The 56,599-nt window shown below is 60.2% G+C and carries 37 protein-coding genes; 18 read left to right on the forward strand and 19 right to left on the reverse strand.

Annotation, left to right across the window (positions count from 1 at the left end; translation table 11 throughout):
- Positions 1-400 precede the first annotated feature (400 nt).
- Positions 401-2,149 (reverse strand): DUF1501 domain-containing protein, encoded by a 1,749-nt coding sequence (locus FJ398_02430; protein ID MBM3836815.1) that lies wholly within the window; start codon positions 2,147-2,149, stop codon positions 401-403.
- 372 nt (positions 2,150-2,521) lie between these two features.
- Here FJ398_02430 and FJ398_02435 point away from each other — a divergent pair, with 372 nt between their 5' ends.
- From FJ398_02435 to mutL, 4 genes are all read left to right on the forward strand, one after another.
- Positions 2,522-3,652 carry a glycosyltransferase gene (locus tag FJ398_02435; GenBank protein MBM3836816.1) on the forward strand — a complete coding sequence of 377 codons (1,131 nt, stop codon included), beginning with the start codon at positions 2,522-2,524 and terminating at the stop codon, positions 3,650-3,652.
- 81 nt (positions 3,653-3,733) lie between these two features.
- Positions 3,734-5,062 carry an MFS transporter gene (locus tag FJ398_02440; GenBank protein MBM3836817.1) on the forward strand — a complete coding sequence of 443 codons (1,329 nt, stop codon included), beginning with the start codon at positions 3,734-3,736 and terminating at the stop codon, positions 5,060-5,062.
- A gap of 23 nt (positions 5,063-5,085) precedes the next feature.
- The gene (locus FJ398_02445; protein MBM3836818.1) at positions 5,086-6,183 is read left to right on the forward strand and encodes a cyclic nucleotide-binding domain-containing protein; all 1,098 of its coding nucleotides are present in this window, start codon (positions 5,086-5,088) and stop codon (positions 6,181-6,183) included.
- Between the two features lie 387 nt (positions 6,184-6,570).
- A complete protein-coding gene (gene mutL / locus FJ398_02450) occupies positions 6,571-8,541 on the forward strand; it encodes a DNA mismatch repair endonuclease MutL (GenBank protein MBM3836819.1) in 1,971 nt (656 codons plus the stop codon).
- Between the two features lie 37 nt (positions 8,542-8,578).
- On the opposite strand, the gene FJ398_02455 is transcribed toward mutL, so the two are convergent.
- The 7 genes from FJ398_02455 to FJ398_02485 form a co-directional block, all read right to left on the reverse strand.
- Positions 8,579-9,541, reverse strand: coding sequence for a transposase (locus FJ398_02455; GenBank protein ID MBM3836820.1), 963 nt, complete (start codon positions 9,539-9,541; stop codon positions 8,579-8,581).
- Positions 9,542-9,703: 162 nt separating this feature from the next.
- Positions 9,704-12,853 carry a hypothetical protein gene (locus tag FJ398_02460; protein ID MBM3836821.1) on the reverse strand — a complete coding sequence of 1,050 codons (3,150 nt, stop codon included), beginning with the start codon at positions 12,851-12,853 and terminating at the stop codon, positions 9,704-9,706.
- 31 nt (positions 12,854-12,884) lie between these two features.
- Entirely contained in the window at positions 12,885-14,684 is a 1,800-nt protein-coding gene (locus FJ398_02465; GenBank protein ID MBM3836822.1) for a DUF4340 domain-containing protein, read from the reverse strand.
- Positions 14,685-14,692: 8 nt separating this feature from the next.
- Positions 14,693-16,162, reverse strand: coding sequence for a hypothetical protein (locus FJ398_02470; protein MBM3836823.1), 1,470 nt, complete (start codon positions 16,160-16,162; stop codon positions 14,693-14,695).
- 2 nt (positions 16,163-16,164) lie between these two features.
- The gene (locus FJ398_02475) at positions 16,165-16,917 is read right to left on the reverse strand and encodes a hypothetical protein (GenBank protein ID MBM3836824.1); all 753 of its coding nucleotides are present in this window, start codon (positions 16,915-16,917) and stop codon (positions 16,165-16,167) included.
- Positions 16,917-17,864, reverse strand: a complete 948-nt coding sequence (locus FJ398_02480; protein ID MBM3836825.1) for an ATP-binding cassette domain-containing protein — start codon at positions 17,862-17,864, stop codon at positions 16,917-16,919. Before FJ398_02480 ends, FJ398_02475 begins: the two co-directional genes overlap by 1 nt.
- Before the next feature lie 18 nt (positions 17,865-17,882).
- Positions 17,883-19,562: a PDZ domain-containing protein gene (locus FJ398_02485; protein MBM3836826.1), complete on the reverse strand. Its 1,680-nt coding sequence runs from the start codon at positions 19,560-19,562 to the stop codon at positions 17,883-17,885.
- Between FJ398_02485 and FJ398_02490 the strand changes: the two genes are divergently transcribed.
- Positions 19,305-21,242, forward strand: coding sequence for a DUF2851 family protein (locus FJ398_02490; GenBank protein MBM3836827.1), 1,938 nt, complete (start codon positions 19,305-19,307; stop codon positions 21,240-21,242). The two genes, FJ398_02485 and FJ398_02490, sit on opposite strands and share 258 nt — an antisense overlap.
- 367 nt (positions 21,243-21,609) lie before the next feature.
- On the opposite strand, the gene FJ398_02495 is transcribed toward FJ398_02490, so the two are convergent.
- Positions 21,610-22,143 carry a hypothetical protein gene (locus FJ398_02495; protein MBM3836828.1) on the reverse strand — a complete coding sequence of 178 codons (534 nt, stop codon included), beginning with the start codon at positions 22,141-22,143 and terminating at the stop codon, positions 21,610-21,612.
- Between the two features lie 199 nt (positions 22,144-22,342).
- Here FJ398_02495 and FJ398_02500 point away from each other — a divergent pair, with 199 nt between their 5' ends.
- The 3 genes from FJ398_02500 (at position 22,343) to FJ398_02510 (ending at position 26,340) form a co-directional block, all read left to right on the forward strand.
- Positions 22,343-23,626 (forward strand): Gfo/Idh/MocA family oxidoreductase, encoded by a 1,284-nt coding sequence (locus FJ398_02500; GenBank protein ID MBM3836829.1) that lies wholly within the window; start codon positions 22,343-22,345, stop codon positions 23,624-23,626.
- Positions 23,627-24,128: 502 nt separating this feature from the next.
- Entirely contained in the window at positions 24,129-24,716 is a 588-nt protein-coding gene (locus FJ398_02505; GenBank protein ID MBM3836830.1) for a GNAT family N-acetyltransferase, read from the forward strand.
- A 121-nt stretch (positions 24,717-24,837) separates the two neighbouring features.
- Positions 24,838-26,340, forward strand: coding sequence for a sulfatase (locus FJ398_02510; GenBank protein ID MBM3836831.1), 1,503 nt, complete (start codon positions 24,838-24,840; stop codon positions 26,338-26,340).
- Here FJ398_02510 and FJ398_02515 read toward each other — a convergent pair whose 3' ends face one another.
- Positions 26,341-29,241 carry a hypothetical protein gene (locus FJ398_02515; GenBank protein MBM3836832.1) on the reverse strand — a complete coding sequence of 967 codons (2,901 nt, stop codon included), beginning with the start codon at positions 29,239-29,241 and terminating at the stop codon, positions 26,341-26,343.
- A 308-nt stretch (positions 29,242-29,549) separates the two neighbouring features.
- The gene (locus FJ398_02520) at positions 29,550-30,326 is read right to left on the reverse strand and encodes a hypothetical protein (protein MBM3836833.1); all 777 of its coding nucleotides are present in this window, start codon (positions 30,324-30,326) and stop codon (positions 29,550-29,552) included.
- Between the two features lie 227 nt (positions 30,327-30,553).
- On the opposite strand from FJ398_02520, the gene FJ398_02525 reads away from it, so the two are divergent.
- On the forward strand, positions 30,554-31,318 hold the full coding sequence (locus FJ398_02525) for an endonuclease/exonuclease/phosphatase family protein (protein MBM3836834.1): 765 nt from the start codon (positions 30,554-30,556) through the stop codon (positions 31,316-31,318).
- A gap of 70 nt (positions 31,319-31,388) precedes the next feature.
- Here the strand turns inward: FJ398_02525 and FJ398_02530 are convergent, their stop codons facing one another.
- Both FJ398_02530 and FJ398_02535 read right to left on the reverse strand, forming a co-directional pair.
- Positions 31,389-32,741 carry a twin-arginine translocation signal domain-containing protein gene (locus tag FJ398_02530; protein ID MBM3836835.1) on the reverse strand — a complete coding sequence of 451 codons (1,353 nt, stop codon included), beginning with the start codon at positions 32,739-32,741 and terminating at the stop codon, positions 31,389-31,391.
- Positions 32,742-33,007: 266 nt separating this feature from the next.
- Complete coding sequence (locus tag FJ398_02535) at positions 33,008-33,958, reverse strand: DUF1080 domain-containing protein (protein MBM3836836.1); 951 nt, start codon at positions 33,956-33,958, stop codon at positions 33,008-33,010.
- Between the two features lie 416 nt (positions 33,959-34,374).
- Here FJ398_02535 and FJ398_02540 point away from each other — a divergent pair, with 416 nt between their 5' ends.
- Entirely contained in the window at positions 34,375-35,058 is a 684-nt protein-coding gene (locus FJ398_02540; protein ID MBM3836837.1) for a response regulator, read from the forward strand.
- An 8-nt stretch (positions 35,059-35,066) separates the two neighbouring features.
- Positions 35,067-36,242, forward strand: coding sequence for a PAS domain-containing protein (locus tag FJ398_02545; protein MBM3836838.1), 1,176 nt, complete (start codon positions 35,067-35,069; stop codon positions 36,240-36,242).
- Between the two features lie 169 nt (positions 36,243-36,411).
- Here the strand turns inward: FJ398_02545 and FJ398_02550 are convergent, their stop codons facing one another.
- Positions 36,412-39,696 (reverse strand): hypothetical protein, encoded by a 3,285-nt coding sequence (locus tag FJ398_02550; protein MBM3836839.1) that lies wholly within the window; start codon positions 39,694-39,696, stop codon positions 36,412-36,414.
- A 499-nt stretch (positions 39,697-40,195) separates the two neighbouring features.
- Here FJ398_02550 and FJ398_02555 point away from each other — a divergent pair, with 499 nt between their 5' ends.
- From FJ398_02555 to FJ398_02565, 3 genes are all read left to right on the forward strand, one after another.
- Entirely contained in the window at positions 40,196-40,999 is an 804-nt protein-coding gene (locus FJ398_02555; protein ID MBM3836840.1) for an NYN domain-containing protein, read from the forward strand.
- An 80-nt stretch (positions 41,000-41,079) separates the two neighbouring features.
- Positions 41,080-41,322 carry a hypothetical protein gene (locus FJ398_02560; protein ID MBM3836841.1) on the forward strand — a complete coding sequence of 81 codons (243 nt, stop codon included), beginning with the start codon at positions 41,080-41,082 and terminating at the stop codon, positions 41,320-41,322.
- Between the two features lie 203 nt (positions 41,323-41,525).
- Positions 41,526-41,960 carry a hypothetical protein gene (locus FJ398_02565; GenBank protein ID MBM3836842.1) on the forward strand — a complete coding sequence of 145 codons (435 nt, stop codon included), beginning with the start codon at positions 41,526-41,528 and terminating at the stop codon, positions 41,958-41,960.
- A 227-nt stretch (positions 41,961-42,187) separates the two neighbouring features.
- On the opposite strand, the gene FJ398_02570 is transcribed toward FJ398_02565, so the two are convergent.
- From FJ398_02570 to FJ398_02590, 5 genes are all read right to left on the reverse strand, one after another.
- Entirely contained in the window at positions 42,188-42,826 is a 639-nt protein-coding gene (locus FJ398_02570) for a CRTAC1 family protein (GenBank protein ID MBM3836843.1), read from the reverse strand.
- Between the two features lie 21 nt (positions 42,827-42,847).
- Complete coding sequence (locus FJ398_02575; protein ID MBM3836844.1) at positions 42,848-44,590, reverse strand: VCBS repeat-containing protein; 1,743 nt, start codon at positions 44,588-44,590, stop codon at positions 42,848-42,850.
- A gap of 120 nt (positions 44,591-44,710) precedes the next feature.
- Entirely contained in the window at positions 44,711-46,471 is a 1,761-nt protein-coding gene (locus tag FJ398_02580) for a tetratricopeptide repeat protein (protein ID MBM3836845.1), read from the reverse strand.
- Positions 46,472-46,549: 78 nt separating this feature from the next.
- A complete protein-coding gene (locus FJ398_02585) occupies positions 46,550-48,529 on the reverse strand; it encodes a hypothetical protein (protein MBM3836846.1) in 1,980 nt (659 codons plus the stop codon).
- Between the two features lie 94 nt (positions 48,530-48,623).
- Positions 48,624-52,319: a carbohydrate-binding protein gene (locus FJ398_02590; protein ID MBM3836847.1), complete on the reverse strand. Its 3,696-nt coding sequence runs from the start codon at positions 52,317-52,319 to the stop codon at positions 48,624-48,626.
- 683 nt (positions 52,320-53,002) lie between these two features.
- Between FJ398_02590 and FJ398_02595 the strand changes: the two genes are divergently transcribed.
- The 4 genes from FJ398_02595 to asnS all read left to right on the forward strand — a co-directional run bounded on the left by FJ398_02595 (position 53,003) and on the right by asnS (position 56,277).
- Positions 53,003-53,518 (forward strand): hypothetical protein, encoded by a 516-nt coding sequence (locus FJ398_02595; protein ID MBM3836848.1) that lies wholly within the window; start codon positions 53,003-53,005, stop codon positions 53,516-53,518.
- Positions 53,519-53,693: 175 nt separating this feature from the next.
- On the forward strand, positions 53,694-54,413 hold the full coding sequence (locus FJ398_02600) for an HAD family phosphatase (GenBank protein MBM3836849.1): 720 nt from the start codon (positions 53,694-53,696) through the stop codon (positions 54,411-54,413).
- A 22-nt stretch (positions 54,414-54,435) separates the two neighbouring features.
- The gene (locus FJ398_02605) at positions 54,436-54,849 is read left to right on the forward strand and encodes a clan AA aspartic protease (GenBank protein ID MBM3836850.1); all 414 of its coding nucleotides are present in this window, start codon (positions 54,436-54,438) and stop codon (positions 54,847-54,849) included.
- Between the two features lie 42 nt (positions 54,850-54,891).
- A complete protein-coding gene (gene asnS, locus FJ398_02610; GenBank protein MBM3836851.1) occupies positions 54,892-56,277 on the forward strand; it encodes an asparagine--tRNA ligase in 1,386 nt (461 codons plus the stop codon).
- The last annotated feature ends 322 nt before the right edge of the window (positions 56,278-56,599 follow it).

Below are 56,599 nucleotides of genomic sequence, written 5' to 3' on the forward strand. Positions count from 1 at the left end.
GACGAGCCAAGGCCAGTGGATCCGATCCTGAGAACTCAACACGAGTCTGTAGTGAAGACTCCGAAATTGCCTCGGCTGCAAATCAACCGCTTACACCGAAAAACACCCTCCAGTTGCGAAAGTCGGGTTACACAGATAACACGGATAAAATCGCTTCTTCATCCGCGAAATCCGTGGTTAACAAACCGGTCAGGGGTTCCATGTGCGAAACGTTTTGGAGAATTCTCTCCCACGATCCTCGTTCAACCACGGATCACACGGATTAGATTTTCTTCCGCACCGTGAAATCCGTGGTCAAGAAACCCGTTCAGGGCTTTCAATGCGCGGAGTTTTGCTTGGGAGCATTCTCTCCCCGGAACACGAAGCTAAAGTCTGCGCTCCGAACCGCGCCGGACAGATTCTACGCCAGAATCCCCTTCACCACTTCGCCGTGCACGTCCGTCAGGCGGAAATCGCGGCCGCTGTATCGGTAGGTCAACCGCGTGTGGTCGAGTCCCATCAAGTGCAGGATGGTCGCGTGCAGGTCGTGGACATGGACGCGGTTCTCGATGGCCTGGTAGCCGAACTCGTCGGTCGCGCCGTACACCATCCCGCCTTTGATGCCGCCGCCCGCCAGCCACATGGTGAAGCCGATGCTGTGATGATCGCGGCCTTTGGCGCCCTCCGCGTAAGGCGTGCGCCCGAACTCGCCGCCCCAGATCACGAGCGTGTCCTGAAGCAATCCGCGCGACTTCAAATCCTTCAATAACGCGGCGATCGGTTTGTCGCTCTTGCGAGCATGATCGCGGTGGTTGTTGATGTCCGCGTGATCGTCCCAGGGTTGGGCGTTGCCGTAGTAAATCTGGGTGATGCGCACGCCGCGTTCGGCGAGCCTGCGCGCGATTAAGCACGCGTTGGCGAACTCGCCTTCGCCGTACATCTTGCGCGTGGCTTCGGATTCCTTGCCGATATCGAAAGCGTCTTGCGCTTCAAACTGCATTCGGAAAGCCAGTTCCAGCGCGGAGATGCGCGACTCCAACTGCGGGTCTTGTTCCCGCTTTTCCAGGTGAAGCTGGTTCATCTGCTGCAACAGATCGAGCTGCTCGCGCTGCGCCGATTGCGAGAGATAACGATTCTCCAGATTGCGGATGATTTTCTTGGGATCGACTTCTTTGTTGTTGATGTGCGTTCCCTGGAAAATGCCAGGGAGAAAACTGTTGCCCCAGAGTTGCGGGCCGACCACGGGTTTGCCTGGGCAAAGCGCGACAAATCCCGGCAAATTCTGATTGTCCGTTCCCAATCCGTAGGTGATCCAGGAGCCGAGCGAAGGCCGGATGGGCTGCTGATTCCCCGAATTCATCATCAACAACGCCGGCTCGTGATTCGGATTGTCCGTGTGCATCGAACGGATCACGCAGAGGTCGTCGATGCAACCGGCCACTTCCGGATACAATTCCGTGACCTCGATGCCGCTTTGGCCGTACTTGCTCCACTTGAACGGCGAAGACATCAGGCCGCCGCGTTTGCGCCGGCCGGTTTTTGTTTGAATGGCTTCCGGCGTTTGACCTTCGTAGCGGGCCAGCGCGGGCTTCGGATCGAACGTATCGACTTGCGACGGGCCGCCGTTCAAACCTTTTTCTTCGAGCTTCGCGAGAATGAATTGATCGATCGGGCCGCGCGGCCAGTCCACTTTTTTCACGGCGGGCGGTTTGAAATCTCGAATCGGCTGCCAGGCCCAATGTTCGCGCCGCCGTCTCTCTGTTTCACCATCGTCCTTGTTGGCTTCAGCGAGCTTCGGCTTTGCCTCCACCGGCCAGGGCGCGCCCATTTTGATCCACTCCACGAGGTCAGCGATCGCCGTAGCGGGAAGTTTCTTTTTGGGCGGCATCTGCAGATCGGGGTTCGAGTAGCGAATCGCTTCGATCAGCCGGCTTTTATCCGGATCGCCGAGCACGACGGCCACGCCGCTTTCGCCGCCCTGGAGCAACCCTTCGCGGTTGTCGAGATAGAGGTCGGCCTTTAATTTCTTGGTCTGATGCGAATGGCACTCGTAGCAATGCTCGGCGAGCACGGGTCGGATTTTTTTCTCGAAGAATTCGATGCCGGCGGAGTCCGGTGCCGCGGCTGAAACCCTCAGCCCCGTGAACGCCAGCAGCACCAGAAGAATCATGGTGGAAAAGACTTTCACCGAGGATGCCTCTCCGTCCCCACGAACGGCCCCCTCTCCCGTGCCCTCTCCCCCTCGGAGGGGGAGAGGGTGTCCGTAGGACGGGAGAGGGGGCCGTTCGTGGGGCAAATGTGGAAGTCTTGCTTGGGAGAATTCTCTCCCCGAGGGAGAGGGTTGGGGTGAGGGGAAACGAGGCGTTCAAACTGCCCACGGCGGGACGCAGTGGAAATAGCGAGGGGAAGACGGCAAAGCGCAGGCGCTCTCATAATGAAGAAATCGAATTTTGAGCGGCGAAAGTCAACGCCGAAGATGGTGCTGAATTCCCTGTCCTAACCCCAGCGGCTTGGCTAAAGATTCGTGCGAACCTGAACCACCATGCGCATCTTAATCGCCACCGTCACCGCCGGCGCCGGGCATTTGCAGGCCGCCGCCGCGCTGGAAGAAGCCTGGCGGCACGCGCGTCCCAACGACGAATTGAAACGCGTCGATTTGTTGGACTACGTCCCGAAGCTCCAGAAGAAAGTCTATGTCGAAGGCTACGTGAAGCTCATCGAACACGCGCCGGAGCTCTGGGGGATGATCTTCAAAACGACGGACAACCCCAAGCTGGTCCGGAACATCACACGCCTCCGACGCGCCTTCGCCAAACATACCAACCGGCGGTTTTTCAAATACGTCAAAACCTTCGGCCCGGACATTGTGTTGTGCACGCATTACCTGCCGGTCGAGATCATGGGTCACTTGAGGTCCGAGCAAGCGCCGCGGCATGCGTTCACGGTTTGTGTCGTCACCGATTTCGAGGCGCACGCGCTCTGGATGGATCAAGCGGTGGACCTCTACTGCGTCGCGGCGGACGAGACCAAAGCCAGCCTGGTGGCGCGCGGAGTGGGTCCGGCACACATCGAGGTCACGGGGATTCCCATCGCGGCGAAATTTGCCGGGCACCCCAACGCGCGCGCTGTGCGCCGGCAGTACGGATTGCGGAACGACTTGCCGGTCTTACTGGTTCTGGGCGGCGGTTTTGGGATGGGACCGGTGGCGCAAATCCTGGCGGCGCTCGATTCTGCCGAGCAGACCCTGCAAGTGCTCGTCGTCACGGGGCGGAACGAATCGTTGCGCCGGGAACTGGCCTGCCAGAACTTCAAGCACCCGACCAACATCCTCGGATTCGTGGCCAACATGCACGAATTGATGACCGTCGCGGATCTGGCAATCACGAAACCGGGCGGATTGACCAGCTCGGAAGCCATGGCGATGGGCTGTCCGATGTTTATCTTGAATCCAATCCCGGGCCAGGAATCGGCGAACAGCGACTTCCTGCTTGAACGCGGCGCTGCGGTGAAAATCAATCGCGTTGAAGATTTGCCCCATCGAGTCGAGCAATTGATCCGCTCCCCGAAGCTGAAGGAAATGGGGCGAGCGGCGAAGGGACTGGGACGACCACACGCGGCGCGAGACATTTGCGCGGAGGTTCTGAAGCGAGCGGGGAAGATGGACAAAGCGTAGAGAGACGTAGTCGCGCTGAGTCGCGCCTTGCGGCTTGCCACAGGTAGGGCGATTCCGTAACGTGGCGCGCAAATCAAACCTATGAACAACCCCGTCCGCGTCAAACTTTTCATCATGATGGTCCTGGAGTTCTTCATCTGGGGCGCCTGGTTTCCGCTGGTTTTCGGATACCTTCCGAGCCTCGGATTCAATCCAGGGGAGCAGTCGTGGATTCTGAACACGTTTCCCATCGCGGCCATCGTAGGGATGTTTTTCAGCAATCAATTCGCGGACCGGCATTTCGCGGCGGAAAGGTTCCTGGCGTTCAGCCACCTCGTCGGCGGGCTGGCGATGATCGGACTGGCCTTCACGCGGGAGTTCTGGCCGTTCTTCGGTTTGATGCTCGTCCATTGCTTGCTCTACGTCCCGACGATCTCGATCACGAACTCGATCGCGTTTGCGAACATGAAAGACGCGCAGAAAGAATTCGGCATCGTTCGCATGGGCGGCACGATTGGCTGGATTCTCGCCGCGTGGCCGTTCACGTTCATTCTGGTGGACTGGGACAAAGTCAATGCGGCCAATCCGGAAGGCTTCGTCAATTGGTTGGGCACCGTGCTGGGATCGGGCCTCACGGGCCAGGCGCTGCAGAACGGCACGCGCTGGACGTTTGTCGTCGCGGGCATCGCTTCGCTGGCGCTGGCCGGATTCAGCCTCGTGCTGCCGCACACGCCGCCCAAGAAAGTCGAAGGAGGCGAAGATCGGTTCGCGTGGCTGGAAGCCGGGAAACTGTTGCGCCATCCCTTCGTGCTGGTGTTGTGGGTGGTGACGTTTATCGACGCGTTCGTGCACAACACTTATTTCAATTGGACCGGAACGTTTCTCGGCGCCAAAACCGAGGCCGGTGGAGTGGGCATCGCCGGGAACTGGATCATGCCCGTGATGAGCGTCGGGCAAATCGCGGAGATCCTGACCATGGCCATTCTGGGCGCCACACTCAAGCGGTTGGGCTGGCGGACGACCATGGTGCTCGGCATTCTCGGTCATGCCGCGCGGTTCGGGGTTTATGCGTTCTGTTCGCAGCAGAAGGAATTGATCATCCTCGTCCAGATACTGCACGGCATCTGCTACGCGTTTTTCTTCGCCACGGTCTATATCTTCGTGGATGAACATTTCCCGAAGGACGCCCGCGCCAGCGCCCAGGGGCTGTTCAACGTGATGATTTTGGGCATCGGCTCGCTCGCCGCCAATTCGGTCTGTCCGTACCTCCTGCAAACGGTTTTCACCAAAGACAGCGTGACGGATTTCCGGGGGCTGTTCCTTGTGCCGATGGGTTTCGCGTTGTTCGCGGCGTTTCTGCTCTTCGCGTTTTTCCACCCGCCCCGAAAAGGCGAGGCCCAGTTGGACGGAGCGCCCGCTCCCGCGCATTGAAGCCCGGAGGATCTTTCCTGGTCATGGCAGCGCTGGAAACAAGTCGGCTGTTCGGAGGACTTACCGAATCCGAACTGCGCGTTCTCAAGGAAGCCGTGCGCACGCCCTCGTTTGCGCCCGGCAAAGTGATCTTCACGGAGGGCGACATCGGCGACGGCCTTTACGTCGTGAGATCGGGCAGCGTCCTGATTTCCGCTTTCGTCAATGAAGCCGAGCGGCGCCCTCTTTCGCACGTCGGTGAAGGTGATTTTTTTGGCGAAATGGCAGTCGTCGATAACGAGCCGCGCTCGGCGACGGCCACGGCCGAGGTGGAGACCGAAGTCTATTTCATCCCGCGCGAGGTCGTGCTGCAAATGCTCGAACGCTCGCCCAAGCTGGCGGTGAATTTGATGCGGGAATTCAGCCTTCACCGGCGCGAGTTCAACCGGCAATACATCCGCGAAGTGCTGGAATCCGAGCGCCTGACCCTGGTCGGCCGCTTTGCCCGCGCCATCGTCCATGACTTCAAGAATCCCCTCAACGTCGTGGGCATCGCCGCGGATCTGGCGGCGATGGACAACGCGTCCCTGGAGGTGCGGCAAATGGCGCGGAACCGAATCCGGGGTCAGATCGATCGCCTGACCGCCATGATCAACGAGTTGCTCGAATTCACGCGCGGCTCCGAGAGTTTGTCCGTGTTGGTCAAGACGAACTACCGCGAGTTCGTCCTGAGGCTCCTGGAGGAGATTCGCACCGAGATGAGCGGCACGCCGATTTCGATTGAGTACGACCAGGATCCGCCCGCGGTGCCGCTGCTGGTCGATCCCGTTCGCTTGAATCATCTTTTCATCAACCTGATCAACAACGCCACCGACGCCATGCCCGACGGCGGCAAGATCAAGTTTCGGTTCGCCGTGACGGAGAAGGAAGTCGTGACCGAGATTGCCGACACCGGGCACGGCATCGCGCCAGAAATCTTTCCCCGCCTGTTCCAGGCGTTCGCGACCTACGGCAAGAGCCAGGGCACTGGCCTGGGCCTTTCAATCTGCAAGCGAATCATTCAAGATCACCGCGGCCGGATCGAGGCGAGGAACGATCAGGGCAGCGGCGCGGTTTTTTCATTCACTTTGCCGCTTCAATAGGCGGAACACGGCGGTGGGCTGCGTTCCCGCGCAACCGGTTTTCAGTCGAAGCCGCGGGGCGGCACCGCCGGGTTCGAGGACGGTGCAAGCTTCCATGGCTCCCCTCTTGGGAGGGGCGAGGGCACTGCTGTGGACTTAAGCGCAACTGGATCTTTGAAGATCTCTTCCTCTCCCCGCGAGGCACGAGTGGGGAGAGGACCGAGGAGAGGCGAAGCCAATAAAGACGGCCCTCCTCTCCCTTGCCCCTTGCCAGGGAAGTGAGGGAGTAATTCGCAACCAGATTCTTGATCTTAATCCGAATCATCCGAATCTTAATCTTACTCGCAGGCAGATAAACATGATGTCCTGTCGAGATCAGGATTAGGATTACGATTACGATTTTGAGGAATGAACCGCATCCGACTTCTCCCGGACCAGGTGGCGAATCAAATCGCCGCCGGTGAAGTCGTGGAGCGTCCCGCCAGCGTGGTCAAGGAACTGGTCGAAAACGCGCTCGACGCTCAGGCCGGCCAGATCCACGTGGAGATTCAGGCCGGCGGCCGCAGCTTGATCCGCGTCACGGACGATGGCCTGGGCATGAGCCGCGACGACGCGCTGCTCTCTCTGGAACGCCACGCCACCAGTAAAATCCGCGCAGCCACGGACCTGGCTTCCATCCGCACCCTGGGCTTTCGCGGCGAAGCCTTGCCCAGCATCGCCAGCGTGAGCCGGATGAGTTTGACCACGCGAGAACGGGATGCCGAGGCGCCGGAAGGGACCCAGATCACGATTCATGGCGGAAAGATTCTTGAAGTCCGGGCCGCGGGTTGCGCACCGGGCACGAGCGTGGAAGTGCGGCAATTGTTTTTCAATTTGCCCGCCCGCCGAAAATTCCTGCGCAGCGAAGAAACGGAACGGTCCCACATCCAGCATTACGTCACGCTGGCGGCCGCGGCTTATCCCGAAGTGGGGTTCACGTTCACGCAGGAAGGCCGGATGATCTGGCAGTTGCCCGCCGTGAAGTCGGAGCGCCAGGCCGGCGGCGGTCTGGGCGCGTTGCGCGAACGGTTGCGCGCGCTTTCCGGCGGCGAGACGAAATGGGTGGCGGTCGATCACTCCGCGCAACTGGAGCCGCCGGCAAACGCCCCGGATGAATTCACAGACGAAGCCGCGGGACGGTTTTGGGTCTGGGGATTCATTGGCGAGCCGGGCGTTTCGCGCGCCACCCGCGAAGAGCAATTCGTCTTCGTCAATCGGCGGCCGGTGGAGAATCGCGGGCTGAACTTCGCGTTGCTCGAAGGCTACCACACCACGCTCATGAAAGGCCGTTATCCGGTCTGCTGCCTTTTTCTGGAGATCGATCCTGGGGCGGTCGATGTGAACATCCATCCGGCCAAACGCGAAGTGAAGTTCCACCAGGAACACGCCGTGCGGCGCGAGGTCACGCAAGCGGTCCGCGAAGCGTTGTTGAATTTCCATGCGCGGCCCCGACCGCAAGTTCCTTCGTCAGGCCCGCAAACGACTCCGGTCAAACCAGTGCCTGCCGTGCCTGATCTCCCGGCGCATCCTCCCAGTCGGGTCGAGAGCAAACCCGCGACGCGCGAGTTCGAGGCCATCGCGCCGCCGCCGCAGACTCGCCAGGCACTGCCGGCGGAACCCCGCCCGCAAACCGCGCGGACCAATCCGACGAATCAGACTCCATCGATCTCTGCGGCGGCCTCCGAGAAGGCCACGGCCACGACGGCCCCCGCCGAGATTCTGCCGCCTCGCGCCGTGCCGGAGGCAGTTCCGCTGTTGAACGTGCCGCTTCGCATGGTGGGGGTGATCAGAAAACTCTACGTCGTGCTCGAATCCGACCGCGGTCTGGTGTTGCTCGATCAGCACGCCGCCCACGAGCGCGTTCTGTTCGAGCAAATGCTTCATCGGCTGGAACAAGGCCAGGCTCCCTCGCAGCGGCTCCTGCTCCCGGAGACGGTCGAATTATCTCCGCGCGACGCGCAGTTCTTGCGGGAGCAACTGGCCACGCTCAACCGCCTCGGCGTCGGGTTGAGCGAATTCGGCGAACGCACATTCCTCCTCGATGCTTTGCCGCCGTTCGTGAAAGCGTCGGATGCGCGCCGGTTCGTTCTGGATTTGGCCGATGAACTCAAAGCGACGGGCCAGACGGTGAATACCCTGCGCCTGGGCGAACACACCATCGCGAAAACCGTCTGCCGTCACGCCGTCAAGGCCAACGACACCCTCTCCGGCCGCGAACTGGAAAACCTGGTCAACGATCTGAAGCAATGCCAGATGCCCTACACCTGTCCGCACGGCCGGCCCACGCTCATCGAAATGAGCTACCGCGAGCTGGAGAGGAAGTTTGGGAGGGTGCAGTGAGAATGTAGGGTCAGTCCCACATATTGACATTGCTTTGCTAGGCGCTTTTGGGCTTTTGGACCGATAAACGGTTCGACAAGCTCGCCCCCGTCCCCATCTGCAACCGGGCCGCAATCCACTTCAGCGTCATGGTCGTCTCCGCCCGCAGCTTCACCGCCAGTTTCACCTTCGCCCGGTCGCCTTTTTTGCGTGCGGCCAGGTCGGCCTCCGTCCAGCCCAGCTTTTGCAGCCCCTCCCGCGCCAATCGCTCCGCCTTCTCGGTCGCGCTCTCCTGCAACTCCGCGCCGTAATGCGACGCCCCGCGCTTCTCCTCCACTTGGGCCAGCAGTTCCTTCCGAAACGCCTCATCGCCCCAGCACCAGCCCCGCCGAATCCGTCCGTAGTCGTCCGCGCTGTCCTGCGCACGCCGCTCTTCCATCACCCGCTCGAACTGCTGGCGCCCAGCCGCGCTGTCCTTGGGAATCCCCATCTCCCCCAACACCCGCTCCACCCGCAGCCACGGCGCCCGCCGACCGGGCCGCTCCAGATACGCCGGATAACTGCTCCACCGGTACGCCCGCAGCGGCTTCTTCGCGCGCAACAGCTTCGCCCGCACCGGATTCAGATGCACGTACTGGCATACCGTCCGCAGGTAACCGGGGCTGGCCGCGTCCACCACCAGCGACTTGTAGCGCCCGCTGAACAGGTGCCCAAAGAGCTTGTGCCGCCGGTTGAACCGCGCCGTGTAGGTGCCCAGAAACCACTTCATCCCGGCGACCAAATTGCCTTGGGGCGTCTCCACCACCAGATGAAAATGATTCCTCATGAGACAATAGGCATGGACCTGCCAATCGGCTTTCGCGCACGCCTCGGCCAGCGTGGCCAGAAACAACTCCCGATCCCGGTCATCGTGGAAGATCGCCTCCCGTCGGTCGCCGCAGTTCATCAGGTGATAAATCGCGCCCGGATATTCAATGCGTAACTTGCGTGCCATGCAGGGAAATCTGCCCCGAAAGGACATATATTGTCAATATGTGGGACTGACCCCGTTACCAGCCTAAAGGCTGCGGTCCGCACGGTTTTCGGTTCAAGGGCCGTGTGCACGGCTTTTTGGCCGTGGGAACTTCCCGTGAACCGGACGGTAGGGCGAGCCTAGGGCGAGCTTGTCCTCGCACCACCACGCTCATGGCGCAGGTTGTTTGCCTTTGGAATCCGACCGGGGTGACGCGGGGCTTGCTGCCGACGCCGGCGGAAGCACAGCGTCCTTGAGCACCTTGAGGGGGCGGAAGGGGAGCATGAGAAACCTGGGGAAGTACAGCAGCTCGGTCTTGGGGTGGTTCAACGTGCCCGTGACTTTGTACTCGAAGACTTTGGTCACGGGCCACAGCGCCAGGCTCAGGAGGCGGCCCACCGCCCAGGCGTCGCGCAGGATTTCCGCCTGGACGCGCGCGTTCACTTGGCCATCGAAGTCCACTGTGCCCACGTACTGGAGCCGCAACGCGGGCGCTTTCATTTCCAGATCGCTTGTGTGAATCAGGCTCTTGTCGATCATGAAATTCGCGGAGCTGGCGCTCACGCGGCTCTGGCCGAGTCCAGGCACAATCTTGTTCAGGGCCGGGGAGAAGAAACCGAAGATGGGAATGTTCCACAGGAAACCATCCCGGAGTTGAACGTCGCCGTAGCCTTGCCAACTCGACCAATCCCGCGTGTCCGCCGAGGTAATCACCAGGTCGGCGTCAAACGCGCCTTCGAGCGAAGAATTGGTCATGGTCAAATCGGACACCAGCGACCGCAGATCGCTCTGCGCCGCATGGCCGCGAAACTGAAAGCGGGCGCCGGGCGGGCCGCTGAAATCGAACTTGCCGTCCCAGTTCAATTTGCCCCGGTAAAACGCGGCTTGAAGATTGGTAATCGTGACGGTGTCGCCCCGCCAATGCACGTCGCCGGAGATTTCCGGGACATTGAAGCGCCACCAATTGAAAGTTTTGCCGGCGATTTTGAAAGTGGCATCGGCGTCCGCTTCGGAACGCGTAGGCAAACGGCCATTGACCACGACCGTGGGCGGCGCCTGGAAATGATACGGCGCAATGGCTGCGCGCACGGGCCGGCTGATGACGCGCGCGACGAAGTCCGGTTCCATGGTGCTGACCCCATTGGTGACGTGCACCACGTTCGCGGAAGCATCATACGCAACCCAGGGCGCCGTGATTTGCTCCCGGCCCCGGCGAAGGTGCACGCCGCGAAATTCCAGGAAGCGGTTGGTGAATTGCAGCGCGGCTTGAAAACTATCGAGCGCCTCCCCTCGGAAAGCAAAGTTGGTCAACGCGACTTCGGCTGAAAATCCGGTGAGTTCCGGTCTTCGCCACTGGCCGCGCACCCGTCCTTGAATGAGCGGCGGTTGGGAGAATCGAAAATAATCCAGCACCCGTTTTTCGGCGGGCGCCAACAGAGGCGCGATCGCCTGGGGATCGATGCGGCTGCGGATCGTCCAATCAAATTCGCGCGTGGCCGTGTTCTCGATGCCGTTCAGGTGAACCTGGCCTTCCGGCCGCGCGACCACCAGGTCCGGGACGCGCCAGACAGAATTGGAAAAAGTGAAGGGCGAGCGGGCCGAAACGACGGGCACGCCTCGATAAGACGCGGCGGCGGTCTCGATGGAACCGGCGATCCAGAGCGTCTTAAGCGATTCTTTGAAACGACCCGGTTCGCGATTTGTCCAGGCCGGCAGAGCCAAGCGGGCTTCGGCCTGCACGCGCGGCGGCGTTTCCCAACTGTATTGGCGCAGCCACCGCTGTGCGTTCGTGGGCAGCAACGGCTGGACGCGGCGAACGTCAAAGTCAAAAGCGATCCGGGACTGCACCTCGCGCCGGGAGATGTCGAGCGCGGCGCTGGCGTCGAGTTGGCCGTCGGCGATCCGTGACGCGAGTTTGCGAATCGTCAAGGCGGGCGCGCGCCAATCGCCGGCGCTGGCGATCTCTTCGATCTCAACTCCGCTGGAACTGACCTTTCGGATTTGGGCCTCCCAATCCAGAAAGAGCGATTCGAGCTTCGCCCACGGGCCCCAGGTCTGATCCGCGCGCCTTTGTTCGGCGCGGATTGGAGAACGGCGGACGCGGCCCGAAAAGAGCGCCGATTCGGATTCGGACCGGCTCGACTCAATGCGTTTGAGGTCCAACTTCCAGTTTCCATCCAACGCGGCGATTTGATTGGCGGGCTGGACAAAGTCGGAAGTGAGCTGCGCGGAATCCGCTATTCCCCACGGCGTCTTAATTCCGCGCGCTTCCAGAGTCCATTCGACCTGGCGCTGGTCCGCGCTCGCGGCGTGGGGCGCGGCCTTGCCCGATAGGACCACTTCCTCCGCGCCGCCCCAATCGGTTTGCGGAGTGAACTGAAACCGCCACTGGCCCTGGCTGGAATTCAGATTCGTGACGACCAACGAAACTCTGGCGCTGCCCCGGGCGTTGGCGAAGCCGCCGATCGTGGTTTGCGCCGCGCCGACCTGGAGATCACCCGTGACTTCGAGAGTCCGGGACGCCGTGCTGGCCGGGGACATTTCTAAGTTCAATTGGAGATTCTCCATCGTGCCCCAGGCGCCGGACATTTGCGGAATCCGGAAGCCGAGTTTGGCGCGCAACGATCCCAGATCTCGGCCATCTCCTTGAAACGTGAACTGAAGTTTCGACTCTGGACTGAAAGTGATCCGGTCCAAGGATGTGACGAGCTGGTGCAGCCGCTCCAGCCAGGCGGACACTCTCTTTTCGCCTGGCTCGCGAGGCGGAGCAGCCCGTTGGGCGAGCGCATTGGTGATTGTGCCGGATGCCTGGAGCGCGGCGTTCTTGCAGCGCGCGGTGAACCGGGCGAGGTCCCATTGGCCGTCGGAAGAAGAGCGGAGTTCTAGCTGGATATCTTCGAGAGGCAGGCGCGCGGGCGGCGCATTCGAACTGAGGAACGGGACGATCAAGCGACCCTGCCGAACGATCAGCGATTCCAGTTGCGCCTGAAATCGCCAGAGCGCGCCCGCTCGCAGCCGCAATTCCGCGCTGGCGACCCGCAGATCCGGGTGCAGCAGGTCTGGGGCTTTTCGCCAGCGCACGTTTTCCGCGAGGCACGTTCTCAATCCGCGCAAGCGAAGGCGGTCGAACTGAAGATCGATGCCGCGGGATTGGAGTTGGTCCTCAATGCGGGCGGCCACAAAACCCGGCAGGCCGATTTGGTTCAAGTAAAGGAAGGCCAAGACCAGGAGAACCATCAACAAACCCAGCGCGCGGACGACGCGGAAGAGAAGGCGGCCGCGGCGCGAAGCTGGCGAATCTTCGCCAGGAGCCTTTTTCATGGGGAACCTCCCCCGCACTCCAATGGCCGGTTCATGGCTGGCCGGCTTCCGGGAAGCTCAGAGCTCGCACCACGTCCTGATGCAACGAGGCCGGAAACACAAAAATGATCCACTGTCCTTCCTCGAGCACGACCGCGGCCAGCGGACCTTCCATGACCCGCGGGCCAAACCTGAGGGTGTAGGGCTCAATCTTGCCGCCGTGGTTCACGTCCAGCGTGACCTGGTAATCGAATTCGTGAAATCTCCGCAGGCGCAATTGCTCTTCGCCTTTGGCCCGCCAACTGACCGCGTGCAATTCGCCCAACCGGCGCACGAGTTCTTCCAGCGCCTCGTTCTCGACGGCCTCGGAAAACCAGGCCCGTTGCGTGTTGCGTTCGAGTTTGCGCGTTCGTCCTTGCTGGTGAACCGTGACGCTCACGACATTGCTCGAAGCAAAGTTCCAGAGGCGGCGGTCGCGCATCTCGAAGGCGGCTTGCGGCAAGCGGGAAACGTCGCCCAGACTGACCGTGTACACGGCGGGCTCCTCGCCGCGCCGGGCGTAAATTCGATCCACCTGGTTCGACCCGAAAGCCACTTGCGCCAGGACGACGTTGGTGGGGCCGAGCGCGTTGGTGATGGCGGTTTTCAGAACGTATCGGCGTTCCCCCGGATCGAGGCCATAGGGAGAAAAGTTCGGCACCAAATCTTTTTCGAACCGGTCGATTTTGAGCCGCGCCAGGTTTGTGAAAAACTCGCGCAACGACGCGGCGTCGGCGGGTGCGCGGAACGGCTCGACAATTTGCCACGCGCCGTTGGTTTGGAGTTGGAGAGCAAAGGCCTCCCGCCGGGACTGAATCTCGACGCGGCTGACCGAGGGTTCGTTGAAGTAAAGCAGCGTGCGGTCCCGGTAAGAGTCATGCGACTGGCGCAGCAAGTCCGCGAACTCTCGCGTCACCAGGACGACGTTGGTGTGACTGAGCCGCCGCGCGTAGATCAGGGCGGGATTGTTGGTGGGGCTGGAGCCGAATTGCAGTTGGAGCACGGCGTTGGTTCCTTGCGCCAGCGTCATTTGCACTCGCGGCGGCTGCAATCCGTAGCGGTCCAGGTCCGCCGCCGGATCGTCCGTCACGAACTGGCTGACGCGGGTGTTGCGCAATTGCTGGATCAGGTAATCGACGGCGTTTCCGTTGGCGCGCGCCGCCACCGGACGAGCGAGCGTCCAGAGTTGATTGGTCGGATCGCGCACGATCCAGAAAAAGCTGGTTTCGTTCGTCACCGCGAGTTGATCGAACGCCAGCCGCTCCTCGTGCACGAGCATCGGATTGCGCCACTCTCGCGCCGAATCCGGGACGTGCTCCAGGAGCCGGGCATCCGTGATGAGAATGCGCGGGTCGCCAATGAGCTGAATGTACATTTGATCCGAGGTCGGCGTCCGTGAGCCGATGTCGAAGCCAATCCGATTCGTGCCCGAATAGACGGCAATCTTCGCCCTGGGCGGCTGCAGTCCGAAAGCCGCCAGGCCGCCTGGCTGGGAGGAGATGGTGTGCGCGGGAATCGAAGCGTGTTTCTCCAGGCGCGCGATCAACTCCAGGAATTCCTCGATCCCGGTGGATTGCGCAGGATACACCGGATTGGACAACTGCCAGCGATGGTTGACTCGTTCGACGCCGAGGTAGGAATTGGTGCGCCCGATGCCGATGGCGGTCACCTTCGCGGGGTCGAGATCGGGAAAGACCTTTTCGGTTTCGGCGGCGTTTCCATCGGAACTGGCGGAGTGCCGTTCGAAAATCAGAATGTATCCGAGCAACGCCGCCGCCAGCGCCAGCAAAACCCATGTCGATTTCGAGTTCATCGGGAGGCTCAACTGCGCCGGCGAGCCCACACCAGAATGCCAATGGACAAAACCGAGCCGGGCAGCACGCCCACGAGCAGCCAGCGGATCGCTTGCATTTCGGACTGCGTCATAGAAATGGTGAATTCTTTGAGCTTGCGCGGCCCGATACCTTCCAGAAGCAATTCGCGGTTGATCAGCCAGTTGATCGCCAGGCGCGCGAAATCGCGGTTGGCATCGAAGTCGATGACGGTGTTTCCCAGGAACCAGGATTCGCCGGCTACGACCATGCGCGTTTCGCCGCGATCCGCGCTGATCCCCTGAATGGATCCCTTTTCGACGGCAACGATGAGCGGAATGATTCCCCGGCGCTCGATTTGATTTGGCCCTTTGTTCACAACTCCCTCCGGGCTGGTCACGGCCAGCGGGGTCACTTTGGCCGAATCCGCACCGCGCTGAGCGGGGCTGCGCAGACTGATCGATCGCGGCAACGCCAGCGCGAGCCGGGAACGGCGCAAAGGCTTGACCAAAGGATGATCTCCGAATTCAGTGACAATGACGAGACGCGGATCGCTCGTGCTGCTCCGGGGTTTGTCGGTGACGAGATCCCGGCCGACCTCGACGCCCCAGTTGGCGAGCAACGCTTCCAGACCGGTCGCGACCTGGCGCGAATCATGGTTAAACAACGCCAGCATCCGTCCACCCTGGCTGAGGTACTTGTCGATTTTCTCCAGCTCTTCCTCGGCGATCGGATTCAAAGGGCTGGCCACAATCAGAAGCTGGCAGTCCGCCGGGATTTCGGCATTGAGGAGCGAGAGGCGCCCGATCGCCACATTATTTTCCTGCAAAACCTTGGCGAAATCCATGTAGCCGATCTGATCCCGCCGGTCTGTGGGATCGTGTTCGCGATGGCCTTCCAGGAAGTAGGCTTTGGCCGTCCGCGTGTCGATCACGCTGCAAATCGCCGACGTGAACAATTGTTCCCCCCGGAAAGTCGTGCGCTTGACTTTGCGTTCGGTGAAGACGCCCGAGTAGTCGTATTCGGAAAGCTCGCCCGCGTGCACGACCTTCTTCTTGCCGTTGCACGCGAAAATAATTCGGTCGTCCTTGTCCGCCTCGGCCAGGTCGTACGCGGTTCGGATTTCCTCCGCGCGTCCCGGACTGAAGGTGTAATCGACATACTCGACGTCCAACCTGGAACATTGAACTTCGTATTGGTCGAGCACTTTGCGGACGGCGCTGAACAGCGGCTCGCGATGATCGAAGAAGACGATGATCTTGACCTGGTTGGTCAACGCTTCGAGCACGCGAAGCGTGACCGGCGAAAGCGGATCCTGCGTGCCGGCGCCCCAGTTGAATCGCTCGTAACGGCGCGCCGCAATGAAGTTGACCATCACCAGGATCGCGGACACGGCAACGATCGACAACGCGACGTTCAAGCCGATCCGCCAGCGACGACCCGGCCAGAAACTTGCCTGCGCTGCCGATTCTTCCGCCATGATTATCTCCAGCGCCGGCTCTCAACGGCGCGCAAGGTCAGGAACAGGAAAAACGCCGTCAGGCTGGTGTAGTAAATGACACTCCGCGTATCGACCAGCCCGGCGGCAAAAGTCTCCAGGTGTTCCGTCATGGAGATGTATTCGAAGACCTTCGTCGTCCAACCGGGTCCCGGCGCGGCCATCAAGGAACGCAAGCTGAGCAGGAACAGCCCCAGGCCCAGCGCGTAGCTGATCATCGCGGCTACGATCTGGTTGCGCGTGAGGGCCGAGGCAAAACAGCCCAGCGACAAATAAAGCGCGCCCACCAGCAGAATGCCGAGAAACGTGGCCAGTAATCCGCCGGGCTGCAGCAGGGTCGGGTCATTCGAGTAACGCCGGACCAACATCAGGTAGATCAGCAACGGAAGCCAGGTGATGGCGTAGAACAACAGCGCGCCGCTGAACTTGGCGAGCACCACGGGCAAGTCTGCCACCGGCGCGGTCATCAACGTCTCGTAAGTGCCAGAGAACTTTTCTTGCGCGAACGTGCGCATGGTCATGATGGGAGTGGTGAGCAGAAGGATGAGCCAGAAATACACCGTCACGAAAAACTGTTCCGTGACCGGCGCGTCCGTCGGTTCCACGTTCAGTTTGGCCAGCATATCGGCAAAGCTCAGCCCCAACAACAGCAACACCGTCGCCATCAAAATGTAGCCCGTCAACGAACCGAAAAATCCGCCCAGCTCCCGGCGGACCAACGTGAGATACACCTGCATCAGAAGCCCTCCTCCTTGTCGCCGCGGATAATGTGCACGAAGATGTCTTCCAAAGTATGAGGGCTGCGCTTCAGCTCCCGCATCGTCCAGCCGTGCAGCCGCACTTTCTCAAAGACGAGCGGCCGAATATCCACTCCGGCGCGCGGGGTCAGCGCGCAGCGCAGGTACTCGCCCTCCGCCGGCGCGATGTCATAATGCTCGATCAACTCCATCTCTTTCCAGCATTCCTGCAATGCCGGGAGCGGAGCCGCGATTTCCGCAATGACCTGGCCTTCCTGGCCCAGGCTCTTCTCCAGGTTCTCCTTCCGGTCGGCGGCCAGCAACTTTCCCTCATGAAGGATCAGGATGCGGCTGCAGGTCATTTCGACTTCGGGCAGGATGTGCGTCGAGAGGAGGATGGTGTGGGACTTGCCCAGTTCCTTGATTAATTGCCGAACCGCCCGCACCTGGTTCGGATCCAGCCCGATGGTTGGCTCGTCCAAAATCAACAGCTCGGGCTGGTGCACAAGGGCATCCGCAAGACCGACGCGCTGCCGATAGCCTTTGGAGAGTTGGCCCACAATCCGCCGGCTGACGTCGGTCAAACTGCATTGTTCCATGAGGGTCCCGACGCGGTCGCGGGCCTGGCCGGCGCTCAATCCTTTCAACCGCGCGCGGAACTTCAAGTACTCCCGGACCCGCATGTCGAGATGAAGCGGGTTGTTCTCCGGCATATAACCGATGCGCCGCCGCACCTCGCCGGATTGATAGAAGACGTCGAAGCCGGCCACGCGCACGGCTCCGGAAGTGGCAGGCAGAAAAGTGCTCAGGATGCGGAGGATGGTGCTTTTGCCCGCGCCATTGGGGCCGAGCAAGCCGACGATTTCGCCGCGCTCGACCGCGAAAGAAACGTCCTCCACCGCCGTGCGGCCCCCGTACCGTTTGGTCAGGTTGGAAACTTCGATCATCCAGGAATCGCTCACAGATCAACGAATCGTCGCGGTCTTGGTCGCGGAGAAAAGCTGCACAATTCGGCCAGTCCGGCGGGGCACGATGACGGCCATTTGGACGCGATCGCCTTTCTTTTTGGCGTAAAGAAAATGCGCCGCCCGGATAAGGTTGCCCGGCACATGTCCGTCGAACGTTTGAATCAACTCGCCATCTCTCAATCCCGCCTTCGCCGCGGGTCCGCCGGGTTCGACTTCCGCGACTACGAAGCCTTGAAATTGGCCGAAGCCCATGGTTCCGGCGAGAGCCGGAGTCAAATGCTGGAGCGTGGCGCCGAGTCTTTTCTGGATCAGCTCGGCGTTGAAGAAGGTCGCTTCCGGCACCAGCCGCACCTGGAGAGTTTTCTTCTCCTGGTCGCGCTGCACGACCAGTCGAACGTCTCGCCGATCGCCGGCGGCCATCAGCTCGCGATTGATCTCCACGAGGTTCCGGGGCGTTTTGTCGTTCACCGAGAGCACGCGGTCTCCGGGCCGCAGGCCGCTCTTCTCGGCAGGGCTTCCGGCTTCGACCACCGATACCGTCGGGCCCGCGGCGCTGGATTGAAAGTAGCCTCCGAACCAAAGGGAGCGCATGAATTCCGGCGTGAAGATTTCACCCAGCGCCTCCGCAACGCGCTTGACCGGGATGGCAAACCCGATTCCTTGAGCCTCGCGGAACACCGCCACGCTGATGCCGATGAGTTCGCCGCGCAAGTTCACGAGTGGCCCGCCGCTGTTGCCGGGATTGATCGCGGCGTCAGTCTGAAGCCAGTCATTGATGTCCAGTGATTCATCCTCAGCACTGGGCCGCCGCGCCTTGGAACTCAAGATGCCCCGGCTCACCGAACCGCCGAGCCCGAACGGATTGCCCAGCGCCAGGACGGTTTCGCCCAGGAGCAAATCGTCGTCCGGCGCGAACTTGATGGCCTTGAACTTCTCCCCCTGGGTGTCGAGCAACTGCAGCAAAGCCACATCCGTCTTGAGCGTTTGGACGACGTTTTGGGCTTCGAAGGTCCTTCCATCGGCGAGAGTCACGGTGATGCGGTTCGCCCGCCGGACGACGTGCATGTTGGTTAACACGTATCCGGTCTCGTCGATGATCACCCCGGAGCCGAGGCTATTCTGGCGGCGCGTCGATCGGCGGCCCCAGTACGGTCCAAAAAAATCGCGAAACACCTGATCAAACGGGTCACGGATTTCGACAATCGTTTCCGTGCTGATGTTCACGACGCTCGGCATCACTTCTTCGATGGCGTTGACGACCGGGTCGCGCCGGACGTCCGGAGGCGCGCTGGGCGTAGCCGCAGAGGCGAACCGGCCTTCGAGGGAGCCGTGCTCCACACCGCCGAGCATGAACAGTGCAGCCAAAGTGGTCGGCAGCTTCACGCAGGGATTCTCCAGTCGCAGGTTTCCTCTCGTTGCATGGGTGACTTCACGATCTCGGTATCTCGCCACGGGACCAGGAACGCAAAAGATCGGGCTCCGGCGCGCCAGCGTCTTGGCGCGCGGCAGATCTCTGCCGCTTTTGGACCCCGATCCGGAAAAAGCGGGCGGACCGCAGCCTTTAGGCTGCTTCCGCGCACTCTCCGGAGTCCAGCGTTGAAGCGGCCTAAAGGCCACATGCCGGAAGACGGGTTCATGGGAAGTTGCCTTGGCCTCGGCGCCATGCACATGGACCATGAACTCGTGATCCTCCACGAATTCGGGGCGGACCTCGAATGGTTCCCCCTCAATTCGTGGTCCGCCCTGGATTTGCGGGGCCGGTTCATGGGAAGGAGGTCGCCGGCCAATTTAGCCGGCGTCTGCCAGAAATCGCGACAGTTCACCGTGGATTTGCGCAAGCCGATCATTGTATTCACGCTTGACTTTGCAAGAGAGGTCGCGCAAAAGCAAGGCAAGGTGCGGTTGATCCCCAAAAATCCTTACAGCCGTTGGCGCGCGCTCGTCGCGGCGTCGTGGACGTTGCAAGAGTCCGCCGATTCGTCCCGCGTCACGGAACGTTTCCTTCAGTCGCTCTGGCATCATCAGCGCTTGCAGCGCGATCATCTGACGACTTTGGACGGCGAGTCGCTCCGGGTTCTTCATCCGGGCTTCTGGAATCGCGAAGCCGGGCCGGATTTCCGGGACGCGGTGCTCAAGTTCGGGACGGCGGCGCCCACGCAGGGCGACGTGGAGATCGATTTGCACCCGCACCTCTGGAAAAGCCATGGCCACAATCAGAATCCGGCCTACCGGAAGGTCGTTCTCCATGTGGTTTGGGAAGGTGAGCCGGCCACGCCCTGTGCTTTGCCCACGCTCGCGTTGAAACCGCACCTGGATGCGCCTCTGTCCGACCTGAGCGCCTGGCTGGGCCAGAATTCGCTTCCTCGAATTCCACTCGATTTGTTTGGCAAGTGCGCGGCGCCGCTGCGGGATTTGCCCATCGCTCAAAGCGAGGCGTTGCTCAAGCAGGCAGCCGAAGTTCGATTGCAGGCCAAAGCCGCTCAGATCCAGGCGCGCGCTCAGCAGGCTGGCTGGGAACAATCGCTCTGGGAGGGCCTCTTCGGCGCCCTGGGCTACAAACACAATGTCTGGCCCATGCGGCTTCTGGCCGAGCAGTTGCCCTCGCCGGCCACTGACACGGACCGAACCGCTCCTTCACCGGTTGTCTGGCAGGCGCGGCTCCTTGGACTCGGAGGGCTTTTGCCAACGCAACTGATCGGAACCGCGCCGCAGATTGATGCGTATTTGCGGGGGCTTTGGGACATCTGGTGGCGCGAACGCGAAGCGTATTCCGAATCTATTCTGCCGCGCGTGGCCTGGCGATTCAACGGCTTGCGCCCCGCGAACCATCCCCAACGCCGGCTGGCCCTCGCCGCTCACTGGCTGGCCTCCGGCGATCTGCCTTCGCGACTGGAGCAATGGTTCGCGCAATCCATCGCTGACGAAAAACTTTCCGATTCGTTGTTGGATGTTCTTCAGGTCAAGCACGACGATCTCTGGTCGCGGCACTGGACCCTTCGATCTTCCCGCATGCCCCAACCGCAGCCGCTCATCGGACCGCAACGCGTCACCGACCTGGCCGTGAACGTGATTTTGCCGTGGTTTTGGATTCGGGCGGTGGCAGGAAAAAGCGCGGAGCTTCAGGCCCGGGCCGAGCAGCGATACTTTGCCTGGCCGAGGAGTGAAGACAATGCGGTCTTACGGTTGGCCCGGGCGCGCCTTTTCGGCGGGCAGAAAGTGCGGTGGATCAAAACCGCCTCGGCTCAGCAAGGGCTTCTCCAGATCGTCCGCGATTTTTGCGATCACTCCAACGCGCTGTGCGATCAGTGCCAGTTCCCGGAGTTAGTCCGCGAACTGGGGCGTGGTGACAGCTCGTAGCCATATGGAGTGCGTTTCTCCCTCTCCCATGTACACGTGTTCAGCGTGGTAGGGACGGATTCCACTCCGTCCCCAATCAAGCCTTGAGGCAGACCGCCGCCCAGGAAGAGACGATGGGCCAACGAAGGCTCCTGGTTTTTCCGTGGTCCGTCTCTCCCTTCAAGAGACGCCTCAAGGATTAGTCAGGGACGGAGTGGAATCCGTCCCTACCCACGCTGAACAGATAACTCTCTCCAGGAGAGGGCCGGGATGAGGGGGGAATGCCGTCTTACGCAAGGCAGGCAGCCAGAAACCGAGATGCGTTCGCCGAAAAGCTGGCTCCGCGGGAGCGTCGCCCCACCGACATCGCCACCGACGTTGCTTCCGCTCACTTTATCTTCCCTCTGATTTCAGCCGCTCCCGCCTGAGTTTTTGAAGTCTGCGCGGCCCGAGCCGTCAGAAATACACCGACAAAAAGAACCAGCGCGCCTACCGGCACCAGGACAATGCCCAGACCCGGATCGCCCTGATACCTTTTGAAATCCGCAATGCCGCCGAGGAAAAATCCGCCCGGGATCAAAAAGCCGGCGCTGGTCAGACACGCCGAGGCCAATCCCCGCGAACGCGGATTCCACGCGGGCAGAAATTGCAGACTCGCGCCGAACGCGATGTGGACCAGAGAAAGCAAGGTCCCGTGCGCATGAGCCAGCGTCCACATGAGACGCCGCGTGGAATTGGACACATCGAGATACATGCCCGCTTTGAAGCCGTGCAAGGCCTCCAGCGCCATTCCCAGGGTCAGAAAGCAGAGCAACGACCACCAGCCGTACTGCAGATGCCGGCGTGTCAAAAAGGGAAGGCTTTCATCCGGCGCGGTTCGGGCTGCGACACCGCCCGTCTCGGAGTTAGGTGCAGGTTTCATTCGTGAAGCTCAAATCAACTGGCTGTTCCGCGTTGAAGCTGATGCTGGCGGACATGCTGCTTGATTCCTGGGTCCGGTTCAATCAGGAATTCGCCTTGTCATTCGAGGGTTCCGGGTGAATAAACCGCTGTTCACTCGCTGGTGATGTGTGAGACACATCACTAGACGAATCGCCAATCCTGCAACGCAAAAACCCACCATGAAAACATTCAAAACCTCCCGCCGCGAATTCCTGAAATCCTCCGCTCTCGCCGCGAGCGCGCTGGCGTTGCCGCCCTCGTCCTATTCCGCCGTCCTCGGCGCGAACGATCGCATCAATTTCGCCGTCATCGGTTGCGGCGGCATGGGCACGGGCCACGTGAACAGCCTGGTCAAACGCAGCCAGATCGACAACATCGTCGTCCGCGCTGTGTCGGATGTCTATCAACGCCGTGTCACGCGCGCCAAAGGCATTTGCAAAGGGGACGGCTACCTGGATTACCGAAAGCTGCTTGAGCGAAAGGATCTCGATGCGGTTTTGATTGCGACGCCGGATCACTGGCACGCCAAGATTTCCATCGACGCCATGGAGTCCGGCAAGCATGTCTATGTCGAAAAGCCCATGACCCACACGGTCGAGCAAGCCATCGAGTTGCGCGACGCCGTCAAGCGCACCGGGAAAACTCTCCAGGTCGGCCCCAACGGCACGGCGAACGATTCCTACTGGCAAGCGCACGAGGCGATCAAAGCCGGGCGCATCGGCAAGGTCACCTGGGCGCACGGCAGTTACAATCGCAACGCCCGCATCTGCCTCTTCAACGAGCACCAGAAAATCGATCTCACCGCCGGACCGGACAAAACCGGCGAAGATTACATCGATTGGGACATGTGGCTCGGACACCAATGGGGCCTGGCCCCGAAGATTCCCTGGACGCCCGAACACTTCTTCCGTTTCCGCAAATACTGGCCGTACAATGGCGGCGTTGCGACTGACCTGCTTTATCACAAGCTCGCGCCGTTGCTCATCGCGATCGCCGGACCGAACGGCGAGTACCCGCGCCGCGTCAACGCCAACGGCGGGCTTTACGTGGAGAAGGACGGGCGCGACATCCCGGACATGTTCATGATGACGGCCGACTATCCCAATGAATGGTCGATCTTTCTCGTGAGCACGTTGACCAACGACGCCGGATTGCCCGACCGGATCTACGGCAAACACGGCACCATGGAACTCGGCGGCGAACCGTCCCTGCGCTGGAACGGCGAATTCAAAGAAGAATTCAAAGCGAAGAACGACGGCAAAGAGGAAGTCCGCCTGCCGATCAAACAGCGCCGCGATCTCGAAGGCAATTTCATCGACGTGCTCCGTGGCAAAGACAAGCTCGCCTGCAACGCCGACCTCGGCTGCGCCACCATGGTCGCGATCAAGCTGGCGGTCGAATCCTTCCGCCAGAGCAAGACGATGCTGTGGGATGCACACGCGGAGAAAGTGAAAACAATTTGAACAGCAGCTATTCAGGCAAGATGAGGAGCGCGGTCGTCTCGGCTGCATGCGTCGGCGTCTCGCCGACGGCATCGACACGTGTCAGTGCCTCACTGGAAACCGAATTTCGCGGACGCTCCGTGTGTTCGGCGGGCCGCCGGGATCTGTTTAGCGTAGCGCAGATTTGCAATCTGCCGTATCGCGGAATTGCATTCCGCCGGGGATCGACAAGTTCTAGAGCTCTGGAACTCGCCGGAGCGCCGCCGATTGCAAATCGGCGATACGGCAGAGTGCAACTCTGCGCTACGGCGAAAGGTACACAAACACATATGGACCGGGACGCTTTCCGCGTTTCTACGTGCCACGTCTGTAGGATGATGCGCGTCGAGGCGGCCATGGTCGCGATCAAGGATGACGGTCGAATCCTTCCGCCAGAGCAAGACGATGCTCTGGGATGGGAAGGAGGAGAAGGTGATTTCTTGAGGTCTTGGTTCATTTCCTTCATTGTTCCATTGCTCACCAAATGGAACCACTCAAACACAAAATTCGGTTGCTGCTGACGTTTCGGCCACTCACCCCTGAACGATGGCCTGACCTGCAAGCCTTGTTTGGCGAGCGCGGCGCGTGCGGCGGTTGCTGGTGCATGACGTGGCGGTTGAAACGCGCAGATTTTCTCCGGCAGAAAGGCGACGGCAACAAGGCGGCCTTCAGGAAAATCGTGAAGTCGGGCCAGGTGCCGGGCGTGCTGGCGTATGCGGACGGACAAGCCATTGGCTGGTGCGCCGTCGCCCCCCGGAAGGTTTATACTTTTCTGGAGCGGTCGCGTGTCCTGGCGCCCCCGGATGAAAGGCCCGTCTGGTCGGTGACCTGTCTGTTCGTCGCCAAACCGTTTCGACAGGCGGGCGTGAGCTCGCAATTGTTGAGAGCCGCTGCCGAACACGCCTCCCGTCACGGCGCGCGGATTGTTGAGGGTTATCCTGTCGTGCCTCGGAAAAGCCGAATGCCGGATGCCTTTGCCTGGACCGGGACCCTTTCCGCTTTTCGGCGCGCAGGCTTCAAGGAAGTTGCCAGACGTTCCCCCACACGGCCAATCATGAGGATCGACGTTTGAAGGATAGGGGCCCCTCGTTTTAATGCCAACGAGGAATGGCTCGGCAGCCTCGCCCCACCATCACGGAGGGCCTCAGTCTCAGACTTGCCTCGCGCGCGGCTTCAAGCGCACACTGCCGACCATGAAACGGCCCCTCCTTGCTCTGCTGGTCGCCGCCGCCACTTACAGCGCTGCCGCGGCGGATCGCCCGAACGTTCTCTGGTTTGTCGTCGATGACATGTCTGCGAACTTTTCGTGCTACGGCGAGAAGCTCATTCAAACACCCCATGTGGATCGCCTGGCTGCCGAGGGAACGCGGTTCTCGCGCGCTTTCACGACCGCGCCGGTTTGTTCGCCCTGCCGTTCGGCGCTCATCACCGGGATGTATCAAACCACGATCGGCGCTCACCACCATCGCAGCGGACGCGGCGTGGAAAAAATCCATCTGCCTGAAGGCGTCGTGCCGATTCCGGTGCTGTTCCAGAAGGCCGGTTACTTCACCTGCATCGGCAGCGGTCTGACGAATGCCAATCGCGCCGGACGCCCGGCCAACCGCGGCGGCGGGCTCGGCAAGACCGATTACAACTTCGAGTGGGACGAGAAAATGTATGACAGCCAGGACTGGTCGGACCGCAAAGCAGGCCAGCCCTTCTTCATGCAAGTGCAACTGGCCGGCGGCAAATTGCGCGGCGGCACGGACGCGGCCGCCCGCCAACTCCTCGAACGCGCGACCCGGGAGTTCGACAGCGCGACTGATCCCGACAAGGTCACGCTCCCGCCCTGCTACCCGCGCGATCCCGTGCAACTTCGCGATTGGGCCGCGTATCTGGACACGGTTCGTTTCACCGACCGGCACGTCGGGCAAGTGCTCGCGCGGCTGGACAAGGAAGGCATTCTGGAGCAGACCCTCATTCTTTTCATGACCGACCACGGCATCAGCCACGCGCGGGGCAAGCAGTTCCTTTACGACGAGGGGACGCACATCCCGTTCGTCGTGCGCGGCCCTGGCATACCAAAAGGCCGCGTGCGCGACGATTTGATCGAGCACCTCGACATGGCTGCCCTGTCGCTGGCGGCGGCGGGAATTCCCCTGCCCAGGGGCATGCAAGCGCGCGACGTGTTCGCGAAGGATTACCGGCCGCGCGACGCCGTCTTTGCCGCTCGCGACCGGTGCGATGAGACCGTGGAACACATTCGCTCGGTGCGGACGGATCGATTCCTGTACATTTCCAACTTTCTCCCGCTTCGCCCGCATCTTCAGCCCAACGCTTACAAAGACGCCAAGAGCATCGTGAAACGTTTGCGCGAAATGCACGCCGCGGGTCAGCTTGATGATTTGCAGGAGAAACTTCTGTTCAGTCCGACACGTCCGGCGGAAGAACTCTACGAATGGACGACGGACCGCTGGCAGGTGAAGAATCTCGCGGCCGATTCGAGCCAGGCCAAGACGCTTGCGGCCTTGCGCGCGCGCCTGGATCGCTGGATGGAAGAAACCCGCGACCAGGGCCGCCAGCCTGAGCCTGAAAAAATGTACGACAGCGACATGGCGGTTTATCTGGGCGGACGAGCCAGCAAGCCGAACCAGGAAAACGTCACCGAGAAAAACATCCGCCTCATGAAACAGTGGGCGAAGGAGGGGAAGTGACTACGGCTGGGTGTAATGGCGCTCGATGATCCGCTGGAGATAGAGCAACTGGATGTCGTCCGGAACGATTTTCAGACCCAGTTCGACGTCGCGCCGAGCGCCTTCCGCGTCGCCGTGAGTCAACCGCGCTCGCGCGGCCACGGACGCGAAGTGGCCTGGAAGCCAATCCACGATCGCGCCTTTTTCTTTCCCACTCGCTCGGGCTTCGAGAATTTTTTCGATGGATCGAACCCCCTCTTCCCAGAGCGTGGGCCGTGTAAAAATAAGCGCCTGGGCGAGCAACAAATCCGTTGCTTCCGAGGTCGAGTTGGGCGGGATCTCCGGAACGAGCGGATAAGACTCCGCCGGCCTGAAGACGACGGGGAAGAACGGGCTGGCGTGATACACGTTGCGGCCATCGTTGCTCTGGAAGCTGGAGGAACGCCACTGGAGATAGCTGCGCAGTTCTCGATTGCTGAAGGTGTAATTGCCGAACGTCGCGTAGAGCAATTCATCCGGCAGCGAACGGAGAATCGTGCGTTTTTCCTCCGGCGCCAGGTCCATTTGCCAGGTGCGCTCGTCGAACAAAAAAACCTGCTGAGCTAACGCCGCGATGTAAAAAGCCTTGGGCGCCGCGTACTCCAGCACGGGAAACGCATCCGACTGGATCGGCCCATCCCCAGCCACGGCGAACGCCGTTCGCTGGGACGCCACTTGCCGCACGAACACGGCTTCCGGCGATTTGAGGCCGATGCGTTCCAGATCGGACCGGGGATCGTCTCGTGAAAACACTTCGCGGAACACCTCCGGAAACGATTTCCAAGGCAGGTGCGAGCCGAGCAGGACGATGTCGCCTTCCTGTGAATCCCAGATTTCAAGGTGTGGAAAAACGCGGGCGAAGGTTCGGAGGACCAGAAACGCGATGCCGTCGTGCATTTCGTACATGTGAAACCACTGCGCCATGATCCCGCCCTCCTTCAACCGGCTCGACGCCAGTTCGTAAAACTCCTTCGTAAAGACGCTGGCGACACCGGCCACCCACGGGTTGGAGGGTTCACTGATGATGATGTCGTATTTCTCCGGACTCAGTTTCAGGACCGTTCGTCCGTCTTCCAGCCGGATTCGCGCGCGAGAGTTGGTCGCAACGCCGCGATTCCACGGCTCGAAAATCTTCGCGGCCTCCAGGACTGGCCGGCAATTCTCGGCGATGGTCAGGCGCTCGACGGGATGGCCCAACAGCGCGCCCGCCGTGATCCCGCTGCCGAATCCGAGCACGAACACGTCTTTGCTCTGCGGCCGCGCCATTATCGGCAGATGAGCGAGCAAATATTGCGTCGATAGATCTCCCTGTGCGGAAGCGTCCGGCTTGCCGTTGACTCGAAGAACATAATCTCGGTTGGAGCTCTGTTTGGACCGGGTTTCCACGGAGACGGTCGCGTCCGGGCCGTCCTCGTAAAACACGAGATCGACGAGGCGCCGCCGTTGCTCGATCAAATCCCACGGAACCTCCGCCGTGCGCAGGCGGAAAATGCCGGAGGCCAACGTGTGTTTCCATTCGTCACCGTGTCCCAACCAGATCCAGACCACCACGCCGGCCAGCGCGACAGAAAAGGCCGCCGGCCAGGGCTGGCGGTTCACCCATGAAGTGGCTGCGGCAAACATCGCGACGAGCACGGCAAAAACTCCCAGAGCGCCGCGCACCCCAAGCCCGGGCATCAGAATGAAGCCGGTCAGCAGCACGCCCGCCACCGCGCCCAGCGTGTTCCACGTGAGCAACCGGCCGACGCGATCGCCCAGCGTCGTGGTTGATCCGGCCAGGATGCGAATCCAGAGCGGCAGAACCGCGCCCAACAATCCGGCCGGCAACCCGATCACGAGAATCGCAATCGCCGAGGTGAGAATCGCATTGAACAGGTAACCGGTCTCCGTTTGAGCCAGTCCCGTTCGCGCCTTGGCGTAAAGGATCGCCCATTCTTCAATGCTCACGATGAAGATCGCCACGCTGAATGCCGCGCACAGCATCAAGGGCACGGTGGTGGCCGGCTTTTGAAAACGGCTGAACCGCGGCGAAGCCACGACCGCGCCCCCGGCGCCAATTCCAAAAATGAACGCCATCAGCATGACGGCGAACGATTGGAGTGACGCGCCAAAGATGAGGGCCAGCGAGCGCGACGCCAGAACTTCCAATCCCATCGAGACACCCCCCGTCACCGCCACAATCACGCTGGCCCAGGCCAGGCTTGCGTCAGAATCAAGTTCCCCTGGGAGGGGTAAGGGGTGGGTCGGGTCATGGGAAGGAGACGGCATCGCTTCGCTTGCCGCGCTAATCCGTCGTGAAAGCACGATGGCCACCGCGCCCACCAGGACATTGGCCAGAGCCGTCATCTGGAGCGTGGAGACCATTCCCAGTTGCTTGACCAAAACGAAGCCTGCCAGCCCCGCGCCTGCCACCGCGCCCAGGCTGTTGACCGAGTAAAAGCGCGCGGAGCGGCGCCCGGCGTCGCTTGATTCTTTCTGCAGCCACGCCGCCACCAGCGGCAAAGTTCCGCCCATGAGGACCGTGGGCAGGAGCAACAAGCAAACACTGAGAATCGCTTTGAGGCCGAGCAGCACCAGTCCGTGCTCCAAAACCTTTGATCCGAGGCTCACAAAGACTTGATCCGCGCTCTCGTAAAGGAAGGGAAAGAAAAACGCGAAGAGGCCGATTCCGATTTCCAGGTAGCCGTACGCTTTGAGGGGATGGCGGAGGAAATCCGCGCGCGAGCCGATCAGCCGGTTGCCCAGCGCGAGGCCGCCCATGAACACCGCGAGCACGACGGTTTGCGCCTGGATCGTGCTGCCAAACATCAGCGCCAGGTATTTCGACCAAACGACTTCGTAGATCAAAGCGGTCGCGCCGGAGCAGAAAAAGAGAAGAAGCATAGTGGATGGCTCAGGAACCGCCGGGTAGCAGGGCGAGTCCGTCCCGGCGAGCCGCTCGACGTGCGTGGAACACGCCCGGTTCGGCTCGCTGGGGACAGGCTCGCCCGACCGTCTGGTGCATGGGAAGCTTCCACGGCCTTCGAGCCGTGCACACGGCCCATGAACCTGAGACCGTGCGGACCGCAGCCTTTAGGCTGCTTCCGCGCACTCTCCGGAGTTGAGCGTTGAGGCGGCCTAAAGGCCACGGTCCGGGAGATGGGTTCATGGGAAGGTTACGTTGACAATTCGTGGGTGGACTGGGTTGGCATTCACGCGGCGGTCCGTTTCTCCGAGTCCGCGATGAAACGCTTCAATTCCGTGAGCGTGTAGGGCGGGGTTTTGTTCCAGGGCGGCTCGTCAAGATGCACGTATTTGTCCGACAAATGATGAATCATCAGTTCCTCGAGGCGGTCGATCGGGATGACCTTTTGCAGGCCGCACCCGATATACACAAACGAGGCGCCGACCTCGCGGTTCAAGGGATCGCCGCGATTGTAGTAATGGTAGAACGGGCTTTTCATCGCGCATTTCAATTGCGCGCGCGTGAGGACCGAGCAACCCTGGTGCAGATTTCTCAGCCGCGCGCAACGCAGGCCGTTGAGAACGAGTTGGCCTTTGAGCACGCGGCCCCCGGAAGGGTGCGCGTCCGGCAAATACATCTCCGGATCGTCCGGTCTCTCCCGGTTGCGTTCGTACCGGATAAAGCCGGCGACGTAGGGTTCGGGCAACACCGCGTTCGTCTCACAAAACGCGCGCAAATTGTCTTCCGCAATCAACACGTCGTTCTCGGTGTAGATGAAGAGATCGTACTGGTCTTGCGCCTCGTCCATCACCTTCCGATGGCAAAGGGCCAGATCACGGCCCATCGCCGGATCGCACGGAATCTGCGTGGCGCGAAAGGCATACCGGCTGAGATCGAGTGGAACGGTGGTGTGCAGGACCACATCGACCTCAAATCCACTCATGTTGTCGTAAGCAATGAGGATCTGATGGAGATAAAGCAACTGGCCGTCCCCGTAGTTTGAAATGCAAACAAGCGTCTTCATTGTCGGGCTGGCCGTCCCCGGAGAGATACAAGCTGGGACTGGCGGCAACAAGACCGTTTTTGAGCGTGGAATTGTATTCACGAGAGACCCGGATCAATTATGCTCACTGCGGTCCGAAAATGTGTGATCCGACTATGCTTACGATTCTCCTTGCGCTTGTTCTCACTTCAGCAGACACGACCAGCCTTGTTTCATCCGCGGACTCGCCAAAGGACACCCTCTGCGTGATGACCTTTAACCTGCGTTACGCCAGCCCAAAACCGCCCAACGCCTGGCCTCAGCGGCGTCCAGTCATGCGGGAATGCATTCAAAAGCTCAACCCGGATTTGATCGGCACTCAGGAAGGACTCTATCCGCAGATCAAAGACATTGCGCAGGACCTGCCCCAGTACGAATGGCTCGGACTCGGACGCGAAGGCGGCAGCCGCGGCGAATTCATGGCCGTATTCTATCGCCGAGAGCGATTCGAGCCGCTGGAGTACGATCACTTCTGGCTCTCGGACACCCCCAACGTGATCGCGTCCAGCACGTGGGGCAATTCAAACCGGCGCATGGTAACCTGGGTGAAATTCCTGGACCGGCACACGCAGCGGCAATTCTACTTCTTCAACACCCATCTCGATCATCAAATCCAGGCCGCTCGCGAGAAAAGCGCGGCGCTGATCCGGGAACGAATCGAGGGCTTGAAGACCGCCTTGCCCGTCCTGCTCGTCGGCGACTTCAATGCCGTCGCCGGAGGCAACAAAGCCTACGAAATCCTGGTCAATCAAAACGGACTGACCGACACCTGGAGCACCGCAGGCACGCGCCGCAACGAGCGGATGAGCACTTTCCACGGATTCGGCACCCCCCGGGAAGGCGGCGACCGGATTGATTGGATTCTGGCGCGCGGACCTGTGGCTGCGGACGCCACCGAAATCGTCACCTTTCAGAAAGACGGCCAGTATCCGAGCGACCATTTCCCGGTCGTCGCCTGGCTGCGATTGCAGTAATCACGGGCCCTCCTGTCCCCAGCCCTCAGTCCTCTCCTCCCTTACCAGGGAAGAGAGGGAGTTATCCGAATCAGGCGACGGCGTGGATTTCCCAGCTTTGCCGGTACTGTTTGGTCAGCCGCGCACTGGCCTCAGCGTGATTCGTAATCCGCAAGGCTTTCGCGTCCCATTTCAACTCTTGCCCCGGGAAACGGGCCGCCACATTGCCCAGTTGCACGGCCTCCGCCAGCGGCCCTGCGTAATCGAAGCCATCGGAGGTCTTCTTGCCGGAGAGAACGCCTTCGACCCACACGTGCCAGTGGATGAGCTGCGACTCTGCTTTGATGTCGAAGTTCCTGAATTTCTTGACCGGGTAAAGTTGCGGCATACCCACGTGAGGCAGGACCATGTTGCCTTCTTCGCCGATGATCAGCGATCCGCTGCCGGGCAGTTTTGCGGACTCCGGCATTTGCGCCAGGGATTTGTCCGGTTGCCGGCCGCCGTCATACCAGGTCACGGGCAACGTGCCGTCCGCCGTGAAGCGCGTTCCCGGAAACAGGTAGTGCACGGTTTCCGAAACGGGCCAGACTTGCTGATTGATCCCATCATGTTCCGCCCGGACGGTCATCGGTTCGCGGATATCCAACGCGGTGAAGATCGGATCGAGAATGTGGCAGCCGAAATCCCCCAGCGCGCCGGAACCGAAATCCTGCCAGTCCCGCCACTTGAACGGATGATAAACATCCGGCGCGTAATCGCGCATCGGCGCCGTGCCGACCCAGACTTGCCAATTCAAGCTCGCGGGAACAGGCCCCGGCGAAGGCGGCGCTTGCAGCTTCGAGTAGTTGTTTCCCTGGACTCCGACCCACGAGTGCACCGCTTTGACTTTGCCGATGACGCCGTCGCGCAGGAGCTCCACCGCCGTGCGGTATTCTTTGTGGGAATGAATCTGGTTTCCCATCTGGGTGATGACTTTGGATTTCTCCGCTTGCAGGCGCATCTGCCGGGACTCCCACACCGTGTGCGTCAGCGGCTTCTGGCAAAACACGTGTTTGCCGCGTCGCATCGCGTCCAACGCAATGTAGGCGTGCATGTGGTCGGGCGTTGAAACCGAGGCCGCATCGAACTGGCCGCCGAGCTTGGAGAACATTTCGCGGAAATCCTGGAAATGCGGCACGCCGGGATGCGCCTCGTCCGCTTTGCCAAAACGCGTGGTGTCCACGTCGCAAAAACCCACGAACTTGACGGCCTTGTGCGAGCCGATCCAACTCACGTCGGTGAAGCCCATGCCGTTGACGCCGACGCTGGCGACCTGAAGCCGGCTGTTGAGATTCGCGCCGCGCACGAAAGCGGGCGCCACGACGGAAGCCAAAGCACCCATTGCGGTCGCTTTGAGAAACTGCCGGCGTGAGGTGCAAGAATTGGATTCGAGGAGAGTTTTCATATAGCCAATCTCCAGAGTCTGCGCTTCCATGACAAGCGAGAAGTGCGTATTCCCTCAGTTGAGGTGGGGCGAGCGTAGGGCGAGCGTCCTCGCGAGCCGAACCGGACGTTTTCCGTATGTGGTAGCGTGCCTTCCGCCGTAGCGCAGAGTTGCCGTCGGCAGCGCTTTTGCGACTTCTAAAGCCCTGGAAACTTGTCGAGCCCTTGCAGAATGCAATTCTGCGATACGGCAGATTGAAAATCTGCGCTGCGGCGAGCTGTGACCGCTTACTTCGGTACGACCCAGATATTCCGATAGAAAACCGGGTTGCCGTGTCCCTGGAGTTGCAGGGGGCCGCCGCTGGAATCTTCCTTCTTTCCACCGGGCGTGGGCCCTTTCAATTCCAGGCGGTCGTGGATCGTGACGCCGTTGTGCTTGAGAGTGACGATGGCGTTTTTGGTTTTCTTGCCCGTCTCGTCAAACCTCGCGGCCACAAAGTCGATATCGTAAGTCTGCCACGTGAGCGGCGGGTAACACAGGTTCGCGGACGGCCTGGCTTGCGAGTAGATGCCACCGCACTCGTCGTTCTCCCCTTTCAATCCGAAAGAATCGAGCACCTGGACTTCGTAGCGATCCTGCAAATAGACGCCGCTGTTGCCCCGGTCCTGGCCGCGTCCGAGTGGCTTGAACGGAAGCAGAAATTCGAGGTGCGCCGTGAAGTCGCCAAAACTCTGCTTGTTCTTGCAGCCGGCCTGAAGCAAGCGCCGGTCATCCAAATGGCCGTCGGCCCATGCGTCGGCGCTCGTGCCGTCGAACAGGACTGTGGCGCCCGCCGGCGGCTTGGAGCCAAGGGTTGGGCTTTTGCGTTCGGTCTTTTCCATGATGTACGGCCCGCCGTTGGCAGTGTGGATCGTGATCTTGCCCTCCGCGAGCTCGGCGCGGTAGTTGTCTTCGCCGGTGAAGGCGATCTTGCGGCCTTCGCGTTTGCCCGGGGTTTCCGTCTTGAACTCCTGATTCCAGCCTTCGCCCGGGAAACCGCCCTGGTAAGTGACCATGCGGAAATTTCCCGCGCCCAGCGCAATGACCTGAATGCCGCCCCAGTCGTTTCTGTATTCGCCCTGATCGAGGTAATCTTGTCCGGCCTTGGAGGGGTCGAGGAAGGTTTCGGCTTTCGGTTTTTGGTCGGCTGCCTGAACCGTCGCCGCCAGCAGGAGAAGGAAAATCGGGAGATATTTCATAGGTGAATCGAGTTAACCATCGGCTGGGTGCAGTGGCGAGAAACAAAGCGATCACCCCCCTTGAACCTGGTAGGGACGGATTCCACTCCGTCCCTGAACTTACTCAACAGTCGAATGAGCCATTCCAGGGACGCGGTGGAACGCGTCCTTACCAGTTGGGCTTGCGTGATTCGGCTGTTCATCCAGGAATACTTCAACCTTCTGCCCGAACGCGGGCGCTACCACTTCGACACGCTGGATCGCTCCGTCAACGCGAGCCATTCTTCAATCTGAAGGCGGGGAATCAGAAACTGCCGCTGCTGTTGGAGTCCTATGGAATCCAGTACTGGTCGCTCGAATAGCTGCGGTTTCTAGTGGCACACATTTGTCACTTGATCGAAACCAATTCGTCATCTCAGCTATGTAGGCACGAACCGATGAAACCAAAAATCCTGGTGGTGGATGACGAACCGGCCGCCCTGGAATTGATCGAGTTCAATTTGCGCGCCGGTGGATTCGATGTCGTCACCGCCGCGGATGGGGCCGAAGCGCTCCGGAAATCGCACGCCGTTGTGCCCGCGCTCATCGTTCTCGATTTGATGCTCCCGGAGGTGGACGGGCTCGAAGTCTGCAAAATGCTGCGCCGCAGTCCGGCCACGGCGGCCATTCCGATCATGATGCTCACGGCGAAGGCCTCGGAAGTGGACCGGGTCATCGGGCTGGAACTGGGCGCCGACGATTATGTGACGAAACCCTTTAGCCCGCGCGAACTGGTTTTGCGGGTGAAGAATTTGCTCCGCCGAGGCCAGGCTGCTGAAGGCAAACAGGAACTGATCCACGTGGGCCAGCTCTCGATTGATATTCCGCGCCATCAGGTCACCGTCCGCGGGCGAAAGATCGAACTGACTTCAACGGAATTCAAACTGCTGACTCTCCTGGTGCAACGCCAGGGCCGGGTCCAGACCCGCGAGCAATTGCTCAAAGACGTCTGGGATTACGACACGTTGATCGACACGCGCACGGTGGATACCCACATGCGGCGGTTGCGGGAGAAGCTCGGCCCGGCCGCCAAACATCTCGATACCGTCCGCGGCGTCGGGTACCGCTGCGTGGAAGAGTGATTCTTCCGATGTGGCCGATTTACTTTTTCCTCGTTCTGGTCGGCCTGGTTCTTCTGGACGCCTGGCGGCGGGAGCGGCGCCACCAGAAGCAACGGGCGCAGGAGCGGGAAGAATACACCGCGACCATGCTGCGCCAGCAAAAGCAGACCAATGCGGAAGCCCAGGCGCGGCAACAGGCCTTGTTCAACAGCATGGTCGAAGGCGTTCTCCTGCTGGGGTCGGACGGCAAAATCCAGCTCACCAATCAAACGCTGGCCAAACTTCTCGACCTCGCGTCCGACATTCGGGGCCAAACCATCGCCGAAGCGTTGCGCTGGCCGGCGTTGACCGACCTGGTCGCAAAGGTCGCCGGCGAAAACCGCGCCGTGGAAACCGAGCTTGAGTTCCATGGCCGGGAACCGCGCTGCCTCGAAGTAGATGCCACGGCCTACATCGACCAGGACGGCAAACCGCAGGGGATTATTCTGGTGTTTCACGACATCACGCGCCTCAAAGAATTGGAGAACACCCGCCGCGAGTTCGTCGCCAACGCCAGCCACGAACTGCGCACGCCGCTTTCCATGATCAAAGGCTACGTCGAGACTTTGCTGGACGGCGCGAAAAGCGATCCCGAACAACTCACGCGCTTCTTGCAGATCATCGACAAACACGCGGACCGGCTCACGTATCTGATCGAAGACCTGCTCACGATCTCGAAACTGGAGAGCGGCCAGATTGTCATGAACGCGCAGCGGGTGAACTTGCGCGAGCAGGCACAGCGCGTGGTGGAGGATTTGCGCGCCCGCGCCGGCGAGCGCCAGGTGACCGTCGAGAATCTTCTTGCGGCCGAACTCTGGGCCCAGGCCGATGCGGACCGGCTGCAACAGGTGCTCTTCAATCTGATCGAGAACGCGATCAAATATGGCCGAAGCGAAGGCCGCGTGGTCCTGGGCGCAAAAGCGATTCCCGGCGGAATGATCCGGGTCTGGGTCCAGGACGATGGGCCGGGCATTCCGCCGGAAGCCCGGGAGCGCGTCTTCGAGCGGTTCTTCCGCGTCGATAAAGCGCGCTCGCGCGAAACGGGAGGGACCGGGCTCGGACTTTCCATCGTGAAACACATCGTCCAGGCGCACGGGGGAAAGGTCTGGGTCGAGAGCGAGGTGGGGCAAGGCAGCACCTTCTATTTGACGCTCCCGCAGGCGTGAAGCGATCCTTCGGAGGGGACGGATTAGTGGATCATGGGATTGATAAGAATCCACCAATCCATTCATCCACCAATCCAACACCCCACTCAAGCTTTTCTGGCCTTCTTCGATGGCATTGGCTCGGCGGGAGCCTCGCCCAAGCCTCGCCCCACCTTAACTGAGGGAACACTCACTGCTCCAGATTGGCGGTTTTCTCATCGCCGAGCGGCGCGGCCAACCGCACGATGGTGCCTCCTTCCGGCCCGGCGCCAATGGTGAACTGGCCTCCGATGTCCTCCATCCTTTTGCGCATGTTGCGCAATCCGTTTCTGGATCGAGCCGCCTGATTGTCCACGTCCGGGAGACCGCGCCCATCATCTTCGATTTCCAAAGCAAAAGCCGTTTGCTCCAGCCGCAGGCGAATGCGAACGCCGGAGGCTTTGGCGTGCCGCACTACGTTCGTCACGGCTTCCTTGGCCGCCAAAAACACGTTGTGCCGGACTTCCGGAGGAACGGGAGTGTTCGGCAATTGAGCCGGCACCTCCAACCGATAGCGCAATCCCGCCACCGCCAGATATTCCTGGGCGTACTTGCAGACATACGTGATCAGCGCGTCGAGCGTGTCGTTGGAGGGGTTGGCCGCCCACACGATTTCGTCGAGAGACCGCGTCGTGTCGCGCGCGGTTTGCGAGATCTGCCGGGCGTGCGCCTCCACTTCCGCGGGCGAGTCCTTGTCGCTCTCGACCAGTTCGCCGAGGAGCGCGACTTGGGTGAGGCTCGCGCCGAGTTGATCGTGGATGTCGCGCGCGATGCGGCCGCGTTCCTTCTCGACCGCCTCCTGTTGTCGGAACCGCTCAACCTGGCGCCGCAACCGCTGGGTGGAGAAATAATTCACCCCGGCCACGATTGCACCGAGCAGACTGGCTGAACCGGTCGCGAGAAACCACCAGGTCCGCCAGAACGGAGGTTCGACAATCAACGCGAGCGCGCTGCCGGTTTCATTCCACACGCCGTCCTCGTTGCAAGCTGTCACCTGAAAACGATAGTCACCCGGCGGCAACTTGCTGTAGCGCGCGACGCGCGTGTTTCCCGCCTCGACCCAGGCCGACTCGTGCCCGTCGAGGCGATATTTGAAACGCGCCTGGTCTGGCGCGGAAAGGTTGAGGCTCGCGTAATGCATCTCGACGCGTTCCCGCCCGGCCGGGACCGTGACGGTTTTGGGCAGCGTGGCGCGGAGACCATTGGTGTTCTGCGCCCGGCCGTCGATCCAGACGGACTCGATCGTCACCGGAGGCTGGTTGGTATTGGGCGCGAGCTGGCCGGGATCGACGGAGACGAGGCCTTTGATCGTGGGAAACCACAGTTTCCCGTCACGGCTGCGGCACGCGCCCGGTTGGGAACCCACGGTGCATTCCGGCGAGGGCATGCCGTCCAGCGTTCCGTAGGTGCGGCAATCCACGAACGTGGCCGCGCCGCGCGCGTAATCGGTCAACGCTTTTTTGGGAACTCGCATGAGGCCTGCGGTTGATCCAATCCACAAAAATCCATGTCCATCCTCCACCATGTAACCGACGTAATTGCTGAAGAGCCCTTCGCGGGTCGTATAGCGGGTCCACTGGTTTTGATGAAATCGGGCCAGCCCGCTGCCCGAGGTGCCGATCCACAGAACGCCTTCTTCATCGAAGTACAACGACGAGACATCCTCGCTGGGCAGGCCATCTGCTTTGTGAAAGGCAGAGAACTTCCCCTCGCGAAGGCGGTTGAGGCCGCCGCCGCGCGTGCCGAGCCACAGATTGCCATCGGCATCCTCCGCGATGGCTTGCACTTCGTCCGCTGACAATCCATCGCGCGTGGTGAAAATCCGCCAGTTGTTCGTATCCCAGCGCGCCAAACCGCCGCGCGTGCCGAGCCAGATCTGGCCGCTTCGGTCTTGATGAATCGCGAGAATTCCCGGATGCAGCGCGCGCGATCCGGCGACGGATTGGAAGCGTCCATTCTGAAATTGGAACAGCCCCCCCAGCGTTCCGGCCCAGACACGCTGGCTGCGATCTGCAAACACGGACCAAACGGAAGAATTCAGCAACCCCTCACCGCGCCCGAACCACTGCAACTCTCCGTCCTTCGCGTAGCAAGCGCCTTTGACATTGAGGCCCACGACATTGAAGCCGATCCACAGTCCGCCGTCCGGCCCTTCCGTGACGGAACGCACGGTCAAACCGCGCGATTCTCCCTGCACTTCAAAGACGTGACGTTTGACGCGATTGAGGCCGCTGCCATCGGTCCCTACCCAGAGCGTGCCTTCGTGGTCCACTTGGAGCGACAGTATGAAATTGTCCGACAAACCCTGGTTCGTGGAAAGACAGGTGGCCTGGCCTTGGGAATCGAACCAGAAAACTCCCGCGCCTTGCGTCCCGACCACGAGGTTGCCGTCGCGGTCTTCGCACGCCGCGGTGACGGGAGCGCGATTCCAGGGATACGCGCCCAGGTCGCGTTCTTTCCGATTCGTTTTCCATTTTTGGACTTTGCCATCCGCCAGGCACCAAAATCCGCCGCGCCGGCTGGAGAGCAGGAAATCCAGTTTGCGCACCGGCAATTCGTGCTTCCTCAGTAGTTCGCTGGAAGCGCCTAGCTCGCTTGGGTCGATGGCAAACAAACTCCGATCCGTTCCAATCCATAACGGTCCCGAATCTTCCGCCACAACGACGCGCACGAGGCTCGACCGCTCCGCCCCCACCAGCCATACGTCGGCGTTGCCCTCGCGATAGCGGCACAGTTGGCCGTCCGCCGTGTAAAGCCAGACCGCCCCGGCCGCGTCCTGGCATGCCGACATCAAGCGGCCTTCGCGTGAGCCGCGGCCCAGGTCCACGCTGATGATTCGGCCGTCTTTGACGAGCACGACGCCGGCGGTTTCGGTGCCGATCCAGAGGTTCCTCTGGCTGTCCTCGAAGAGACTGACAATCGGGCTGCTGCTCAGTCCCGGCGTGTTGCTCTCGTTATAGACCATGAAACGAAAACCGTCGAAGCGCGCCAGACCGTTGAGCGTTCCCAACCACAGGTAGCCATCGCGCGTCTGCGTCATGGAAATCACGGAATTCTGCGGCAGGCCATCGTCCGTCTGCCATACGTCGATCGAGAAAGGCACGCCCGACACCGCGCTCCGGCTGCTGGCCGCGGAAAGGTCGAACTCGCCGAGGAACAAGATCAGCGCCGTCATGATGAACAGATGGCGGCCGCGCCCGGAGCGTGTCTGGGACTTCAATCTTGGGTAGCACAGGCGACTCGCCGGACGGAGCGGCCGCGACGCTCGGAGGCAATAATGACGGCCTTTCCGGGAAGTCGCCTTCCGCACTCCCGGTCGGCTGGTCGCCGACCGGGGGAGGCGCGTCGCCCGCACTGCCCGTTTTTCGGATCCGCTCTTAGATGAGGATGGCGTGGATGCTGAGAAATCGAGATGCGCCCGACAGCGATTCGGCATGGCCGATTCTGCGGACGGTTTAGTCCTTCTGTAAAGACGTTTGATGGCTGCATCCCTCAGTTAAGGGTCCGTGCAAAAATAACTTCGGATTTTGGCGGAAGCGCCGCCTGGTCTGCGGCGAGGAGGGAGCGAGGGAGCATCCCCGCAGCGGGCTGTGACCGAGCGCACGACGAAGCCGCAGGCCAGGCGCCGCCCCGCCCCGAAGGGTTGGGGCTGTTTGGCTCTCTGGCGTTGTTGCTCGCTCCTTACAGACCGCGGCGGGTCTGCTCGTCGCTCGCGCCTAGCCAGAGAGCCGAACAGCCTCCAGCAAAATCCGAAGTTATTTTTGCACGGACCCTAAGGTGGAGCGAGGCTCCCGCCGAGCCAATGCCATTGAGGAAAGGCTCGGCAGGAGCCTCGCCCAAGCCTCGCCTCACCGTCGCAAACTGAGGGAGTTACTGATGCCGGACTTTTCTGATGCGTCCTCCGGGATTCTGGGGTAGGCTTCGGTTCACACAGGATGAATACACACGATTCCAATGCCACCATGGCGGTCTTTCTCGATCTTGAAAATATCGCGCTGGGCGCGCGCGACGCGCATTACCCGCGGTTCGATATTCAGAAAATTCTCGAACGCCTCCTCGTCAAAGGCCACATCGTCGTCAAAAAGGCGTACTGCGATTTCGATCGCTACAAGGAATTCAAACGCGACCTGCACGAAGCCGCCTTTGAACTCATCGAGATTCCCCATGTGCGGCAGTCCGGCAAGAACTCCGCCGACATCCGCATGGTGGTCGATGCGCTCGACCTCTGCTACACCAAGAGCCATGTCGATACGTTCGTGATCATCAGTGGCGACTCGGATTTCTCGCCGCTCGTCAGCAAATTGCGCGAGAACGCCAAAACCGTGATCGGCGCCGGCGTCAAAAATTCGACGTCGGATTTGTTCATCAATAATTGCGACGAATTCCTGTACTACGACGACATGGTGCGCGCCAAGCCCTCCAAAGCGCGGCAAAAAGCCGCGGCGAGCCCCCCGGCGGCGAAGCCCGCGGAAGGGGAGAATAAAGGACCTTCTCTCGAAAAGGCGTTCGACCTGGTCGCCGAAACTCTGGAAGCTCTCACCGAGGAACGCGACGAAGATGAAACGGTTTGGGGTTCCATGATCAAACAGGCTATCAAACGCCGCAATCCCGGTTTCAACGAGCGCGCCTACGGATTTCGTTCCTTCAACGAACTGCTCTTGGAGGCGCAGAAGCGCGGTCTCGTGAAGCTGGAAGCCGACGAGAAATCCGGCGGTTACACGGTGCACGCGGTGAATTGAGTGTTCCCTCAGTTAACTGAAGGGTTGCTGAATTGATCGAAATCTTGTTGGATCGAGCCGAACTTTGGTAGCGTCGCCCCATGGACAGCGACCCAGGCCGGCTTCACCTCTCCTTCAAACGCCCAAGGCTGAAACTCCGCCTTTGGTTCACAAACGCGCGGCGCCTTTTCCTTGCGGCGTGCTCGCCAATCTTTCTCATGGCCTTGGTCCGCGGCGCGGAATTGACGGCCGTTTTCTCGACGGCGCCGGAATCAGTCGCGAGCGGCGGTCGCGCGACCGTCTGGCTCAACGTCCTGAATCACTCCAACCGGGAGGTTCTGTAGACATGGCCGGCCAAGATCGATTGCCGAATCGTGTCTTCACACCCAACTCTCGACGGGGCGCTGGAACTGCGCCCCGCGGCTGATGCCGTGCAAAACGCAATCGCCGCAGGCGCGTTCGCTCGCAAAGAATATCTGCTCCAAATGCCTGCGACGTTGATGGGCCAGGTGATCGTTGAGTTCCCCGGTTTTCGCGCCAACTCGACTTGCAGGGCGGCCTTCGGCACGAGTCCAACGGCAAAGGAGGCGTGGATTCGCGCGCGCTGAACATCGCGTATGTCCGCCCAAAAATCACCTTCGGCAAAGACGAAGGCCTGCAACTGACTTTGCAGCCCCGCGCATGGATTTACGCCGGCGACCTCGACGATAATCCCGATCTGGCCGACTACCGGGGTTACGCGGACCTCCGGGCCATTGTCGGCTGGAAGCGCGGTCTGCAATTGTCTGCGCTGGGACGAATCGGCCATGACGGCGACAACGAAAGTGTGCAGTTCGATCTCACTTATCCGATGATGAAATTGATGTCCGGCAGTTTCAGTTTGTATCTCCACGCGCAGTACTTCACCGGCTACGGCGAAAGTTTGCTGCGCTACAACGAAAGAGAATCCATGTTCCGGATCGGCTTCTCGTTATACCGGTAGAATCGGCTGGAGACTCCGAGGCGTGACAGTCGCCCAAACGCAATCTATGCTTGCGCCATGAAAAGTCCGTTTCCAGGTATGGACCCGTATCTGGAAATGCACTGGGGAGATGCCCGCCAGATACGATGCGAGCAGGGCGACGCGGATTCTTGGCATTCGAGTGGTTCTCATTAACCTTCAAACTGGCGCGGCGCCGACCACCTCGCCGATGAAATCCGGGCCGCCAACTACTTTGCTTGAGCTCGCTGAGGAGAGGGGCTGATGCCGGGTAGGACTTGCGAACTGCCCTCGGTCAGCAGAATCGCGCGGTCGCTCGCGAGGTCGGCGAATTCCTGCTGCAATCCGCTGGGCCAGACCACGGTGAGTTGATCCACTTTGGTCGCATTACCGAGTCCCAGGTGAACGTGCGCTGGTCCTTGCGCCTTGAATCCATTTACCGGATAAAGCTCGCGGACAATTTGTTGTCCGCCAACTTTCGCGACCAACCGCGCGCCGATGCCAAGCCTATTGCTCTTTGTTCCACGCAACGACACGCGCAGCCAGTGTGTTTTGGGAAATCGATTCTCAAAAAGGAGCAGCGGTCCGCCGCCTGCCTGTCGAACCAGCAAGTCCTCCATCCCGTCGCCCGTGAAATCGACCGCCACGACCGAGCGCCCGTCCCCTTCACTGTCGGCTGCAGTGAGCGCGGAGACATCGTAAAACGTTTCTCCTTTCGAGTTCAAAAGCAGGCGGTTCCGCTCGTAACCGCTCAAGCTTTTGCCCTGGATGTTGATTTGCCAGGGATTTTCCACCCACCAATCCTTGAGCCGTTTGTCGGCTTCCTTCGGGGCTGGGATGCACGCCGCGCGATCGAAAGGCTGTGACACGACAGCCTGCCAGAGGCACGGTCACCCGTCCGGTTCTTCTTTGTTTATGCTGGCGAAACCGCTCGTCACGTAAATGTCGAGAAACCCGTCGTTGTCCGCGTCGAAAAACGTCGGGCCATAAGCCCAGCCGACGGCCCGAACGCGCAGCGCCTCGCCGGCCCGCTCGAATCTCGAACCGCCCAGATTCCGATACAACTCGCTGCCGGGGAAAAACTGTTTCATTTTCGCCATGACGTCCGGCGCGTACGCGTCCGGCGCGAGATTGCCCACAATCCGCTGCCCGGACTTGCTGTACATGTTGGCGGTGTAGATATCGATGTAACCATCGTTGTTGATATCTGCGGCCGCCAGCCCCATGGAACCGAAATCGCCGAGATCACCTTTGATCAACGGCTGCTCGGTGAAGCTTCCTTTGCCGGTGTTGACCAGGAGAATCCCGCCGCCGAATTCATTGATGACGTAAAGATCGGGAAAACTATCGTTGTTCGCGTCCAACCACGACGCCGTGAAGCACGAGCGGCGGCCGGCTCGCGCGTTGGCGCGGTCGGACACATCCTCGAACTTCCAGTTGCCCAGGTTCCGCCAGAGCTGGTTGCCCGGCCCGCCCGGACCGTCGATCCATGAATTCTTGCCGTAGCGGCCTTTCGGTCCATAACTGCGAGCCACGTAGATATCGATCAATCCGTCCTTGTCAAAATCGCCAACGGTGTAGCCAACGAGATAAGCCAGGCTGCCGAATCGGAGATTGCATTGCCGCGTGATCTCATCGAAGCGGCCACCGCCTCGGTTCCGGAAAACGCGATTGTCGAGAATCAAATCGGGCCAGCCGTCCTGATCGAAGTCGCCGAAAATGGCGTTGACCACGGAATGCAACTTGTGAGGCAGGCCGGACTTCTCCGCCATCTCCACGAAATGGCCGTCCTGCATTCGCTTGAACAAGAAGACTCCGTTAATGTCCGTGATCAGCACGTCGTCCCAGCCGTCGTTGTCCACGTCCGCCAGATAAACGCCGCCGCCTACGATCGTCGCCTTCTCGACCGGATTCCTCCAGTTGTCCCAGAGCAGGTCGGCGTCGATGCCGCGCTCCTTGCCGACCTCGGCAAACAAGTCGCGGTCGGCGGATGCCTCATAGCCTTCTATGACGCGCATGGATTGAATCCAGCCCGAATCCGAGGCAATGGCATCGACGTCCGCGATGCGGGCAAAATCGATACCGAGCTTCAGGAAGATTTCCGCCGGTTTGCCGCCCGGATAGCGGCCATAAAAGCGCAGGTTCGCATTGCCTCGCCAGGCACCAGACAGATCCTCCCGGCGGACGGGAGCCAGCTCAAGGAGCTTCATTTCAAGCTGCAGGTCGCGATCGAACCGTTTGATAAAGCCGAACAAATACGAGGCGAATTGCTCGCGAGAAACCTGCCGCGCGTCCACGGAGGATTGTTCCTTGGCTGCGGCGCGACGGACCGTCAGCGCGGTGCTGGCCGGGCTTGCTCCCTTTGCCAGGTCGAGAGTTCGGCCCTGGAAGGAGGCCGGGAAGAATTGAACGACTTTCGCGAGGTCGTTCTCGCGCAGCGCGGTTTTGAACGCAGGAAATCCTCTCTTGGACAGAGTCAGGGCGCGATGTTCGATATCCGCGAGATAGACGCGCTCCGGCTCCGCGAGTGGAAGTTCCTCGGCGACGCTCTTGCTGGCTGCGGAGCGTGGCTTGACCGCGTTCTCGGCGCAAAAAGCTTTTGGCAAGGCGCTGAACGCCAAGACCAGAGTCAAGCCGGCGAGTCTGTGCCAGCCTGGTCTCTGAAGGAGCGCAATGTTGGTCCGATGGGTCACTGGAGCGCAAATCGTATCGACCGACCTCAGGGCGAACAAGACGAAATCCGTCCAGGCGGATCACCGTGTTCTCTTGGCTCCCCTGGCTTTCAGAATCTCTTCCAGGCTCTCGCGGGAGATCGTGTCGTTGGGATTGATCGCGAGCGCACTTCGAAAGTGACTTTCTGCTTCATTGAGTTGGCCTTGTTCCAGGTGAATCAACCCCAGGTTCCCGTGCGCTTTGAAGTTCTGCGGATTGGCTCGAAGCGCGTTTCCAAAGGCCACTTTGGCCTCTGCCAGTTTCTTCTGGGTGCGCAGAAGCGATCCAAGGAAGTAATGGGCCTCGTCGAAGTCGGGCGCGTTCTCGACAGCGGCGCGCAGATAACGGAAAGCCTCGTCAAATCTCCGCTCCGACATCATCGCTTTGGCCAGTTCGGTCTGGGCCCGGCCGTCTTTTGGATTCGAGCGCAGCAAATAGGTATTATAGGCGACGGTCTCCCGGGCGACTTTGTGCTGGTAATCACGCGCCAGTGTTTCCCGGTCCTTCGCATCGCGGAGCGTGACTTGCAGCCAGAGCTCAGCCATTTCGTCCGAGGATTGCAGTCCATACTGAACGCGCCGGGGCGGCTGGTTCGGGTTGCGTGGATTTCCCAACGAATTGTCGTACACGAACTCGATGGTCAGAGTCGTGCCCCTGGGCAAGGCGACCGGTTTGGCGTACCGATAATCCCCTTGCCAGTTGAAGTTCCATTCGCGGATCAGCAGGAGCCACTGTTTGGCGCCGTTCGGCAACGTCGCATAGCTCTGGATTTTCTTGCCGAGGTAATGCGCGTGCGGCAGCACGGCAAGAACCTCGGCGTCCACCGGCAATACATAACTGTCTTTGACGGTGTAGGAATCTGCTCCGGCAGGAATGTCGATGTCGAAGGAAGTCAGCCGGATTTTGAAAGGCGTGCTGGTGGGCGGTTTGTCCGTGAAATAGAAGCCGACCGAGGATTGAACCGACTCGGGCTTGCCCGCGGGTTGCAGGTGCATTTGCAGCACCAAATCCGAGCCCTGCTCCAGTTTCCAGGCCAGCCCTTCGACGGGTTTGGCGGCGACCTTGCCAGGCTGCCAGCTCAGGAAATGGCCGTCGGGACTCTGCGCGCTGACCGGAAGGTGAATCCCGCCAAAACCGGGAGCGGCGTCCAGCGCATCCAGACGCCGCGATTCAGGCGTTGGATCAAACCGGATAAACGCGTGATGGACGACTTTGAGGTTCCCGGGGCGGAATTCGATCCCTCGGACAAAACGAGAATTCGCGATCGGAATCGGAATGGCGAAGTTGCGATAAACATCCTGGCCTTCCGCCGGCAGCGTGTGGGCTTCTGGCATTTGCACGATCAAATCGGGTTCGCCCAGGCTCCAACCTTCAGTCCAGGTCGGAGGGCTCGGAAGATCCGAAGGCTCTCCTTCAACCGCGCCTTGGGCGACCCATCGCTGAATCAATTCAATCTGCTCGGACTGAAGATTGCGCGCACCGAGGAAATCACCAACGCCAGGTTCGGGCAGCCACGGCGGCATGATGCGGCGCTGCGTGACATCGGCAATTTGTTTGGCCCGCTTCTGCGCATCGTGAAAGGTCAGGAGCGGAAAGGGCGCGGCCTGGTTCGGGCGATGGCAACTGGAACAGTGACTGAAAAGGATCGGAGCGATGTGTTTGTTGAAGGTCACCGGACCTTGCGGCTTGGCCGCGATGGCGTCGTTGGATCGCGTCCGTTTTGAACTAATCCAAACCACAAAAACGGCACACCCGGCGAGCAACGCGGCGAGCGAAAGCGAAAGCTTGGGGTGTCGAGTCATCTTTTCTCTTCGTTCATAGTGAACCGGGAAACAGCATTGAACTCTTGTAACGATGTAACGTTCTAACGCTCCGCGCCCTCACTCGATCAATTCCACCTGGCGATTGTCACGCTGCTGCAGGAGTTGGTCGATGCGCGCCCGATCCGGGTTTCCGTCCGCGTGGATTAAGACCTCCGGGCCGGTTCGGTCCAGTTTGGTCTTGTGGGTTTGTTCCCAAGATTCCAGGACGTGTTTCCGCGCGGCTGCATGATCCTGGCTCGGTCCGACATAGTCGTATTTGAGCCGATCAAAGCCGGGCAGTTGACGCAATGAACGGTAAGCGATGTAACGGACCGCCGAGTAGGGATCAGTCAACAGTTCGGCAAGGAACGGAACAAGCCAGAGTTCCCCGGACGCTTCACGCGCCGACTTCCAGCCGAGACTCCAGGCAATGAGCGCGCGTTGAGCGGCGTCTCCGCGCAACAGCCAGAGCAGCGCGGCGGAGGTATTCGTTTCGTGTTCCCCAAGATGAAGAGGTTCCTTGCCGTACCATTCGCTCAAATGGCGCGCGGTCCAGTCGAGCGTTTTGTCCAGATGACAGAGATTGCAGGCATTGGGGCGACCGGATTCCAGGCTGGTCTCCACGCTTGGACTGGCAATGCGATGGCTCCTGACCGCTTTGAGCAAGCCATAGGTGTCGTGCGGCATGTGGCAATTGTAGCATTGGCTGCCACTGGAACCCGGTTTGTGGTGTGTGTGCTGTTCGAGCCGGCTTCGGTAGGAGTCGTGACACTTAAAGCAAGCCTCGTTGCCGTTCATGCCCGCCGCCAACTGGTCGTCCGGCTCACTTCGGTGCATGGAATGGCAGGAAATGCAAGAAAGGTTGCCGCGTTCGTAACACGCCGATTCAACCAATCCATTGTATTCTCGCCCCGTCACACGAATCACACCGTCCGGCCAATAGATCATGTCGAGAAATGCGCGGTCGCGCTTCAGGGTCTCCGGAAGGCGAGGCTCGGAATCGAATTTGGATGGTTGCACGACAGGCGTGAACTTCTCCAGATCGTCACCGGGGCGGTATCGGAACCCGTTCTGCAGCCAATCTTCACGATGAACGTTCCACTTGATGCTGTGGCATTGCGCGCAGACCTGCGTGGACGCCCTGGACTGAAGGCGCTCCGGGTTCACAATCGTGGGATCGCCCTGGCCTTGATGATGGACGGAGTAACGGTGCCGGGGATCGAGGTTGCGTTTGACGTGGTCTTCCGCCGGGCCGTGGCACGATTCGCACGCGATGCCAATTTCCGCCACTCGAGTGGAGTAGAGGCCGGTTCGGAGATTCTGCCTCGGCTGGCCGGTCGTGCTGTGGCACTGAATGCAGTTCAAATTCCAAATCTGAATCGGGGACGGCTGGGTCGGGTCGCGGATAAAAGTGTCCTTTCGCGGAACCCAGCGCCCCTCTTCAATAAGCCACGCGAACGGAAAAGCGAACTGCACGTTCCCGTAGCGCGAACTTGGAACCCAGTACGCCTGAAAATGGTGGGAGCCTGTGAGCAGGCTGATTCGCTTTTTGGTGCGGGGTGGATTCAGGGTTCGAGCCGGCGGGGTTTTCCGCGCGCCAGTCGCGAAATCCAATTCCGCTTTAGCCCGATCGTGTTTCCAGTCGGGATCGACCATTTCCGCCCAGAATTCGTCGCCGTGCTGTTCCAACACGAACTTCTCTCCGTCCACTTCCAGCGTGCAGTTGAATGGGGCCATGACACTCATCTCGGATGGTGTTTGCGTCATCGTCCGATGAAAACTTCGATGCCAGCTTTCGTACTGCTTCGGATGACAGGACTGGCATTTGTCGGAAGACACGTAGCCGGAGAACTCGCTTTGATCGGGGATGCCATTGGTAAGGGACTCTCGCGCCTGAAGCCTGGCCAAGGCGCGGCTATCCCATCTTTTGGCGGCGCCGAACATCAAACCAGCGCCCGCGATGGCGAGGCCCGCTGCCAGGATGCTTGACCTCCATGATCTCGTCAGCAACGGAACCAGGCCCGCGACCGCGATACTACAGAACAACAGCCATTCCATCGTCTTTTGCCACAGGAATTGCCGGATTTCGCTTGCGTGTAAAACAAAAAAGGCCGGGCACCCGCCCGGCCTTTCTGCTTAACAATGTCAGCTCCTACTGCCGTAAGCGGTAGAATTTTCCACTCCCCGTTGTCGGGGCGCTGAATGGGCTTTTGGCGTTGGCCACTGCTGACCACGGACCTGTGACAGAGTCTGCGGATTCCAGGGTCGCAGTGCCAGTCCACTCGATCTTGATATTAGCTCCGTCGCGCGCGGCTGCCAGCTTCGGACCAGACGGGGCCGGAGGGCCAGCCGGAATGAACAGGAGATAGTTGATGTCCAGATTGACCGGACCGGTTGGACCGACCGTGAAGCGCAGCGTTTTTTCGCCCCCGAGGGTGACCTTCGCCGCATTCCCTGCGTCGTCGCGGAATGCAACGAACGTAAAGGTATCCCAGTTGCCCGTAGTCGGCACATTCACCGAGCCGATTTTCTTGAGCGTCTGGTTCGGCGTGCCGTGGCCAGCCGTCACTTCATCCAGTTGAGCTTTGATGGGATTGTTGGGTTCACCAGACGAGAGTCGGCCAATCACATAGTAGTCGCCCGCCGGTGTTTGGCGCGTGTAGTTGTACCAGTCGCCGGCATCGTTCCAGCCAACGATATGGTTCACTTTCACATCGAAACCGGCGCGAGTCAAACCGTCTGTGCCGGGTTTGCCCGCTTCCACTCCCGTGGCTTTGCGATAGACGGGTTGGTCGTTACCTGGCGAATCGTTCCAGTCAACTCCGCGTGTGCCGCCTTTGTCCTTGTACAACCCGCCAGCATACGCGCCCGTAACCCCGATCGGTTGATCGGTCACGTATTTGCCGCCATCGAAGTCGAAGTCTTCGGCTTCAATGTACAGAGCCCCAGTCTGAGCTGTAAGCGGAGCCATCAACAAACCCAAATCGCTCGTCGCCGAGCCTTCAGCGTTCTTGACGGTGACCCGGTAGCGCCCGATATCGCTGGCGGAGAAGCTGCTGATTGTCAATGTGTCGCTGGTCGCGCCTTTGACGTCCACACCATCACGCTGCCACTGAAAGGAAAGCGGCTCTGAACCGAGCGAACTGACTTTCAATGTAGCCGGTGATCCGAAAGCGATCGTTTGGGACTCAGGATCCTTCGTTATTGTTGGTTTGCCACCCGATGGATCAACAAAGTGCCCAATGAGATTGCCCCCGAGCGGAGCAGAGCCGTCTGCCGGAAGCGGTGCGCCTTCCAGCCTCCATGTGATAGCCCCGTTATCGCCACCGCCACCTTCCTTGTAGAGGAGTTCCGTGTAATAGCGCCGACCCGCGGTGAGAGAAATGAATCCCGAACGGTTCTCGCAAGCATCCGGACAACCAGGCCGCCGATCTACCGAAGTCCAGGCCCGCACAGCGCCCCATTGCGGTTCGGTTGCGACCAGGGCTTTGTTGACGGGATTGTCGTCGGTGCTGACCCATAATTCTCCGTTGTCATCTGTGGAGAGGAAGAATTGGTAGCGACCCGTCGTCGCGGGAATGACGTAGCCGCTCAATCTTACGCCGTAGGATTCATCGTAGTTAGTAACTCCTTCAAACAGATTCATGTACCTGACCTCGTCCGGTTGGTCGTTCTTGAACTTGTCTGAGTCGGTCAGGGCCGAGACCGCGTTTCCGCCAATTCCTCGGAAGGCTTCCCACTTCGCCAATCCGCTCGTGAACTTGAATGAACTGAACGCTTTCGTGGCACCGGCCGTCGCGATGGGATTCGCCGGAGAGGCCGTGTCGGTGACATTCTTGACCGTCAAGGTGTACGGGGTGTTTTCCGCTTGCTTGCTGGTGGTCAGGACAATGGTGTCGGGCTTGGTTTGCTTGGCGGCGCTGATCGTCAATCCCGTGATCGCGTAATTGGCGGCTGTTGTCGCCGTCGCCGCATTTACGGCCTCGCTGAAAACGACCGTCACCTGCGTGAACTTGTCGCTGCCAGTCACTTTGGCGACGGCTGGAGGCGTCTTGTCTTGAGTCACCGTCAAGGTGACTTCGGCGCTCTCCGCGACCGCACCCGGAGCAGCCGCGATCGCCTTGATCTTCGCCCCATTGTCCGCCAACTTCACCGGACCCACAGTTATTTCCTTTGCGGTGGTTGCGAGCGGTACGCCATTCTTCGACCAAGTGAACACCAAGGGCGTGTGCGAGGCCGTGGCGTCCACGCTAAACTTGACCACGTCGTTTTCCGCAACCGTCGCCGCCACTGGTTGTTTGGTGATCGTCACGCTTCCCTTCGAGGGCATCATCGCCGCAAGGAACGCGCCTGAAATCGGCTGAAGCGTGGCCGCGGCAGCAGGATCGCCAACCTTGCGGAACGCAACCATGGCCCAATCGCCACCGCCACCTTCTTTATAGAGCAGTTGAATGAAATAGCGCTTCCCGGCCTGCAACTGGATCGGAGCAGAGGTCTCGGTTGCGCCGGTCTCTTCAAAGGCGCCGCAGCAGCCAGTCTCTTCGGCGATTTGCTGCAAATTGGCTTCTTTGTCATCGGTGCTCAGGAACAATTGGGACGCGTCATCGCTCCGAGCGAAGAATTCGTACTGGCCGGTCTCGGGTGGCGAGAACAACCCCGAAATCCGGGCGCCGTAAGCTTCGTGGCTGTCATCCGGGAACGCGTTCCTGCTGTTAAAAGAAGAGATATAGTAGGTCTCCCCTGGTGCGTTTGCGGCGTAATTTGGATCGTCCAGAAGGTTCTGGACAGGGTTCCCGGGGATGCCCGGGAAGTAATCAAACTTCAAGAAGCCCGGAGTCAGGATCGGTGGCCCAACCGCCAGCACGGTCAGAATCGCTTCCTTACTGGTGATGTTTTGTCCGCCCGCGGTCACGGTGACGGTTATTTTGGCTCCGTTGTCTGCCACGGCCACGTTGGCCAAAGTGAGCTCTGCGGAAGTCGCTCCAGCGATGTTGCTCCCGTTTTTCTTCCACTGATAGGTGATGGGAGAGTCGGGACCAAGGCTGTTGTGATTGACAGAGAATTTAGCGGTCGAGCCCGCATCGCGCGTCGAAGGCTTAGGATCGACGGTGATCTTTAGCGTCGTGTCCGCAACGGCAGAAAGAATGTCGCCCGTGAGCGGCGCTGCGCCTGCCTCAGGATCCGCATCTCCCTTCTTGATCCATGTCACCGCCAGATTGTCGCCGCCGAGACCTTCCTTAAAGATCGCTTCGATGAAATACTTCTTGTTGGCTTCCAATTTTACAGGATTGGACCGGTTTTCGCATTTTGTGCCGCCGTTGTCCGGACAGCCAGGCCTTCTGCTGGTGGCTACCCAGGCGCGCACGCCGTTCCACTCGGGCTCAAGGGCCAGGAGCTTCTTGTTGGCCTCTTTGTCGTCGGTGCTGAGCCACAATTCACTCGGATCGTCCGAAGCAACGAAGAACACATATTCGGCGGTATCTTTTGGCGTCAGAAAACCCCACAGGCGGGCGCCGTAGTTATCATAAACGTTTCCGGGCGGTGGGCTGCCGTCGTCCGCACCGGGCGGGAACTCGTAGAACTTCAAGAACCGTGTTTCGGTGGGATTGTTTGGGTAGCGCGGATCATTCGTCACATTGGCCACAGTGTTGGCTGTGGAAATGTTGAAGAATAGGTCGCCACGGATAACGCCTTTGAATTCCTTCGTCTGGGCAAAAACGTCGGAAGGCGCCAAGGCAAGAACGGCAATGAGCGGGGCAACCGCCTGGAGCAGTCTTTTTCGCATATGAGTCCTCTGATGTTGGCAACGCAATAAAGACAGGAAAGCAAAGACGCCGTGGACACTCATCCACGCATCAACCACGTAACTGGTTTACGACTTTCGCTGCCTTCGTCACGGGAATTGTTTGTTTTGGTACCGGCTGTATGTTCGGGAACTGGGGCGGACTTCACCATAATTTGCCCATGAGGGCAACAGAAAAGTGGCGAAAAATCTTGTCCGAGCTGTCGCCAAATCTGGTGACAGGTTCGCCGCAACTTCCCATGAAGCAACCCACCCCTTCGCCCCTCCCAGGGGGGGGAACTGAACTCTGCGACGTCGAACGAAGATCCCCTCCTGGGGAGGGGAAAGGGTGGGTTCATGGCCCGTGAGCAGGTCCGTGAGGAACAGAAAGCTTCCCAAGAACACGACGGTAGAGCTGCGTTGCCGCGCAGCCGGTCTGCTGTCGAGTCGGCGGCGCAGCAGCACCGCCCTACCGGGCGATGGGAACTTTGTCCCACAATTTGTCGCAGCCTTTGTCCGGTTTGTTTTCCGCGGGAAATCGACAAAGCTTCAAACAAAGTTTCAGACAAAAGCGGAGAAAACCGCATAAGCGGCGTTGCGGGGACGCGCCGGGTCGGAGACCGGCGCTCCGCACCACAGATTTGCCGAACCGTTTTGGGAACGCGTTAATTTCTTGCCAGCCTTGAATTGAGTTGAACAATGTCCCGCGACAACGGTTCGGCGTTCTGTGTCTTATTCAACGCCTTCGCATGAATCTTGATGCCCAACAAAAGGAAAAGGTAGAGGCCTGGATCCGGGAAGGTCTCTCGCTGTCGCAAATCCAAAGCCGGCTGGCGTCGGAGCTTGGCCTTTCTTTGACCTATATGGAAGTCCGTTTCCTCCTGGACGACCTGAAGCTGAAGCCGCGCGACAAGGAAGATCCTAAGCCGGGAGAAGTCGGCCTCGCCGCGGCCCCTGGCAAGACCGCCCAACAAGGCGGGCCAAAGGCTCCTGCCCCCCGGCCAGGCGGACGCACGCCTGCTCCTCAATCGACGACTCCAGCCGCGGATGGCCGAGTCTCGGTCACTGTGGACCAGGTCGCCCGTCCCGGCTCGCTTGTAAGCGGACAGGTGTCCTTCACGGACGGCAATTCCGCTGAATGGTACCTCGATCAATTCGGGCGCCTGGGGCTCGCGCCAAAGCAGACCGGTTACAAGCCCTCTCAGCAGGACCTGATGGCTTTCCAAGCCGAGCTTCAGAATGAACTGGCAAGACTGGGGTTTTAGGCGTGGGCCAAGCAGCCAGAAATTCTCATGATGACTGCTTCTGATGAAGGCGCACGTTTCCATGGTAGGGCAAGTCCGTCCCGGCGAGCCGGGTTCGACGTAGTGGGAACACGTGCGAGGCGGCTCGCTTGGGACAAGCTCGACCTACCGAAGTCAAGCTGAGAATTGCTGCCAAGTGTCTTCCTGGGCTGCCATATTCGATTGGGATGGAGTCATCATTGATTCCTCGCGCCAGCACGAACAAAGCTGGCAAAGATTGGCCGAGGAGCGAAAACGTTCCTTGCCGTCAGGGTTCTTTCTTCGGAGCTTCGGGATGAAGAACGAGCGAATCATTCCCGAATTGCTCGGATGGACCGCCGACGCGGATCAAGTCCAGAAGCTCTCGCTGCGCAAGGAGGCGCTCTATCGTGAAATCATCGGGCGAGAAGGCATCTCGCCGCTGGCAGGGGTGGAGAATCTCCTGCGTCAACTTCAGCGCGACGCGGTTCCATGCGCCGTCGGGTCTTCGACGCCCCGGGAGAATATCGACTGCGTGATCGACATGCTGGGGATTCGCGAATTCTTCCGGGCCATCGTTTGCGGCCAGGATGTCAAGCACGGCAAGCCAAATCCCGAAGTGTTCCTGCTCGCCGCCCGCAAGCTCGGCACGCCGCCGTGCCAATGCGTGGTTTTTGAGGACGCCCATGTCGGGATCGAAGCGGCTCTCGCCGGCGGCATGAAAGTGGTGGGCGTTGCAACCACCCATCCACCCGAATCTCTGAAGGGCGCGGACCATGTTGTGGGCCGGTTGGATGAACTGAGGGTCTCTCAGTTGCGGAAATGGTTTCAGTCGCAGAAAAAGCCCAATCAAGGCGCAGGATCCGGTCGTATGGGGGAGTCATTTGCCAAACCGTGACGAAAGAGTAAAGTGACGCACCATGGGCAGGATTGTTGTTAAAATCAAACTGGCCAACTACCTGGACGAGCAGTTGAAGAAACTCAAGCTACGCAAGGAGAAACCGCGTTCGCTTGAAACCGACGCGCTCGTGGACACCGGGGCAACCCGACTGTATCTGAAATCGAGCGCCATTCGCGCGCTAGGCCTGAGAAGGGAGGGCACTGTTACCTCCAAAACGACGAATGGTTCACGCAAACGAGGTGTTTATCAGCCTGTACGCTTGGAACTCATGGGCCGGCACGGCGCGTTCCAGGTGGTCGAGGTAGATGACGACGTGCCCAACTTGCTTGGTCAAATCCCTCTCGAGTATCTGGACTTCGTGGTCGATCCGAAACGCCAAAAGCTCATTCCCAATCCCGAACACGGCGATAAACAGATGAGCGAGGAATACTGAGGGGCTGGTGTTGAATTTCCGCGCGTGGCACAAACAATCACTATCGTGCAGAGAACACTGGTCAAAGACGCACTTCACTCGGAGTCGCCGATCCCCGCATTGCTTGTTCAGGGCTGGATCAGGACGCGAAGGGATTCCAAGGCGTTTTCCTTCGTGGAGATCAACGACGGTTCTTGCCTGAAGAACCTTCAGATCATCGTGGATGCCGCGCTCCCGGACTACGCCAAGATCGAGCAACTCACCACCGGCGCCGCGATTTCCGTCGAAGGCAAGCTCGTTCCCTCCCAGGGCAAAGAACAGAAATGGGAGATGGTCGCATCCAGCCTCCATGTCCTCGGTCCAGCCGATCAAACATATCCCCTGCAGAAGAAGGGCCACACGCTGGAATACCTGCGCGAGATCGCCCACTTGCGTCCGCGCTCGAACCTCTTCGGGTGCGTGCTGCGCGTGCGAAGCCGGCTTGCCTACGCCATTCACACTTTTTTCCAGGAACGGAATTTTGTGTACGTTCACACCCCCATCATCACGTCGAGTGACTGCGAAGGGGCGGGCGAACTGTTCCGAGTCACGTGCATCGATCCGGCTAAACCGCCGTTCCACGAAGGAAAGGTCGATTACACGAAAGACTTTTTCGCGCGGCCGACTTACTTGACCGTGAGCGGGCAATTGGAAGGCGAAATCCTGGCGTGCGCGCTCTCGAACATTTACACCTTCGGGCCGACCTTCCGCGCGGAGAATTCGAACACTTCCCGCCACGCCAGCGAATTCTGGATGATCGAGCCGGAAATGGCCTTCTGCGACCTCCATGGCGACATGGATCTGGCGGAAGAATTCGTGAAATATTTGATCAAGGATTTCCTGGCCCATTGCCGCGAGGATCTGGAATTGTTCATCCGGTTCGTCGATAAAGAACTGCTGCAGCGGCTGGAGTTCGTGCTGAACCGCCCGTTCAAACGGGTCAGTTACACCGAAGCCATCGATATTCTGGCGAAGTCGGGGAAGACGTTCGAGTTTCCCATCCAGTATGGCGCCAATCTTCAGTCGGAACACGAGCGTTTCCTGACCGAGGAACATTTCAAATGCCCGGTGACGGTTTTCAATTATCCCAAGGAAATCAAACCGTTTTATATGCGCGCCAATGACGACGGCAAAACGGTGGCGGCGATGGACGTGCTTGTGCCGCGCATCGGCGAAATCGTCGGTGGCAGCCAGCGCGAGGAGCGGCTGGACGTGCTTCAAGAAAACATGGTGCGCCACAACATGAATCTGGAGAATTACGCCTGGTATCTGGACCTGCGCCGCTACGGAACCGTGCCGCACGCGGGTTTCGGCCTTGGCTTCGAGCGCATGCTCATGTTCGTCACGGGTGTTGGAAATATCCGCGACGTGATCCCGTTTCCCAGGACCCCGGGGCACGCGGAGTTTTAGCGAGTCCGACTCTGAACTCTGAAGTCGCCCGCCAAACACGCGAACCACGCGATACAGACCGAGGCCATGGAGACTCCCCTCGCTTTCCGGCTTCGTTTCTCCTCAGAGCCCTGGCTATGCTCCTTCGTCGTGCCTCGCCAGAAAGCGAAATCACCTCCAGCAAAACCGGAATTTATTTTTGCACAGACCCTTAGCCGTAACTATTCAGTAGTGCATCACTTTTAGGGCACACGCCACCTCCGTGCCGTCAACCGACTGACCGGTCCAGACACACACAGCGCGCCGAACTTTCGCGGCCGCGACAGGTTCAACGCTCTGGACC

This window comes from Verrucomicrobiota bacterium, assembly GCA_016871535.1.
In the GTDB taxonomy this organism is placed as follows: Bacteria; Verrucomicrobiota; Verrucomicrobiia; order Limisphaerales; family SIBE01; genus VHCZ01.

Coding starts and splice junctions, on each gene's coding strand:
- FJ398_02505 (MBM3836830.1), top strand. CDS start 24,129: ATGGAACCACTCAAACACAAAATTCGGTTGCTGCTGACGTTTCGGCCA.
- FJ398_02555 (MBM3836840.1), top strand. CDS start 40,196: ATGAATACACACGATTCCAATGCCACCATGGCGGTCTTTCTCGATCTT.
- FJ398_02490 (MBM3836827.1), top strand. CDS start 19,305: ATGGGTGACTTCACGATCTCGGTATCTCGCCACGGGACCAGGAACGCA.
- mutL (MBM3836819.1), top strand. CDS start 6,571: ATGAACCGCATCCGACTTCTCCCGGACCAGGTGGCGAATCAAATCGCC.
- FJ398_02545 (MBM3836838.1), top strand. CDS start 35,067: ATGTGGCCGATTTACTTTTTCCTCGTTCTGGTCGGCCTGGTTCTTCTG.
- FJ398_02510 (MBM3836831.1), top strand. CDS start 24,838: ATGAAACGGCCCCTCCTTGCTCTGCTGGTCGCCGCCGCCACTTACAGC.
- FJ398_02605 (MBM3836850.1), top strand. CDS start 54,436: ATGGGCAGGATTGTTGTTAAAATCAAACTGGCCAACTACCTGGACGAG.
- FJ398_02580 (MBM3836845.1), bottom strand. CDS start 46,471: ATGACTCGACACCCCAAGCTTTCGCTTTCGCTCGCCGCGTTGCTCGCC.
- FJ398_02585 (MBM3836846.1), bottom strand. CDS start 48,529: ATGGAATGGCTGTTGTTCTGTAGTATCGCGGTCGCGGGCCTGGTTCCG.
- FJ398_02460 (MBM3836821.1), bottom strand. CDS start 12,853: ATGAAAAAGGCTCCTGGCGAAGATTCGCCAGCTTCGCGCCGCGGCCGC.
- FJ398_02520 (MBM3836833.1), bottom strand. CDS start 30,326: ATGAAGACGCTTGTTTGCATTTCAAACTACGGGGACGGCCAGTTGCTT.
- FJ398_02530 (MBM3836835.1), bottom strand. CDS start 32,741: ATGAAAACTCTCCTCGAATCCAATTCTTGCACCTCACGCCGGCAGTTT.
- FJ398_02500 (MBM3836829.1), top strand. CDS start 22,343: ATGAAAACATTCAAAACCTCCCGCCGCGAATTCCTGAAATCCTCCGCT.
- FJ398_02515 (MBM3836832.1), bottom strand. CDS start 29,241: ATGCTTCTTCTCTTTTTCTGCTCCGGCGCGACCGCTTTGATCTACGAA.
- FJ398_02535 (MBM3836836.1), bottom strand. CDS start 33,958: ATGAAATATCTCCCGATTTTCCTTCTCCTGCTGGCGGCGACGGTTCAG.
- FJ398_02470 (MBM3836823.1), bottom strand. CDS start 16,162: ATGGCGGAAGAATCGGCAGCGCAGGCAAGTTTCTGGCCGGGTCGTCGC.
- FJ398_02475 (MBM3836824.1), bottom strand. CDS start 16,917: ATGCAGGTGTATCTCACGTTGGTCCGCCGGGAGCTGGGCGGATTTTTC.
- FJ398_02525 (MBM3836834.1), top strand. CDS start 30,554: ATGACCTTTAACCTGCGTTACGCCAGCCCAAAACCGCCCAACGCCTGG.
- FJ398_02540 (MBM3836837.1), top strand. CDS start 34,375: ATGAAACCAAAAATCCTGGTGGTGGATGACGAACCGGCCGCCCTGGAA.
- FJ398_02440 (MBM3836817.1), top strand. CDS start 3,734: ATGAACAACCCCGTCCGCGTCAAACTTTTCATCATGATGGTCCTGGAG.
- FJ398_02485 (MBM3836826.1), bottom strand. CDS start 19,562: ATGGTCCATGTGCATGGCGCCGAGGCCAAGGCAACTTCCCATGAACCC.
- FJ398_02435 (MBM3836816.1), top strand. CDS start 2,522: ATGCGCATCTTAATCGCCACCGTCACCGCCGGCGCCGGGCATTTGCAG.
- FJ398_02590 (MBM3836847.1), bottom strand. CDS start 52,319: ATGAGTGTCCACGGCGTCTTTGCTTTCCTGTCTTTATTGCGTTGCCAA.
- FJ398_02445 (MBM3836818.1), top strand. CDS start 5,086: ATGGCAGCGCTGGAAACAAGTCGGCTGTTCGGAGGACTTACCGAATCC.
- FJ398_02550 (MBM3836839.1), bottom strand. CDS start 39,696: ATGCCGAATCGCTGTCGGGCGCATCTCGATTTCTCAGCATCCACGCCA.
- FJ398_02560 (MBM3836841.1), top strand. CDS start 41,080: ATGGACAGCGACCCAGGCCGGCTTCACCTCTCCTTCAAACGCCCAAGG.
- FJ398_02480 (MBM3836825.1), bottom strand. CDS start 17,864: ATGATCGAAGTTTCCAACCTGACCAAACGGTACGGGGGCCGCACGGCG.
- FJ398_02495 (MBM3836828.1), bottom strand. CDS start 22,143: ATGAAACCTGCACCTAACTCCGAGACGGGCGGTGTCGCAGCCCGAACC.
- FJ398_02595 (MBM3836848.1), top strand. CDS start 53,003: ATGAATCTTGATGCCCAACAAAAGGAAAAGGTAGAGGCCTGGATCCGG.
- FJ398_02455 (MBM3836820.1), bottom strand. CDS start 9,541: ATGTCCTTTCGGGGCAGATTTCCCTGCATGGCACGCAAGTTACGCATT.
- FJ398_02430 (MBM3836815.1), bottom strand. CDS start 2,149: ATGATTCTTCTGGTGCTGCTGGCGTTCACGGGGCTGAGGGTTTCAGCC.
- FJ398_02465 (MBM3836822.1), bottom strand. CDS start 14,684: ATGAACTCGAAATCGACATGGGTTTTGCTGGCGCTGGCGGCGGCGTTG.